The sequence below is a fragment of the Nocardiopsis sp. JB363 genome (assembly GCF_900143625.1).
Classification (GTDB): Bacteria; Actinomycetota; Actinomycetes; order Streptosporangiales; family Streptosporangiaceae; genus Nocardiopsis.
Genome location: NZ_FRFF01000013.1, coordinates 1 through 48,339 on the forward strand (window position 1 = coordinate 1; position 48,339 = coordinate 48,339).

Annotated in this window: 52 protein-coding genes and 1 pseudogene; 32 read left to right on the top strand and 21 right to left on the bottom strand. The window is 68.6% G+C overall.

What is annotated here, in order from left to right; genetic code table 11:
- Positions 1 to 44: 44 nt before the first annotated feature.
- The 4 genes and pseudogenes from BQ8420_RS03230 to BQ8420_RS03245 form a co-directional block, all read left to right on the top strand.
- A pseudogene (locus tag BQ8420_RS03230) lies at positions 45 to 374 on the top strand (WYL domain-containing protein); the annotation flags it as partial.
- A gap of 73 nt (positions 375 to 447) precedes the next feature.
- On the top strand, positions 448 to 915 hold the full coding sequence (locus tag BQ8420_RS03235) for a Clp protease N-terminal domain-containing protein (protein ID WP_143847087.1): 468 nt from the start codon (positions 448 to 450) through the stop codon (positions 913 to 915).
- Positions 916 to 988: 73 nt separating this feature from the next.
- Positions 989 to 1,384, top strand: coding sequence for a DUF2784 domain-containing protein (locus BQ8420_RS03240; RefSeq protein ID WP_087096305.1), 396 nt, complete (start codon positions 989 to 991; stop codon positions 1,382 to 1,384).
- Positions 1,385 to 1,486: 102 nt separating this feature from the next.
- Complete coding sequence (locus tag BQ8420_RS03245; RefSeq protein WP_087096306.1) at positions 1,487 to 2,401, top strand: GNAT family N-acetyltransferase; 915 nt, start codon at positions 1,487 to 1,489, stop codon at positions 2,399 to 2,401.
- Here the strand turns inward: BQ8420_RS03245 and BQ8420_RS03250 are convergent.
- Complete coding sequence (locus BQ8420_RS03250; RefSeq protein ID WP_087096307.1) at positions 2,379 to 3,395, bottom strand: Gfo/Idh/MocA family protein; 1,017 nt, start codon at positions 3,393 to 3,395, stop codon at positions 2,379 to 2,381. The genes BQ8420_RS03245 and BQ8420_RS03250 overlap by 23 nt on opposite strands.
- Before the next feature lie 108 nt (positions 3,396 to 3,503).
- Here BQ8420_RS03250 and BQ8420_RS03255 point away from each other — a divergent pair, with 108 nt between their 5' ends.
- Positions 3,504 to 3,896, top strand: coding sequence for a hypothetical protein (locus tag BQ8420_RS03255; RefSeq protein ID WP_087096308.1), 393 nt, complete (start codon positions 3,504 to 3,506; stop codon positions 3,894 to 3,896).
- 39 nt (positions 3,897 to 3,935) lie between these two features.
- Here BQ8420_RS03255 and BQ8420_RS03260 read toward each other — a convergent pair whose 3' ends face one another.
- From BQ8420_RS03260 to BQ8420_RS03270, 3 genes are read right to left on the bottom strand one after another with little or no spacing between them, the layout of a single operon-like run.
- A complete protein-coding gene (locus tag BQ8420_RS03260; RefSeq protein WP_235005895.1) occupies positions 3,936 to 4,904 on the bottom strand; it encodes a DUF4097 family beta strand repeat-containing protein in 969 nt (322 codons plus the stop codon).
- Positions 4,905 to 4,948: 44 nt separating this feature from the next.
- The gene (locus BQ8420_RS03265; protein WP_087096310.1) at positions 4,949 to 5,650 is read right to left on the bottom strand and encodes a response regulator transcription factor; all 702 of its coding nucleotides are present in this window, start codon (positions 5,648 to 5,650) and stop codon (positions 4,949 to 4,951) included.
- Complete coding sequence (locus BQ8420_RS03270) at positions 5,638 to 7,035, bottom strand: sensor histidine kinase (RefSeq protein WP_369825465.1); 1,398 nt, start codon at positions 7,033 to 7,035, stop codon at positions 5,638 to 5,640. Before BQ8420_RS03270 ends, BQ8420_RS03265 begins: the two co-directional genes overlap by 13 nt.
- Positions 7,036 to 7,148: 113 nt before the next feature.
- Between BQ8420_RS03270 and BQ8420_RS03275 the strand changes: the two genes are divergently transcribed.
- From BQ8420_RS03275 to BQ8420_RS03305, 7 genes are all read left to right on the top strand, one after another.
- Positions 7,149 to 8,114 carry a (2Fe-2S)-binding protein gene (locus BQ8420_RS03275; protein ID WP_087096311.1) on the top strand — a complete coding sequence of 322 codons (966 nt, stop codon included), beginning with the start codon at positions 7,149 to 7,151 and terminating at the stop codon, positions 8,112 to 8,114.
- A 67-nt stretch (positions 8,115 to 8,181) separates the two neighbouring features.
- A complete protein-coding gene (locus BQ8420_RS03280) occupies positions 8,182 to 8,637 on the top strand; it encodes a hypothetical protein (RefSeq protein WP_087096312.1) in 456 nt (151 codons plus the stop codon).
- 84 nt (positions 8,638 to 8,721) lie between these two features.
- Entirely contained in the window at positions 8,722 to 9,156 is a 435-nt protein-coding gene (locus BQ8420_RS03285) for a helix-turn-helix domain-containing protein (RefSeq protein ID WP_087096347.1), read from the top strand.
- 91 nt (positions 9,157 to 9,247) lie between these two features.
- A complete protein-coding gene (locus tag BQ8420_RS03290; RefSeq protein ID WP_087096313.1) occupies positions 9,248 to 10,051 on the top strand; it encodes a class I SAM-dependent methyltransferase in 804 nt (267 codons plus the stop codon).
- 61 nt (positions 10,052 to 10,112) lie between these two features.
- The gene (locus tag BQ8420_RS03295; RefSeq protein ID WP_087096314.1) at positions 10,113 to 11,084 is read left to right on the top strand and encodes a threonine/serine dehydratase; all 972 of its coding nucleotides are present in this window, start codon (positions 10,113 to 10,115) and stop codon (positions 11,082 to 11,084) included.
- A gap of 1,003 nt (positions 11,085 to 12,087) precedes the next feature.
- A complete protein-coding gene (locus BQ8420_RS32195; protein ID WP_200815776.1) occupies positions 12,088 to 12,654 on the top strand; it encodes a hypothetical protein in 567 nt (188 codons plus the stop codon).
- 278 nt (positions 12,655 to 12,932) lie between these two features.
- Positions 12,933 to 13,340, top strand: coding sequence for a MarR family transcriptional regulator (locus BQ8420_RS03305; protein ID WP_087096315.1), 408 nt, complete (start codon positions 12,933 to 12,935; stop codon positions 13,338 to 13,340).
- Between the two features lie 17 nt (positions 13,341 to 13,357).
- On the opposite strand, the gene BQ8420_RS03310 is transcribed toward BQ8420_RS03305, so the two are convergent.
- Together BQ8420_RS03310 and BQ8420_RS03315 are read right to left on the bottom strand one after the other, a co-directional pair.
- On the bottom strand, positions 13,358 to 13,921 hold the full coding sequence (locus BQ8420_RS03310; RefSeq protein WP_087096348.1) for a GNAT family N-acetyltransferase: 564 nt from the start codon (positions 13,919 to 13,921) through the stop codon (positions 13,358 to 13,360).
- Positions 13,922 to 13,967: 46 nt separating this feature from the next.
- Positions 13,968 to 14,615: a TetR/AcrR family transcriptional regulator gene (locus BQ8420_RS03315; protein WP_087096316.1), complete on the bottom strand. Its 648-nt coding sequence runs from the start codon at positions 14,613 to 14,615 to the stop codon at positions 13,968 to 13,970.
- A 62-nt stretch (positions 14,616 to 14,677) separates the two neighbouring features.
- Between BQ8420_RS03315 and BQ8420_RS03320 the strand changes: the two genes are divergently transcribed.
- Both BQ8420_RS03320 and BQ8420_RS03325 read left to right on the top strand, forming a co-directional pair.
- Positions 14,678 to 15,361 (top strand): GAP family protein, encoded by a 684-nt coding sequence (locus tag BQ8420_RS03320; RefSeq protein WP_087096317.1) that lies wholly within the window; start codon positions 14,678 to 14,680, stop codon positions 15,359 to 15,361.
- Between the two features lie 120 nt (positions 15,362 to 15,481).
- Positions 15,482 to 16,186: a sensor domain-containing protein gene (locus BQ8420_RS03325; protein ID WP_087096349.1), complete on the top strand. Its 705-nt coding sequence runs from the start codon at positions 15,482 to 15,484 to the stop codon at positions 16,184 to 16,186.
- A 93-nt stretch (positions 16,187 to 16,279) separates the two neighbouring features.
- Here BQ8420_RS03325 and BQ8420_RS03330 read toward each other — a convergent pair whose 3' ends face one another.
- Positions 16,280 to 17,071 carry a CPBP family intramembrane glutamic endopeptidase gene (locus tag BQ8420_RS03330; RefSeq protein WP_160049269.1) on the bottom strand — a complete coding sequence of 264 codons (792 nt, stop codon included), beginning with the start codon at positions 17,069 to 17,071 and terminating at the stop codon, positions 16,280 to 16,282.
- 413 nt (positions 17,072 to 17,484) lie between these two features.
- Positions 17,485 to 18,324, bottom strand: coding sequence for an alpha/beta fold hydrolase (locus BQ8420_RS03335; RefSeq protein WP_087096319.1), 840 nt, complete (start codon positions 18,322 to 18,324; stop codon positions 17,485 to 17,487).
- Between the two features lie 153 nt (positions 18,325 to 18,477).
- Between BQ8420_RS03335 and BQ8420_RS03340 the strand changes: the two genes are divergently transcribed.
- A complete protein-coding gene (locus tag BQ8420_RS03340) occupies positions 18,478 to 20,382 on the top strand; it encodes an ABC transporter ATP-binding protein (protein ID WP_087096320.1) in 1,905 nt (634 codons plus the stop codon).
- Positions 20,383 to 20,635: 253 nt separating this feature from the next.
- Here BQ8420_RS03340 and BQ8420_RS03345 read toward each other — a convergent pair whose 3' ends face one another.
- A complete protein-coding gene (locus BQ8420_RS03345) occupies positions 20,636 to 21,166 on the bottom strand; it encodes a sugar O-acetyltransferase (protein ID WP_087096350.1) in 531 nt (176 codons plus the stop codon).
- A gap of 86 nt (positions 21,167 to 21,252) precedes the next feature.
- Here BQ8420_RS03345 and BQ8420_RS03350 point away from each other — a divergent pair, with 86 nt between their 5' ends.
- Positions 21,253 to 21,957 carry an SDR family oxidoreductase gene (locus BQ8420_RS03350; RefSeq protein ID WP_235005896.1) on the top strand — a complete coding sequence of 235 codons (705 nt, stop codon included), beginning with the start codon at positions 21,253 to 21,255 and terminating at the stop codon, positions 21,955 to 21,957.
- Between the two features lie 66 nt (positions 21,958 to 22,023).
- Here BQ8420_RS03350 and BQ8420_RS03355 read toward each other — a convergent pair whose 3' ends face one another.
- Together BQ8420_RS03355 and BQ8420_RS03360 are read right to left on the bottom strand one after the other, a co-directional pair.
- Positions 22,024 to 23,172: an acyltransferase gene (locus BQ8420_RS03355; protein WP_087096322.1), complete on the bottom strand. Its 1,149-nt coding sequence runs from the start codon at positions 23,170 to 23,172 to the stop codon at positions 22,024 to 22,026.
- A 27-nt stretch (positions 23,173 to 23,199) separates the two neighbouring features.
- Positions 23,200 to 23,820, bottom strand: coding sequence for a TetR/AcrR family transcriptional regulator (locus BQ8420_RS03360; protein WP_087096323.1), 621 nt, complete (start codon positions 23,818 to 23,820; stop codon positions 23,200 to 23,202).
- 150 nt (positions 23,821 to 23,970) lie between these two features.
- Between BQ8420_RS03360 and BQ8420_RS03365 the strand changes: the two genes are divergently transcribed.
- Genes BQ8420_RS03365 through BQ8420_RS03375 form a run of 3 tightly spaced genes read left to right on the top strand, consistent with a single transcriptional unit; the run spans position 23,971 to position 25,425 of the window.
- Positions 23,971 to 24,396, top strand: a complete 426-nt coding sequence (locus tag BQ8420_RS03365) for a CrcB family protein (protein WP_143847089.1) — start codon at positions 23,971 to 23,973, stop codon at positions 24,394 to 24,396.
- A complete protein-coding gene (gene crcB / locus BQ8420_RS03370; protein WP_087096325.1) occupies positions 24,393 to 24,755 on the top strand; it encodes a fluoride efflux transporter CrcB in 363 nt (120 codons plus the stop codon). The genes BQ8420_RS03365 and crcB overlap by 4 nt, the downstream gene beginning before the upstream one ends.
- A gap of 22 nt (positions 24,756 to 24,777) precedes the next feature.
- The gene (locus BQ8420_RS03375) at positions 24,778 to 25,425 is read left to right on the top strand and encodes a trans-aconitate 2-methyltransferase (protein ID WP_087096326.1); all 648 of its coding nucleotides are present in this window, start codon (positions 24,778 to 24,780) and stop codon (positions 25,423 to 25,425) included.
- Positions 25,426 to 25,512: 87 nt separating this feature from the next.
- Here the strand turns inward: BQ8420_RS03375 and BQ8420_RS03380 are convergent, their stop codons facing one another.
- Positions 25,513 to 27,786, bottom strand: a complete 2,274-nt coding sequence (locus BQ8420_RS03380; RefSeq protein ID WP_200815777.1) for an excinuclease ABC subunit UvrA — start codon at positions 27,784 to 27,786, stop codon at positions 25,513 to 25,515.
- Positions 27,787 to 27,875: 89 nt separating this feature from the next.
- Here BQ8420_RS03380 and BQ8420_RS03385 point away from each other — a divergent pair, with 89 nt between their 5' ends.
- A complete protein-coding gene (locus tag BQ8420_RS03385; protein ID WP_087096328.1) occupies positions 27,876 to 28,682 on the top strand; it encodes a TetR/AcrR family transcriptional regulator in 807 nt (268 codons plus the stop codon).
- 342 nt (positions 28,683 to 29,024) lie between these two features.
- Entirely contained in the window at positions 29,025 to 30,188 is a 1,164-nt protein-coding gene (locus tag BQ8420_RS03390) for a GDSL-type esterase/lipase family protein (protein ID WP_087096329.1), read from the top strand.
- 37 nt (positions 30,189 to 30,225) lie between these two features.
- Here the strand turns inward: BQ8420_RS03390 and BQ8420_RS03395 are convergent, their stop codons facing one another.
- Positions 30,226 to 30,990: a class I SAM-dependent methyltransferase gene (locus tag BQ8420_RS03395; protein WP_087096330.1), complete on the bottom strand. Its 765-nt coding sequence runs from the start codon at positions 30,988 to 30,990 to the stop codon at positions 30,226 to 30,228.
- A 133-nt stretch (positions 30,991 to 31,123) separates the two neighbouring features.
- Positions 31,124 to 31,447 carry a hypothetical protein gene (locus BQ8420_RS03400; RefSeq protein WP_087096331.1) on the bottom strand — a complete coding sequence of 108 codons (324 nt, stop codon included), beginning with the start codon at positions 31,445 to 31,447 and terminating at the stop codon, positions 31,124 to 31,126.
- 117 nt (positions 31,448 to 31,564) lie between these two features.
- Here BQ8420_RS03400 and BQ8420_RS03405 point away from each other — a divergent pair, with 117 nt between their 5' ends.
- The 4 genes from BQ8420_RS03405 to BQ8420_RS03420 all read left to right on the top strand — a co-directional run bounded on the left by BQ8420_RS03405 (position 31,565) and on the right by BQ8420_RS03420 (position 35,269).
- A complete protein-coding gene (locus BQ8420_RS03405) occupies positions 31,565 to 32,479 on the top strand; it encodes a helix-turn-helix transcriptional regulator (RefSeq protein ID WP_235005897.1) in 915 nt (304 codons plus the stop codon).
- A gap of 2 nt (positions 32,480 to 32,481) precedes the next feature.
- Positions 32,482 to 32,796, top strand: a complete 315-nt coding sequence (locus BQ8420_RS03410; RefSeq protein ID WP_087096332.1) for a DUF397 domain-containing protein — start codon at positions 32,482 to 32,484, stop codon at positions 32,794 to 32,796.
- A gap of 106 nt (positions 32,797 to 32,902) precedes the next feature.
- Complete coding sequence (locus BQ8420_RS03415) at positions 32,903 to 33,862, top strand: phosphotransferase (protein WP_087096333.1); 960 nt, start codon at positions 32,903 to 32,905, stop codon at positions 33,860 to 33,862.
- 210 nt (positions 33,863 to 34,072) lie between these two features.
- The gene (locus BQ8420_RS03420) at positions 34,073 to 35,269 is read left to right on the top strand and encodes an erythromycin esterase family protein (protein ID WP_087096334.1); all 1,197 of its coding nucleotides are present in this window, start codon (positions 34,073 to 34,075) and stop codon (positions 35,267 to 35,269) included.
- Positions 35,270 to 35,297: 28 nt separating this feature from the next.
- On the opposite strand, the gene BQ8420_RS03425 is transcribed toward BQ8420_RS03420, so the two are convergent.
- On the bottom strand, positions 35,298 to 36,164 hold the full coding sequence (locus BQ8420_RS03425; RefSeq protein WP_143847091.1) for a lipoprotein: 867 nt from the start codon (positions 36,162 to 36,164) through the stop codon (positions 35,298 to 35,300).
- 121 nt (positions 36,165 to 36,285) lie between these two features.
- Positions 36,286 to 36,687 (bottom strand): peptidase inhibitor family I36 protein, encoded by a 402-nt coding sequence (locus BQ8420_RS03430; protein ID WP_235005898.1) that lies wholly within the window; start codon positions 36,685 to 36,687, stop codon positions 36,286 to 36,288.
- A gap of 397 nt (positions 36,688 to 37,084) precedes the next feature.
- Between BQ8420_RS03430 and BQ8420_RS03435 the strand changes: the two genes are divergently transcribed.
- Positions 37,085 to 37,534: a pyridoxamine 5'-phosphate oxidase family protein gene (locus tag BQ8420_RS03435; protein ID WP_087096336.1), complete on the top strand. Its 450-nt coding sequence runs from the start codon at positions 37,085 to 37,087 to the stop codon at positions 37,532 to 37,534.
- Between the two features lie 70 nt (positions 37,535 to 37,604).
- On the opposite strand, the gene BQ8420_RS03440 is transcribed toward BQ8420_RS03435, so the two are convergent.
- On the bottom strand, positions 37,605 to 37,904 hold the full coding sequence (locus BQ8420_RS03440; protein WP_087096337.1) for a transcriptional regulator: 300 nt from the start codon (positions 37,902 to 37,904) through the stop codon (positions 37,605 to 37,607).
- A gap of 4 nt (positions 37,905 to 37,908) precedes the next feature.
- A complete protein-coding gene (locus BQ8420_RS03445; protein ID WP_143847093.1) occupies positions 37,909 to 38,382 on the bottom strand; it encodes a hypothetical protein in 474 nt (157 codons plus the stop codon).
- A 261-nt stretch (positions 38,383 to 38,643) separates the two neighbouring features.
- Here BQ8420_RS03445 and BQ8420_RS03450 point away from each other — a divergent pair, with 261 nt between their 5' ends.
- Positions 38,644 to 39,300, top strand: a complete 657-nt coding sequence (locus tag BQ8420_RS03450) for a CatB-related O-acetyltransferase (RefSeq protein WP_235005899.1) — start codon at positions 38,644 to 38,646, stop codon at positions 39,298 to 39,300.
- A gap of 8 nt (positions 39,301 to 39,308) precedes the next feature.
- Here BQ8420_RS03450 and BQ8420_RS03455 read toward each other — a convergent pair whose 3' ends face one another.
- Positions 39,309 to 39,815: a DinB family protein gene (locus tag BQ8420_RS03455; RefSeq protein WP_087096340.1), complete on the bottom strand. Its 507-nt coding sequence runs from the start codon at positions 39,813 to 39,815 to the stop codon at positions 39,309 to 39,311.
- 114 nt (positions 39,816 to 39,929) lie between these two features.
- On the opposite strand from BQ8420_RS03455, the gene BQ8420_RS03460 reads away from it, so the two are divergent.
- Entirely contained in the window at positions 39,930 to 40,904 is a 975-nt protein-coding gene (locus tag BQ8420_RS03460; RefSeq protein WP_087096341.1) for an aldo/keto reductase, read from the top strand.
- Here the strand turns inward: BQ8420_RS03460 and BQ8420_RS03465 are convergent.
- Together BQ8420_RS03465 and gdhA are read right to left on the bottom strand one after the other, a co-directional pair.
- A complete protein-coding gene (locus tag BQ8420_RS03465) occupies positions 40,873 to 42,384 on the bottom strand; it encodes a hypothetical protein (RefSeq protein WP_087096342.1) in 1,512 nt (503 codons plus the stop codon). The genes BQ8420_RS03460 and BQ8420_RS03465 overlap by 32 nt on opposite strands.
- Before the next feature lie 352 nt (positions 42,385 to 42,736).
- Entirely contained in the window at positions 42,737 to 44,104 is a 1,368-nt protein-coding gene (gene gdhA, locus BQ8420_RS03470; protein WP_087096343.1) for an NADP-specific glutamate dehydrogenase, read from the bottom strand.
- Positions 44,105 to 44,566: 462 nt separating this feature from the next.
- On the opposite strand from gdhA, the gene BQ8420_RS03475 reads away from it, so the two are divergent.
- The 4 genes from BQ8420_RS03475 to BQ8420_RS03490 all read left to right on the top strand — a co-directional run bounded on the left by BQ8420_RS03475 (position 44,567) and on the right by BQ8420_RS03490 (position 48,318).
- Positions 44,567 to 45,379 (top strand): phosphotransferase, encoded by an 813-nt coding sequence (locus BQ8420_RS03475; RefSeq protein WP_087096344.1) that lies wholly within the window; start codon positions 44,567 to 44,569, stop codon positions 45,377 to 45,379.
- A gap of 69 nt (positions 45,380 to 45,448) precedes the next feature.
- Entirely contained in the window at positions 45,449 to 45,784 is a 336-nt protein-coding gene (locus tag BQ8420_RS03480; RefSeq protein WP_087096353.1) for a hypothetical protein, read from the top strand.
- A 181-nt stretch (positions 45,785 to 45,965) separates the two neighbouring features.
- The gene (locus tag BQ8420_RS03485; protein ID WP_087096354.1) at positions 45,966 to 47,012 is read left to right on the top strand and encodes a Gfo/Idh/MocA family protein; all 1,047 of its coding nucleotides are present in this window, start codon (positions 45,966 to 45,968) and stop codon (positions 47,010 to 47,012) included.
- Positions 47,013 to 47,319: 307 nt separating this feature from the next.
- Positions 47,320 to 48,318 carry a DMT family transporter gene (locus tag BQ8420_RS03490; protein ID WP_087096345.1) on the top strand — a complete coding sequence of 333 codons (999 nt, stop codon included), beginning with the start codon at positions 47,320 to 47,322 and terminating at the stop codon, positions 48,316 to 48,318.
- The last annotated feature ends 21 nt before the right edge of the window (positions 48,319 to 48,339 follow it).

Genomic DNA, 48,339 nt, shown 5'->3' on the forward strand with positions numbered 1-48,339 from the left:
GTAGCTCCGTCTCGTGGGCTCGGAGATGTGTTTAAGAGTCAGCACGCGACCCGCCCCCGGGCGGGGTGGCCGCCTACCTGGCCGAACGGATGAATCTGCACATGTGGCCGATCAAGGCGCGGGTGCGATTGGCGATGTCGGCGCAAGAGGCCCTACGCGGTCGGGCCGCCCACTACGGCACCATCGAGGCGGTGGACGAGCACACCTGTGTGCTGCTGTGCGCCGGTGCGGACATGGTCGCCACGGCCTGCTACCTGGCGATGTTGGACGTGGACATGGAAGTCGAGGAGCCCGCCGAACTGCGCGAGGCGATGGCCCACCTGGGTGGGCGCCTGTCGCGCGCCGCGAAGGAGGACCGAGCGCTCGGGAACTGAGCCCTTGGCCCCGGGTTAGAGACCACCACGGTGTGTTATCGCTGAGGATCCACCCCTCGACGTGGAGGCGCCCGTGCCCGAGAACCGGCCTTGCCGACCCGAACTCTCCCCCGCCGCGCTGCGGGCCGTGGAACTGGCCGGCTGTGAGGCCATGGCCCTGCGCCACCCGTTCCTGGGCACCGAACACCTGGTGATCGGGGTGGCCGGCCAAGCGGAGGAGACGGGGCGGCGCACCGCCCTGGAGCCCGCCCCGCACCTGCTGCGCCGCGAGGTCGTGCGCCTCATCGCGCCCGGTGGCGACCCCTGCGAGCAGGCCCCGACCTTCACCCCGCGGGTCCGCGCCGTACTGCGCCTGGCCAGAGCGGAGGCCCGACGCCGCGGACAACCACACCTGGGCATCCACCACCTGGCATGGGGACTGGTGTCGGTGGAGGGAGGAACGGCCCTGCGGGTACTGCGCAAGCTGGACGTGGACCTATCCGACACACGCGAGCGCGCCCGCGCCTACCTGGATCGGGAGACGATCGAGGGAGCCCTTTGAGTACCCCTACTCACCGACTACCGGGTAGGAACACAGATGTAGGGCACCACCGTCCATCCTTAGGTTCGTGACCATGAACCACTTCGGCATCCTCCTCGTCGGCCACACCGCCATGGTCCTGCACTACCTGTTCTTCGCCTACGTCGTCTTCGGCGGGCTCTTGTCGCTGCGGTGGCCGCGCATGTTCTGGCCGCATCTGTTCGTGGCCGCCTACGCCCTGGGAATCGTCATCATCGACTGGCCGTGCTTCCTGACCGACATCGAGAATTGGTCACGGGCCGCCACCGGGCGGGAGCTGATGGAGAACGGGTTCATCGACCACCACCTGACCGGGGTGATCTACCCCGAGGACCACCTGATGACCTCGCGGTTCGTCATCGCGGGCATCGTGGCGCTGTCCTACGCCGCCTTGGCCTGGAAGCTGTACCGTGCGCGCGCCGGTCACGAGCGGGGAATCCTGTCCCGATAGCGGGGAAACCTCCGAATGGTCGAACCGGACCCCCGCAATCCCCCGAGCAGCTACGTTAAGGAGTCGTTCGCTTTCGCAGAGTAATGAAAGTAGGGCTTCCGCGTGCCCGAACAGACCCGAACCCTCAGCCCGGACCTGTGCGACCTCGGTGTTCCCCCCACCGTGCGTCCCCTGGTCAACGGCTACCATGTCGCCCGCTGGGACAACCCTTCCGCGCTCACCGACACCGGCCGCCAACGCATGCTGGCCCTTCTGCGCGACCTGGCTGCCCGTTCCTTCGGCGCCGACCACTCCGACTATTGGCACACCCGGATCGATTCCGGTTTCTTCGACCAGATCTCGTGCCTGGCCCTGATCCTGGACCCGGCCGGCGTACCCGTGGGCTGGGGCGGCTACCACCGGCGCCGCTTCGCCTCCCGCCGCGCCCTGTACCTGGACGCCGCCGGTGTGACCCCCGCCCACCGCAGGTTCGGGCTCTCCAGCGCCCTGATGACCCACTTCTTGACCCTTGAGATCCTCACCCGGCCCTGGGGCAACACCTACGTCGTCCTGCGCACCCGCCACCCGGCCGTCTACTCCGGTTGGCGCAAAGGGCTGGGCCGGGCCCGCGTCCACCCCCGACGCGACCGGGCCGTACCCGCCACGATCACCCGCATCGCCACCGACGCCGCCCACTGGCTCGGCGACGGCCCCCGCCTGGACCCGCGCACCCTGCTCATCCGCGACGCCTACCGCATGTTCGAAGGACGCGTCTACGGGGTCACCCCGCGCAGCGGCCACCCAGACCTGGACACCTACTTCGCCGAACAGGTGGGCCCCAAGGACGCCGTCCTGATGGTGGTGCGCATGAGCGCCCTGCCCCTGGCCCGCATCCTGTTGGGCCGCTACCTGGGCGGGCCCGCCCCCGTGCCCACCGGAGGCCGACCCGTACGCGGCGCGGCCCCGACGGAGTCGACCCACAAGGCCGCCCCCACCGGGGCCGGAGCCGCCGGACTCATCCCAGGGGGACGGCCTTGACCGTGGGTCGGGTGTAGGTCAGGGCGCCCATGTCGCGGACCTGGTCCATGACCCCGGCCAGGCGCAGGCTCTCCGACCATGGAATCCGTGGGCTCTCCCGCTCGCCCGCGGCCAGCCTGAGCGCCACCTCCTCCGCCTCGTACTCGTAGCCGTTGGCGCGGAAGGGCCGGTGGAACCGTTCGGGTTCACGGCCGTCCCGGTGCAGGACCAGATCGGTGCCGGCCCAGAACCGTTCGATCTCCAGCCATCCGCCCGTGCCGCAGAGCACCGCGCGACCGGGCAGGGCGGTACGCGAGGCGCACTCCAGGGTGGCGCTCACCCCGTTCTCGCCACGCACCAACATGGTCGTGTGCACGTCCACCATGCGATCCGGCGACAGCCGGCGGGTCGCCCCGACCACGGTCAGCTCACCCAGGTACTGGGAGGCCAACGCCAACGGGTAGATCCCCAGGTCCAGCAGCGCACCACCACCCAGATCGGCGTTGAACAACCGATGGTCGGGGTCGTAGGGGACGTTGATGCCGAAGTCGGCCGAGAGCGCGGTCAGCTCCCCGATGGCGCCCTCGGACACCAAGGTGCGGGCCAACTCGTGCACGGGCAGGTAACGCGTCCACATCGCCTCCATCAGGAAGCGATCGTTGGTCTTGGCGGCCGCCACCATCTCGGTGACCTGTAGGGCGTTCATCGCCATGGGCTTCTCCACCAGCACGTGCTTGCCGGCGTTGAGCATCAGCAACGCGACCGTGTGATGCCAGGGGTGAGGGGTGGCCACGTAGACCACGTCGACGTCGGGGTCCTCGGCCAACGACTCATAACTCGCGTGGTGGTGGGGGATGTCCCAGGCGACCCCGAACTCCTCGGCGCGTTCGGCCGTCCGGGAGCCCACCGCCACCACCCTGGCGGAGGGGACGGCCCGCAACCCTTCGAGGAAGGAGTGGGCGATGCCTCCGGTACCGGCCACGCCCCAGCGCGGTCCACCGTTGTGTTGTGTCATGAGGACATCCTAAAAACACGGTCTTCTCCGGTGCCAGGCGGGGAAGGTACTCGGTTTCCGCGCTCGGAAAACATACGGTGGCCGGGCATGCACGTGAACGGAGGAGGAATGTCGTCCACACTCGCCCAGAGGTTGGGGGTAGGGGCCGGGGACCGGTTGCTCGTCCTCAACGCCCCCGAACGCTATCTACGCCTGCTGGATCCCCCGCCGGACCTCCACATCGACCTGGGGGTGATCGAGGGCGCCGTCTACGACGACGTGCACCTGTTCACGCTCGACAAGGGCACGGTGGACCGTGAGGGGCCGGCGGTGTTGGACCTGATGGGCCCCACCACCCGGTTGTGGGTGTGCTTCCCCCAACGCGGCGGCACCATCATCACCGACCTGGCCGCGGACAAGGGCTGGGACACCCTCGTCGACGCCGGGTGGCGTCCCACCGCCCAAGAACCGATCGACTCGGATTGGGCGGCGTTGCGCTTCACGCGCACAGCCACGGGGTGAATCGGCCGGTGCCGGGCCCGGAACCAGGGCCCGGCCCTCCTATCGGACCCGAACCGACCCGCTGGTGGTGTTCACCTCGATCCGGCTGTCGGCGCCGTCGGAGGCGTCCACGTCGAACTCACGGTCGCCGGAGGTCGACTCCCCACTGATGTCGTAGTCCCCCGCCGGCACCCTCGCCTCGACGCCGCCGCTGACGGTCTCCACCTCCATCAGGTCGAAGGGGGTGTCGGTGCTGATCTCCACCCCACCGGAGGTGGTGGAGGCCTCCAAGGTGGTGAACCCGCCACCGAGTTCCAGGGAACCGCTCACCGACTCGGCCACGACCTCCTCGGCCGTGAAGTCGTCGACGGCGACGTGCCCCGATGTGGTGGACACCTCCAGCCGCTCCCCCTCACCGGCGGCCTCGATGTCGCCACTGACGTTGTGGGCCTCGACCGAACCGGTGATGTCGGACAAAGAGACCTCGCCCGAAGTGGCCTCGACCTCGACCGACCCCTGGTGGTCGAAGACCTCGACCGAACCGCTGACGGTACCCACCGACAGCTCCGAGACCAGGTTCCGCACCTCCACGGACCCACTGGCGGTCTCCAAGGTGACCGAGACGTCCTCGGGCACCTGGATGGTGTAGTCGATGGAACAGGTGGACAGGAACGGGACACCGCTGCACCGGCCGTCGATACCCAACCGGTCACCACCTTCGTCGATCCGCTCCTCCGGCTCGGACAGCGGTCCACCCCGCAGGGTGCGCTCGACGACGATCTCGTCGCCCTCGGCCGCACCGACCTCGATCCGCCCACCGGTGTCGTTGTGCACGCTCAACGCGCTCGCCCCGCCGTAGGAGTCGGCCTGGTCGCTCTGATGGGCCACCACGTTGCCCAGGACGGACACCGCGGTGAGCACCACCAGGACCACCACGAGCACCCCGCCCAGAAGCATCCACGGGCCCCACCGGAACCGCCTCGATTCCTTACTGGACGAGGCGTACAGCCCTCGTGCCCTGAAAGTCACGTCGTTCTCCTTCCGGAAGGCGCGGCCCTCCTTGATCTGGTCGGTCAGTCCCGGGCCGAACCGCGCAGGTAGCGCAGCACCGCCAGGACCCTGCGGTGGTCGTGGTCGTCCTGGCCCAGGTCGAGCTTGAGGAAGATGGAACGGATGTGCTTTTCCACCGCCCGTTCGGTGATGGTGAGCCGTTCGGCGATGCCCGCGTTGTTGACCCCCTCGGCCATCACCTCCAGCACCTCGGTCTCGCGCGGGGTGAGCCGTTCCAGGGCGCGGTCACGGTTGCCGCTCAGCAACTGGGTGACCACCTCGGGATCGATCGCGGCTCCGCCGTCGGCCACCCGGCGCAGCACGCTCGTGAACTCCTCGATGTCGGCCACCCGGTCCTTGAGCAGGTAACCGACCTTGAACGCGCCGGCCCCGAGCAGGTCGGCGGCGTATCGGCTGACCACGTGCTGGGACAGCAGCAGCACCGCCACCTCCGGGTGGGACCGGCGGATCCTCACCGCCGCCTGGATGCCCTCCTCGGAGTAGGTGGGCGGCATGCGGATGTCCACCAGGCACAGGTCCACGTCGGGATGGACCTCCACCGCGCCGAGGAGCGCGTCGGCGTCGCCCACCGAGTCCACGACCTCCACCCCGGCGTCCTCCAACAGTCGGGCCATGCCGCTGCGCAGCAGCACCGAGTCCTCGGCGATGATCACCCGCGGTCCACTGCGCGCGGTCTCCTCGATGCTCACGGTCAGGCCTCCCATGGGATCTGTGCGGTCAGGACGGTTCCCCCGCCCCGGGGGCTGTGGACGGTCAGGTCCCCATCGATGGCGTCCACCCGGTCCCACAGCCCGTACAGGCCGGTGCCCGCCTCGGGGTCGGCGCCGCCCACACCGTCGTCGGTGATCGTGACGCGCAACGACTCGCCGCGTCGGCCGGGGAGCCGCTCCAGCGCCACCCGGACCTGCTCGGCCCGGGCGTGCTTGGCGACGTTGGTCAACGCTTCGCTGACCACGTAGTAGGCGACGCCCTCGGCGCGCGGAGAGGGACGCCCGTCCAGTTCCAGGTCGAGTCGGACCGGCACGGGTGAGCGCCCGGCCGCCACCGGCAGGGCGGCGCCCAGGCCGTGATCGGTGAGCACCCGCGGGTGCAGTCCCCGGGCGACCTGACGCAGTTCGGTCATGACCTCCTTGGACTCGCGCTGGGCCTCGGCGATGAGCTCGCGGGCCCCCTCGGGGTCCCGGGCCAGCCGGGTGCGGGCCCGGGTGAGGGTCAAGGTCAGGGCGAGCAGGCGCTGTTGGGCACCGTCGTGCAGGTCGCGTTCGATGCGTCGGCGCTCGGCCTCGGCGACGTCGACCATGCGTTGACGGCTGTCCTGGACGTGCAGCAGGCGGCGCCGCATACGCACCTCGGGTGCGTCGAAGAGCAGGGTGCGCAACAGCAGGACCTCGGAGGAGACCACGGTGCGTGCGATGCGCAGACCCACCAGGACCGCCACCGGGCCCAGCAGTACCAGTCCGAGCGGCCCGAGCAGGTCGACCGGTGTGGCGCCCTGGGCCAGTACGTACACCACCCCGAGCAGGGAGCCCAACGCCGCGGCTCCCCCGCACACCACCAGCACCGCCACCAGTCCCCCGGCCAGCAGCCCGTGCAGGCCTGCCACGGTGCTGTAGACCACCATCGACCAGGCCTCACGGCCGAACACGAAGGCCCGGCCGCGCGCCCATCGGCCGGAACCGGCCAAGGGGTCGGGCGGTCTGGTCTCCACGATCCCGAACACGTTGGCCAGTCGGGAGCGCTGGGTGTAGCAGGCCAGCCGGGCCAGCGCGGTGGCCAGGAGCGGGAACACCACCACGAAGAGCAGGGTGTCCACCAGGAGGTGGCCCGGTACGAGTTCCGGCGGGAACCCGCCGATGGGGGCATAGAGCCGCAGCCCGAGCCAGGTGGCCGAGGCCACCAGCAACGCCGCCGGGATCAGGTAGAACACCGCCAGGGCCAGGGAGGTCATCAAGTGCAGGACCTCGACCAGCCGGACCCGCCAGGTGTTGCCCCGGGTCTCGTGGAGGAAGGGTACGGCGATCGGGGCACCCGGCCCTCTCGCGATGCCCGCGCCCGTCCGCTCCGTCCCCGTGCCGCTCACAGAGTCCAATCTAGGTTCGTGGGCCCTCGGGGCACGAGGTCCTCAGCACGAGAGTGGCCGGTGGTGCCAGCACTACCCACCGGTGCGGGAGCATGGAGGGTCCGAGCAGAGAAGGGGAACATGTGGGGTGCGGGTGCGACGTCGAACGGGTCATCGAGGGGTACGGCCCCGAGGGGGTGGACCATTCCCACCCGGTCTCCGAGGAGGTCGCCTTCGCCCTGGCCGAGCTGGTGGAGACCGGTGACGATCACTGCCTGAGAGCGCGTTACGACCTGTCAGGTCCGGTGCTGGAACGGGCGGCTCATCTGGCCGGGTTCACCCCGCGCCCGGAGCTGGAGTACCGATTGTCCGCCTATCCGAGCGGTCCCCACCCTGCTCTGGCCCCGGTCCTTCGGGACATCGCGGGGATCAACATGTTCTTCGCGCTGGAGACGGAACGGCCCGCGCGGGAATGGGTGGCGGTTCTGCGGGGCGAATGGTCCGGGGACCTGTTGACCGCCGAGGTGGCGGACGTGCGCGGCCGGCTCGCCGCACTCTTCGACGGAAGAGCCGAGGACGTGGCGTGGCGGGTGGGCGCCTCCCTGTTCCACCAGGGTTTGGCCTCACGGGTGCTGTCCCCGGTGCTGGCCGCGGCGGTGTGCCACGGGGTGCACCTGGACCCGTGGAACCTGTTCGTGCGCCCGGGCGGACCGACCGTGCTGCGCACCATCGACACCCGGGCCCGACCCTTGGAATCGTGCGCCCCGCAGGAGATCGCCCGGGGCCCGGTCCACCAGGCGGTGGCGGGCCTGGAAAGGGTCGCCGCGGCGTTGGGAGAGACCGGCGGTATCGCGCCGGGGCTGTTGCGCGGCAACACCGCGGCGGCGCTGGCCGGCGCCGCGCGCTCCCTGGGACGGGACCGCCCCGAGCACCACGAAAGCGCCGAGCGGGTGGTGCGCACACTGCTGCGGAGCCCCTCTCTGGAGGGCACCGGCGCCTACACCGAGGTGGACGACCAAGGCCGGGCGACCTTCCGGCGCACCACCTGCTGCCTCTACTACCGCCTCCCCGAGGGCGGCCTGTGCGGGGATTGCGCCTTGCGGCCCTGACCACGCGCTTTCCCACCTTCGAGGCAGAGACGTGGCTGAGACGGCTCCTGATGGGCATCAAGAGGAGGTGACCTCTGCGAGCGGCGGCCCCGGCGACACCCCCAGACCCCGGCCGAACCGCGACAACCTGTGGGGACCCCTGGCCTGCGCGGTGGCGGCCGCCGTACTCGCCCCCGTTCTGGCCCTGTGCCTGCTGACGGTGCCCGCCCTGTTCGCCTTCGGCGGGGTCACCCGGGGCCTGGGCGAGGTGTGGCCGTTGGTGCTCGTGGCGATCGCCATCGCCTTCCTGCTGTTGTGGGGCTACAGCCGGCTGCTGCGCTTCCTCGGCGAGGGTTCCCCCTGGCGGGTGGCGGTGGCGAGCCTGGCGCTCGGAGTGATCCTGGGAATGCTCTACCGCCCCGGTTCGCTGGGCTACACCGACTGGACCCTGGTGCCGACGATGCTGTGGGCGTTCCTGGTGGTGTGGCTGCGCCTGACCGGGCGGATCCGGATGCGGCGTTCCTCCCCGTCCGAAGCCGCTTGAGCCCCGAGGCCTTCCCCAAAGCGCCCTTTCAGCGCTGGTTACGGGTAACGTCGGGGTGGTTCAGGGATGTTCGGGGAGGTGGGCGTGGCCCAGCAGTACTACTCGGTGGATCAGGTCGCGGAGCTGTTGGGTCTGCACGTGAAGACCGTGCGCGCCTACGTGCGCGAAGGGCGCCTGGCGGCCACCCGGATCGGTAAGCAGTACCGGATCCACCGCAAGGACCTGACCGAGTTCACCGGCGGTGCCCCCGACCAGGAAGACACCGAGAACGGGCGCCCCCGGGTGGAGGTCTCCACCGTCCTCCAAGTCGAGGAGGTGGACCGCGCGACCGCCGATCGGATCAGCACGCTGATCACCTCCGCCACCACCGGCGTTTCCGGAGGCGGCGCACCCGCCCAGTCCCAGGTGGTGTACGACCCCGAACGGGGCCGGCTGCGGGTGGTCCTGGTCGGTGGCCTGGAGGAGACGACCCGGATGCTGGAGTTCGTCCGCGCCCTGGTCGGCGACGACCACACCTGATCGTCTCTCCTGTTGAGATGGCCGTATCGCGATAAGAGATCCGATGGGTAGGGTCGACCCACCCCGCAGCTCCGACGAAGGACGGCACGCGATGGCTCGTTATACCCACGGGCAGCATCCCACGGTCACCGGCTCCTATCTGTGGCGCGACGCCGAGAACTCCGCCGGCTACGCCTTGGCCGAGATGCGGGCGGGCCGTTCACTGCTCGACGTGGGCTGTGGCCCGGGCAGCATCACCCTGGACCTGGCCCGACGTGTGGCGCCCGGACCGGTCACCGCCGTGGACGCCTCCGCCGAGGCCGTCGAACAGGCCCGCGCCCTGGCCGAGAAGGAGGACGTGAGCGACATCGACTTCCGCGTCGGCGACGTCCACGACCTGCCGCTGCCCGACGGCGCCTTCGATGTGACCCACGCCCACCAGGTCCTGCAGCACGTGGCCGACCCGGTGCGAGCCCTGGCCGAGATGGGTCGGGTGACCCGGCCCGGCGGGGTCGTGGCCGTCTGCGACAGCGACTACTCGGGCATGTACTGGTATCCGCTGTTGCCGGAGCTGGACGCCTGGATGGACCTGTACCAGCGGGTGGCGCGCGCCAACGGCGGCGAACCCGACGCCGGGCGGCGCATGCACGCCTGGGCGCGCGCCGCCGGGTTCGAGGACATCACCTACGTGTCCGAGGTGTGGAACCACTCGGCCCCCGACCGACGAGCCTGGTGGGGGCGGATGTGGTCACGGCGGATCCTGGAGTCGGACCTGGCCCGTCAGGCCGTGGCCGAGGGTTTCGCCACCCGCGCCGACCTGGAGGAGATCTCCCGAGGATGGGAGCGTTGGAGCGAGCACCCCGACGGGGTGTTCGTCATTCCCCGCGGCGCCGTCCTGTGTCGCGTCCCCGGCTGAGGGGACCGCACGGCGCCCGAACGTGCCATGTGTTTTTCCACCACGACCCGGAAGGTGCCCCATGTACGTCACGGACCTGGACCCCACCCGCATCGAACGGGCCACGCGCCTGATCGACCCGGTCTTCTCGAACAGCCCACAGTTCTTCGAGGAACAGCTGTGCTCGGCCCTCGACCGGCGCGTGCTCACCAAGGTCGAGACCCTCAACCCACTGCGCAGCTTCAAGGGCCGCGGGGCGGACCTGCTCGCCCGCGAGTTCTCCCCCGGAACCCGCCTGGTGTGCTCCTCCACCGGAAACTTCGGGCAGGCCATGGGATACGCGGCCACCCGCCACGGCATGAGCGCGCACGTGTTCGTCCCGGCGGGCACCAACCCGGTGAAGATGCGGCGGATGGTCGCGCTGGGCGCGCACGTGCACGAGGTCGAGGGCGACCAGATCAAGCAGCAGGCCCGACGGTTCGCCGACCAGGACCCGGACAGTGTCTTCGTCGAGGATGGAGAGCACTCCAGTGTGGCGGAGGGGGCCGGCACCATCGGGGTCGAACTCCTGGCCACCGAGGGCATCGACACCATCGTGCTTCCGGTGGGAGATGGGGCACTGATCACCGGGGTCGCGGCGTGGACCAAGGAACACGCTCCGCACATCCGCGTGGTGGGCGTGTGCGCCGCGGGTGCGGCGAGCATGGTCGACAGCCGGCGGGCCGGGCGGGTGGTATCCACCGAGGTCGCCGACACCTTCGCCGAGGGCATCGCGATCAACCGGCCCATCGCCGCTTCGGTGGAGCGTATGAGGGTGCTGGTCGACGACATGGTGGTGGTGAGCGACGACGACATGCTGGAGGCGATGCGTCTGGTGTTGGAGGCCGTCGGGGTGCTGCCCGAACCGGCGGGTGCGGCCGGGATCGCCGCCCTGCGCGTGCACGATCTTCCGGGTGAGACGGTGGCGACCGTGATCACCGGCGCCAATGCCCCCACCTCCCTGTTCGCCGATGTCCTGGGATCCCGCGCGGGGGATCCTCGGTCGAGGTCGTAGACATTCACGTGTACGCCCCGGGACATGTCCGGTCCCTCCACAGGGGTTGAAGGATGATGGTCGCTTCGATGCGTGGTGCGCTCGCCCCCGCCGAGCTCAAGCGGCGCCGGCGGGTATTGAAGCACACCACGATTGGTCCGAACGGGTCGGTGACATCGCCCATGCGGCTTTGTCCCTCAGCGGTGAGTGGAAATGATCTTCGTTGAGAAAACCTCGGTGCGAGGGCACGGGTAGGCACGTTCGTCATTGTGCGGCCTCGGTTCGTGCCTTGTGAAGGAAACCTGTTTCAGTCAATTGCCACCACGAGCGTGTGACGCTGGTCTACCTTTACTTCACGTGCGCCTTCGTGCGCGTGAAGACATCGCGAGGAGACCCAGAGGTCATGAACGAGCGTGCGGAGCGGGAGCGCTCCACCGGAAAAAAGGTCGATTCCGGTTCCCCACCTCGACGGTCATTTCTTCGACGGCCGTCACTGTTGATCCATCGGTGGATTCCCTGCCTGCTGAGACGACGGAGGCGATCGTCGGCCCGGACACGACCACGGTCACGGTCACGGGTCGAAGATCCGTCGGTCTTCACAGTCCTTGAGGAACGCTACTTTCCTGAAGGCAAAGGCGCTTCGTGGCACGTTCGCATGCGAGTGTGGGTGATTTGCGGCGTAGTGGCCCTTCTCGTCGTTTTGGGTGGCTTAGGGGTGAATTATGCCTACGATCTGTTGTCGACGGAGGCACTACTTCGCGAGCAACGGGACGCGGAGAGGGCCATCGACCAGGACAACGCACCATTCACCAACTCCGTCACCTACGACACCACGTCCTTCGAGTCATTCACGATCGTCTTGGACCGGCCTCTCACAGTCGAAGAAGGTGAGGTACTCCAGACCACTCCGCCTGCGGAGGTATGGGACTTTCTTCGGCCGCTCGGGGGGCGTCTGATCCCCTCTACCGGTGAGTGGGCGCCGACCCCTACGACCGGGGGGACCTGGGAAGGCGGAACAGGTGGAATGGGCACAGCCGTATTCACCATGAACCTCCTGTCCGCGCGCACATCCCAGCTGAGCATTGTGGATATGACCCCGGTCAACATCTCCTGTGAAAACCCGACGGCCGTCACCGTCATTGATTACCCCCCGGCGGGCATTGCTCCCTACCCGGGCGTGATCGTGGATCTCAACCATAATGATCCGCTGCTTTACATTACGGACGAGGGGCCAGACCAGGGGGATCCGTTCTTCAATCGCAGACGGATCGATCTCGGAGATGGGCTGGAACCGGGCGGACTCCGAGTGGAGGCGCAGGTGGTGGGCCAGTCCTGTGAGTGGGAGATCCAGGCACGCTACCTTGATGCCCGCCAGAACACCGGCGAGGTCGTCCTGCGCGATGAGGATCGACCCTTCTATGTCGAGGTTCCGCCTGGTCGCCCCGATCAGTATTGGCTTGCGGGCTACGCATTCCCTGATGCGGGGGAACGTACCTTCGTGCCGTGCCACGAGACACCAGAACATTTCAGTTGCAGTTTCGGTTTGGGTCTTGAGGACGAGGACTGGGCCGAGGTGCCGCCAGGGCATTGAGCGGAACCAGACTCTTGGTGGTTTTTGTGGAAGATCCAGCTTTTAGGGGATGCCCGTTCCTCTCAGGGGATATCAGCTGACGTCGGGTCCGCGGGTCCACGGGTTCGGGGCGAGGTGGCGTCACCACGCAGGAAGCGCGAGGACGGAGACGTAGGCGGCATGGTGACAGGCCGGCGAACGGGTACGACACCGTGCAGGAATGCCGGCCGCGCTCCTGGGCGACGCTATAGCGTCGAGGAAGCGCCGTCGCGGACACCGTCGTCCCCACCGGAGGAAGCATGCCCGACCTGCCGATCGGTTACTGGATCAAGCACCTGGACCGGCTCATCGAGAGCGACCTGGACCGGGTGCTCTCGGCGGATTCCCTGGGCCGCCGCTCGTGGCAGGTGCTCAGCTCCCTGCACCGCGAGGCGGCCACCCTGTTGCAGCTGGATCAGCGCCTCCTGCCGTTCCTGGAGGAGGACGAGACCACCGTGGGTCCGGCGGTCGAGACCCTGCGCCGACGCGGTTGGGTCAGCGGCATGGTCTCGATGGAACTGACCGAGGAGGGTGTGCGGGCCCACGACGCGCTGTTGGAGCACGTCAAGGGCACCCGGGCCCGGTTGACCGCCGGGATCAGCGATCAGGAGTACCGGGCCACCGTGGATGTGCTGGAGCGGATGTCGGCCAACCTGGAACAGGGCTGAGCCCGTTCAGGTCCGGCTCACAGGGGCAGTTCGCGGGTGAGTTCGACGAAGGCCAGGTCGTCGCGCTTGGGCAGCCCGAACTCCTCGTTCCCGTAGGGGAAGGGCTCGGTCTTGCCGGTGTTGGTGTACCCACGCCGCTCGTACCAGGCGATGAGTTCGGGGCGCTGCTTGAGCACCTTCATCCGCATGAGCCGGCTGCCCCACTCGCGCGCGGCCATCTGCTCGGCCTCGGCCAGTACGACCTTGCCCAGACCGGCGTTCTGGAGGTTGGGGCGGACCGAGAACATCCCGAAGTAGGCACCGTTGACTCCTCGCCGGAGTTCGCAGCAGGCGATGATCCCGTCCTGGGCCTCACCCACCAGGACCAGGGTGTTGCTGCGGGCGAGCAGTTCGCTCATGCCCTCGACGTCCATCCTCTGTCCGTCGAGCAGGTCGGCCTCGGTGGTCCATCCCTGTTTGGAGCCCTCGCCGCGATAGCAGGAGTTGACCAGATCGACCAGCGCGGGGACGTCGGCTTCGGTCGCGGACCGGAAGTCGATCTTCGTGGCGGCGGTGTCCTGGGTGTTCGGGATGGTGGTCACGCGCTCTTCCCCCTTGTGTCCGTTCCGTCCCACAGTATGCCCCTCGTCACGGTGTAGTGCCCACTCGGTCCCGCTCCTGTGGCGCGATGCTCGCGATGTGCCCCAGGAAGGAGCGCAGTCGGGCGCGGGCCGATTCGGGGGTGATCCGTTCGGGGTTGGTCATCAGTTGCAGGGCCAGCCCGTCGGCGAAGGTGTGCAGGTATTCCGACCAGGTCTCCAACCAGGGGTCGGGGTGCACCTGAAAGGGGTCTTCCAGGTCCGGGTGCCCGTCCAGGGCCGCGACCAGCCGCCGATAGAGGCCGCGCTGTTGGTGCCAGCGGTGGTCGAGCCTGGGGTCGAGGTAGTCGGGGTCTCCGGTGACCTCCCAGGCCCGATACTCGGCCCGTCGGGCCTGGTCCAGGGGCAGCATCTGTTCGACGAAACCCATCACCCGGTCCAACAGGGGCGTTCGGGGGTCCAAGGTCTGGCTGTGTTCGTGCATGCGCTGGACGACCCGTTCCTCGGACAGGTCCATCGCATAGGTGAGCAGGTCCTCTCGGGTCTGGAAGTAGTGGCGCAGGGCCCCGGTGGACAGCCCCGCCTCGGCGGCCACGCTACGGATGGTGACCGCGTGTGGCCCGGCTTCGGTGATCACCCTCCACAGGGCCTCGGCCAGGGCGCGGCGACGTTCTTCATGATCGACGATCTTAGGCACCCTTCCTTTTTAGCACATCTGTGTTATTTTATTTAGCACAGTCGTGTGAAAAAGGAGGACGCATGCCGCCCCTGGACGTACTCATACCGGTCGCCGGCCTGGCGCTGCTGGACACCCTGAGCCCCACCACACTGGGGGTCTCCCTCTTCGTGCTGCTCAGCGGCGCCCGCAACATCGGCCGACCGCTCTTCGCCTACCTGGGCACGGTCGCCCTGTTCTACTTCGTGCTGGGCTGCGCACTCATGCTGGGCCTGGGAGCGGCGCTGGCCCACCTGTCGCACCTGGCCGAGAGCCCCGCCACGGGCTGGGTCATGGTCGTCCTCGGCGGGGCCCTGTTCGCCTACTCCTGGGTGATGCCCACCAAGAAGCGCGCCCCGCGCCGACCCGCCACCCTGCGCACCACCACCATGATCGGTCTGGGTCTGGCCACCGGCCTGCTGGAGGCCGGCACCGCCCTCCCCTACCTGGGCGCGATCGGCATCATGGGCACCGCCGGACTCGCCGCCACCACCTGGGTGCCGATGCTGGCCGCCTACAACACGATGATGGTGCTTCCACCCGCGCTGCTCTACGTGGGCCACCGCCTCTTCGGTGAACGCCTGCGCCCGCGCCTGGACCGCTGGCGCGAGAAGATCGACTCCGGCTCCCGCGAGGCGATGGCCTGGATCATCGGCATCGTCGGTGTGCTCCTGGTGCTCAACGGCCTGCAATTGGCCGGTATCGAGGACCTGATCGGCAATGCGTGATCGGGACGGGGAGGAATGCCGCACCCGCCATGGAGCCCACCCGTGGTGGTACTGGCCCCACCATGCTTTCTCACCCTGACCGCCCTGACACGGAGCACCACCGCGCGTAACGTCGAGACCATGAGAACGCCCCCCTTCGTCCGCATGGTCCGCAACACCCGCTACCTGTTGCTGGGACTGCCCTTGGCGGTCATCGCCTTCAGCCTGGTCCTGACCGGACTCGCCGCCGGTACCGGCACCGCCGTGCTCTTCGTGGGACTGTTCCTGCTCTCGGGGACCCTGCTCCTGGCCCGGGGGGTGGCGCACCTGGAACGCCTGCGCCTGTCCGACCTGCACGGACGGGCCGTGGTGCGCCTGCCCTACCGTCCGTCCCCGGCGAACGCCGGTCCCCTACGCCGCCTACTCAACCCCCTGGCCTGCGCACGCAGCTGGATGGACGTCCTGCACGCGATCGTGGGCCTGCCCCTGGCCCTGGTCGGGTTCGTCCTGGCGGTGCTGTGGTGGTCTCTGGCCCTGGGCGGTCTGCTCTACCCGCTCTGGGGATGGTCGCTCCATCTCGTCCCCGGCTACACCGATGTGGGCGACTATCTACTGCCGGACAACCCGGCGGTGGCCACCCTGGTGGTCTACATGGTCGGCGGCGCCCTGTTCGCCCTCACCCTGCCGGTGGCACTACGTGTCCTGGCCGGGATGAACTCGGCCCTGGCCCGGGTGCTGCTCCTGGCCCCCGAGGAGATCAGCGCACGCGTGCTCACCACCAGGAACACGACGGTGCCCGCCCCGGAGGAGAGCGAGGGGGAACGCCGTTACGTCTCGCTGCACTGATCCCGCCGGTGTGCCCCCGGCCGGTGATCGACGGTGGCGGCCTCCACCGTGGTCCCGACCTCCATGCGTGTTCCGGTCTTCCCGAACGCCGGGTCACTCCCCTTCGTCAGGTTTTCTCGTCACCACCCCCGGCCGAGCCGCCTGAGTCCTGCTCCCGGCACGGCCGAGAACCAGCAGGCCGATCAGGACCATGACGATGATCTGCACGAGGAGCTGGACACCGTAAACGATCCCCTCGGTCGGGAAGAAGCCGTTGCCGAAATAGAAACCGCTATGGACTCCGATGGCCATCCAGATGCTGCCCGTCCGCGCCCTGCTCGCAGCGCAGACGAAGCCCAAGGCCATGGCTCCGACCGCGTAGAGGACCACTTCAACGATTCCCCGCGCCGCGCTCTGGGAGAAGACGTGGAGCGCACCGAAGCCCACCGATGTGAGCACCAGTACGACACGTGGTGACAGGTGCTCCGCCAGAAGGTCGTAGAGATTGCCCCGCCATATCAGTTCTTCTGGAAAAACCTGAGCAATGATGATGATCGCGATCACCAGGGGCAGGTAGATCAGGTCCTCCGGTTCCCATGGCACCCACCGGGCGGCACCCATGGCGACCGAGGCGGCGTTGGCCGCGAGGAGCGCGGCGACGGTCACACCCGAACCGATCAGTAGCAGGGGGACGGCCGACCACGTTATCGGCAGCCCCACCCCGGCCCAGGGGCGGTGTACGAAACGGCGCCAGAAGTACACCGCCGGCACCGCCAGGAGGACACCGATCGGCTGGCCGGCCAAGAGCACGGCGAACGTGAGAACGATCGTGAGCAGGAGGGGCAGAATCGTTTTCGTGGCCGCCGTGCCGGTGACCCCGACCCGTATACGGCTTCGCGAACTCATGCCCTCATCTTTGAGAATCATCGAGTGGCCGACATCGGGGAAAGGTCATCCTCCGACCCGGATTTTCTCGGCGTGTACGCCCCCGACCCCTAAGGGTCGACCCTGGAGCGCCCCGGTGCTCGGGATCGGCCGCCATGGAGGAGGTCCTTTCGGGGCCACCACTGAATCCTGTAGTGATCCGGTCGTGCCCCCGAAGAGGTCAGCGCCCCTTGCGGGACCGCTTCCCTACGGTCCCGGGTCTACCTCCGGAGCGGGCGTCGCCGTGAGCGCAGCCCAGGTCCGGGTTTCGTGCCACACCGATGACTTCGTCGAGCCGGTCGCGCACGCCGAGCGCGGACGCACACGCGGAAAGATCGTCATCCTCATCTGAGGGGCACGGCCCGGATGAGCCGGGGTGGCGAGGCCGTCCCGGTTCAGGCGCGCAGGAACTCCAGCACCGGTTCGGTCTGGTCCAGGACGGCGTGGCCCACACCGGGCAGCACTCGCACCCGGGCGTGCGGCACCAGCGCACGCATCCGTCGAGCGGTACCGGCCGAATCGAACATCCGGTCCCTCTCCCCCACGGTGACCTGTACCGGCATGGTCAGAGCGCGTAGCCCCTCGTCGGTGAAGATCGGCAACTGCTCGGTGCGGGGCCGGAATCCGGCGAAGTTGTCCAACACCGCCTCCAACACCTCCCGGTCCCCGGGCCCGACCAGCCCCGTCAGGTAGCCGGTGGAGGCCACCCGGCCACGCCGACCGAACAGCATCAGCAACCCCGCACCCAGGATCCGCCACCGGCGCTGGGCGCCCACACCCCCGGGGCAGACCAACACCAACCGGGAGAGACGGCTCGGACGACGGATGGCGTAGTCCAACGCCGTCCATCCCCCCAGCGACATCCCCGCCAGGGCCACGCGCTCCAGACCCAGCCCGGACAGGACCTCGTCGAGCCACAGCGCGCTCGCCTCGGTGGCCAGGTCCGGGCGGGAGGGGGCGCTCAGCCCGGGCTCGCCGACCAGGTCCACCGCGTACACCCGAAAGGGCTCGGCCCAGGCCGCCATGTCCGCGCGCCAGGTGGTGGCGTTGGCCCCTGATCCGTGCAGCAGCACCAGTGGCGGCGCCTGCTCGGGGCCGGCGACCAGGACGAAGGTCTTCCCTTGCCCGGTGGGCACGTGGCGGTGCTCGGCCGGTACCGGCCAGCTCCGCAGCTCCCGTCGATAGCGGTCCCGGATCCGCTGGGCCGCTTCCTCACTGTGGTAGATCGTGTCCACGTGAACTCCCCCCTGTCATCCAAACAACCCTAACCTTCCCTAAGGTAAGAAGTACAGGGAATAACAGGGAATCTCAACACCGCGATTGACCTCAAGTATTGTTGAGGTCCTACTGTTCAGGGAAGTCCGAACCCACGACCGATCGGTAGACCCATGAGCATGGAAATGGCCGCGTGGAACTCCATCTACCACGCGATGCACGCCAAGGAGGATCAGCGGCCCTTCTCCCTGCCCGTCCTACGCAGGATCGCCGGCTTCGCCCGCCCCCACACCCGCCCCCTCGTCTGGTTCCTGGCCCTGAGCGTGGTCACCGCCGCCCTGGCCGTGGCCGCACCGCTCCTGGCCGGACGCGTGGTCAACGCCATCATCGAAGGCGGGGCCCTGCGCCCCGTCCTCCTCCTGGCCGGCCTCATCGCCGCCGTCGCCATCGCCGAGGCCGTCCTGGCCCTCATCGTGCGTTGGCTCTCCTCCCGCGTGGGCGAAGGACTCATCCTGGACCTGCGCACCACCGTCTACGACCACGTCCAACGCATGCCGGTCGCCTTCTTCACCCGCACCCGCACCGGCGCACTGGTCAGCCGCCTCAACAACGACGTCATCGGCGCCCAACGCGCCTTCAGCGACGTGCTCTCGGGGGTGATGAGCAACCTGGTCACCCTCATCCTGGCCCTGGTCGTCATGGTCACCCTGTCCTGGCAGATCACCCTGCTGTCGCTGCTGTTGCTGCCCGTCTTCGTCCTCCCGGCCCGCCGCATGGGCACCCGCCTGGCCAGGATCGAACGCGAACGCGCCCTGCACAACTCCGCCATGGGCACCCAGATGACCGAACGCTTCTCCGCACCCGGCGCCACCCTGATCAAGCTCTTCGGACGCCCCGCCGAGGAGTCCACCGAGTTCGCCCGCCGCGCCTCCCGCGTACGCGACATCGGGGTGCGCACCGCCATGGTCCAAGAGGTGTTCTTCACCGCCCTGACCCTGGTCTCGGCCATCGCCCTGGCCCTGGTCTACGGGCTGGGCGGCTTCTACGCGCTCAGCGGCCGCATGGACGCCGGAACCGTGGTGTCCATGGGCATGCTCCTGACCCGCCTGTACGCCCCGCTCACCGCGCTGGCCGGCGCCCGCGTGGAGGTCATGAGCGCCCTGGTCAGCTTCAGCCGCGTCTTCGAGGTACTCGACCTCAAGCCACTGGTGGACGAGGAACCCGACGCCCGGCCCGTACCGGCCGGCCCCGTCTCCCTGGAGTTCGACGACGTCACCTTCGCCTACCCCACCGCCGACAAGGTCTCCCTGGCCTCCCTGGAGGAGGTCGCCACCCTGGAAAGGACCGACCACGGGCCCGTCCTGCACGGGGTGTCCTTCCACGTCGAACCAGGTCAGACCGTGGCCCTGGTCGGCTCCTCCGGCGCGGGCAAGTCCACCATCGCCCAACTCACCCCACGCCTGTACGACGTGGACTCCGGCGCGGTACGCCTGAACGGCGCCGACGTGCGCGAACTGACCTTCGACTCCATGCGCGCCACCCTGGGCATGGTCACCCAGGACGGACACCTGTTCCACGAGTCCATCCGCGCCAACCTCACCCTGGGCGCACCTCAGTCCACCGAGGAACAGGTCTGGGACGCCCTGCGCCGCGCCCGCCTGGACACCCTCATCGCTTCCCTGCCCGACGGTCTGGACACGGTGGTGGGTGAGCGCGGCTACCGCTTCTCCGGGGGTGAACGCCAACGCCTGACCATCGCCCGGCTACTGCTGACCGACCCCGAGGTCGTCATCCTCGACGAGGCCACCTCGGCCCTGGACTCCACCTCCGAGGCCGCCGTCCAGGCCGCCCTGGGCGAGGCTCTGCAAGGGCGCACCGCCCTGGTGATCGCCCACCGGCTGTCCACCATCCGCGCCGCCGACGCGATCCTGGTGGTGGAGGCCGGCCGGATCGTGGAACGGGGCACCCACACCGAACTGCTCGCGCACGGTGGCCGCTACAGCGAGCTGTACCGCACCCAGTTCGCGCAGGCGCCCGCCGCCACCAACGGCAGCGACCCCGTGCACGTGGCGGGCTGAGCCCCGCCGACCGACCCCGCCCCCCGGTGGCGCCACACCGGGGGACGGACCCCCCTTCTCGCCGCCACCTGCGGGGATCGGGGCACCGCGCACCCGCACAGGCGTCGAAGTCCCTGCTCCCCGGCCGGTTCGGCCCGGGAGCAGGAAGAGGAAGTTCCTCGTCACCTCGGGGTGGTGGGCGCGGACGAGCCACCGCCGGTTCCCACAACGTCGTTGTACCGCGCGGGTCCGACATTTTCCGGGGCTGGGGCCCTCAGAGCTGCTTGATCACCCTGGCGGGGTTGCCGACGGCGACCACGTTGGCGGGCAGGTCCCGGGCGACCACCGCTCCGGCGCCCACCACGGTGTTGTCACCGATGCTCACACCCGGGCAGACGATGACGCCGCCGCCCAACCACACGTTCTCACCGATGGTGATGGGTTCGGCGGACTCCCAGCCGGCCTTGCGCTCGGCGGGGTCGAGCGGGTGGGTGGGGGTGAGCAGTTGGACGTTGGGACCCATCTGGGTGTGAGCGCCGATCCGGATCGGCGCCACGTCCAGCATCACCGCGCCGAAGTTGACGAACACCCCCTCGCCCAGGGTGATGCGGTGGCCGTAGTCCACGTGCAGAGGCGGGCGCACGGCGGCGTTCTGACCCACTTCGCCGAGCAGGTCGGCCAACGCCCGGGCAAGCCCCTCGTGGTCATCGGATGCGGTGGCGTTGAAGACGTCCATGAGCTTGTGGCACCGGACGGCCTCGGCCGCCAACTCGGCGTCGACCCGGTAGGGCTCACCGGCGAGCATGCGTTCCTTGGCACTGGTCACAGCGGTCCTTTCCCTGGCTGAAAACTCCGTCGAGCCTAGCGCCGTGCCCTGCCACAATGCCCACCATGCGAACCCCCATCTCCACCGTCCTGGTGAGCGGAGCCACCGGCGGCATCGGCATCGCTCTGGTCGACGAACTGCTGCGACGCGAACGCCACGTGGTGGCGCTGGGCCGCGACCCCGATCGTCTGGCCGACCTGGCCCGGACCCGGCCGGGTGTGCGGACCGTGCTCGCCGACCTCGAACACCCTCAGGCCCTGGCCGAGACGCTGGAGCCGTTGACCGAGGAGATCGAGGAGCTGTCGGCCTTCGTGCACTGCGCGGGGCTCTCCCCGGTGGCGTCGGTGGCCGACTCCCCCGTCGCCCTGTGGAATCAGGTGCTGGCGGTCAACCTGGTCGCCGCCGCCGAACTCGTCCGCCTCGTGCTGCCCGCTCTGCGCACCGCCAAGGGCCACGTGGTGCTGGTCAACGCCGCCCCCGGCCTGCACGGGGTGCCGCGCTGGTCGGCCTTCACCGCGAGCAAGGCGGGGCTGAGCGAGCTGGCCGACGCGTTGCGCGCCGAGGAGGCCGAACACGGGGTGCGGGTCACTTCCGTCCACCCTGGCGGAACCGCCACCGAAACCCTGCGGCGGGTGCGCGCGGACTTCGGCCGGCCCTACGACCCCGAGGCCTGTATTCGCCTCACCACCTTGGCCGGGGCGATCGCGGACGTGCTGGATCTGCCCCGCGATGCGCTGGTCACCGAACTGCACCTGCGCCCGGGCCCCTGAACAGATGCGGGGCCGCCCCACCCGCACCACGCGGGCAGGGGCGGCCCCCTTTTTTTCCGGTTGTGCTCACAGCACCCGCGCGACCCCCGGAATCGCCCGCACACCGGCGGCCAACGCCCAGGTCAACGGCACGCTCAAGGCGGCCAGGGCGGCGAACTTGACCACCGCCGCGACCTCCCATCCGCTCAGTGCCATGGCGATTGCCACCAGCACCACCGCGTGCAGCACGTACACGGCGAAGGCGTTGTCGCCCAGGAACCGCCACACACGGTGGTCCCGGGCCACGAACCGACGGAAGAAGACCAGCAGCGCCAGCATCACACCCACCGAGAACAGGTTCTCCGCCACCAGATGCACCAAGGACGCACCGGTGCCCGGGGCAGCCGTCACGAACAGGACCATGACGGGCAGCACCACCACCGCGGCGATGCCACCGACCACCCCGGCCCGGCTCGGCAACCGGTGCAGCCAGTCCCCCCGGTAGGCGAGTGCCCCCACGGTGAACATGGCCACGTACTGGGGCAGGTAGCCGGGGCTGGGCAACCCCACCACCGGCCAGTACGGCGCGGGGAAGGCCCACCGCCAGGCGAAGGTGACCAGGGCCAGCCCCACCGCGAACACCAGGACCGGAACCAGCCAGCGCACCGGCCCCCGCTCCCGCACCTCCGCCACGACCGGGACGGGCTGGGAGCGGCGCTCACGCACACCGCGCACCAGCACGTAGACCAGGCTCATCACCAACAGCACCTCCACGAACCACATCGGGCCCGGGTCGATGGTGAGCAGGTACAGCAGCCACAACGGGGTGTCGGGGTCGGAGGCCAACGCCTGACCGAACGCCGGGACCAGGACCAAGGGACGCAGCAACACCAGGAACAGCAGCAGCGGCACACCCAACCGGATCAGCCGTTCCCGCATGAACCCGCGCCGCCCGCGCCGGTCGATCGAACCCGGCACGAAGTACCCGGCGATGAGGAAGAACATGCCCATGAAGAACGTCTGGTTGAAGAGCACGAACAGGTCCAGCGCCAAACCGGAGGGATCCTGGGCGGGCTCGGAGAAGTACCACACCGGGATGTTGCCGTAGGTGATGGCCGCGTGGTGCAACACGACCAGGACCGTCAAGACCACCCTGAGGTGGTCGACGTAGAACAGTCGGGGGCGGGTCGGCCGGTCGGCCGCCCCGGTGATGGATGGGCTGATGTTCTGTGCCATGGGGACCTCGTCACTGTGGTGTGACGGTCATGGGGCTCGAATCGCACGGACCAGGAATTCGCCCAGTTCGTCGGCGTGTGCGAGCAGGTCGTGGCCGGGATGCGTCCGCCAGTACTCGAACATGGCGTCGATGGTCGCCTGCTGGCTGACCGCCATCACCCGCACGTCGAAGTCGCGGAACTCCCCGCTGCGCTGCCCGTACCGGTAGAGCTCTTCCATCGACTCGTAGATCGCCTCGGGTTGGGACCCATCGAAGCGGGGGGCGCCCTGGGCGTTACGGAAGTGCCGGAAGATCTGGGACAGTGCCGTCATGCGCTCGCGATGGGCCAACGCGTACTCGGCCACGCCGCGCACGTGGGTGCGCAGCGCCCCTTCCATGCTCTGCTCGGCCAGGACCCGGGGCGCGACCTCCTCCCCGATCTGGGTGTAGACGCCGATCACCACCTGGTCCATCAGCTCGTCCTTGCCGTCGAAGTGGTAGGAGATGACGCCTTTGCTCACCTCCGCTGTCCGTGCGATCCGAGCCAGGGAGGCGTTGGGATAACCGACCTCGGCGATGGTGCGCACCGCCGCGTCGATGATCTGTGCCCTGCGGGCCTTCTCGATGAAGGACCGCTTCTGACCGTCTGACTCATTTTTTGACCGCATGGCCAGAATCTTACACGGGTGGCCAGAAAACCATCGGGGATGGCCCTGATCCCACCCCTGAAACGGCCCCCGTCCCCGGCCCGGACAGGGCTCCCGACCCTCAGGGTCCGCCGACGCCACCAGGTGTTCCACGGGTGGAGGATGGGGGCCATGACCCCATCCGCACCGGCCGACCTTCGGTCCGTGCTCGCCTTCGTCGCCCTCGGCGGCGCCCTGGGCGCGCTGACCCGCCACGGCCTGGACACCCTGTGGCCGCCCGCCACCTCAGGGGTGTCCTGGACGATCCTGGCCGTCAACGTCACCGGCAGCCTGCTCATCGGCCTGCTGATGGAACTGATCGCGCACCGGTGGCCCCACAGCCGATACGTGCGCCCGTTCTGGGGCGTGGGCTTCCTGGGCGGATACACCACCTTCTCCGCCTACGCCGCGGACGTGGTCACCGCCCTGGAACGAGGCGCACCGCAGGTGGCGCTGGCCTACCTGTCCCTGACACTGGTCGGCGCTCTCACCGCGGCCTGGGCCGCCTCCGCACTGGCCCACCGACTCCTCACCCACGACACCGGGAGGAACCCGTGAGCGCCCTGATGGTGGCCCTGGGCGCGGCCGTGGGCGCCCCCACGCGTTTCCTGGTGGACCTGGCCCTCCAACGCCGCCTGGGTCGGGCCTTCCCCTGGGGCACGCTGGTGGTGAACGTGGTCGGCAGCCTCATCCTGGGCTCGCTCCTGGCCCTGCCACTGCCTCCCGAAGTGCTGGCACTCCTGGGCACCGGGTTCTGCGGGGCGTTGACCACCTACTCCACCTTCGCCCACGAGACCGTGCGACTGGCGCGCACCGGCGCCCGGCGGCGCGCGTTGGCCTTCGTCGCGGCCCACCTGGTCCTGGGCATCGGTGCCGCCTGGCTCGGCCTGGGCCTGACCACACTCCTGAAGGGCTGAGGGGACCACTATCGTGACCGGCATGCCCCTCCTCGACCGCATGGCCCGGTTCAATGCGCGTCATCCGTGGAGCCACAACGACTGGTACGGGCCCTGGGTGGTGCGCCGAGTGGTGGCCTCGGGCGCCACCCGCGTCCTGGACGTGGGGTGCGGCACCGGCAACCTGATCGAGCGACTGCGCGAGCGGGTTCCCGAGGTCAGCGGCCTGGAACCCGACCCCGACACCGCCGCGCTCGCCCGTGAACGCTTCGCGCGCACCCCGGGCGTGACCATCGCCCAGGCCGGATGGGAGCGGCGCGACCCCACCACCCGGTGGGAGGCCATCACTCTGGTGGCGGTCCTGCACCACCTGCCCCTGGAGCAGGCCCTTCCCGAGCTCCGGAAGGCCCTGGTCCCGGGCGGTCGTCTGGTGGTGGTCGGCCACCACCGCGAACAGGGCGTCGTCGACCTGGCCACCGGGCTGGTCTCCGCGGCGCTCAACCCGCTGATCGGCCTGTGGAAACACCCCGAAGCGGCCGCCGCTCCGCCACCGCACATGCGCGCACCCGTCGCCGAACCGCCGCACACCCTGGACCGGATCCGGGCCGCGGCCGCCCGTCACCTGCCCGGGGCGCGCGTCCACCGCGGCCTGTTCTGGCGGCACACCCTGGTCTACGACCGCCCCCGCTGACCAGGGGGTGCCGACCCTCCCGGAAGGGCACGGGCCCACCCCCGGAGACCAGGGTCCTCGGGGGCGGGCCCGCCTGTTGCTCTGCCGCTAACGTTCCAGGTAGGCGCGCAGGTGACGGGCGGTCAGGGTCTGGCCCTGCTCCACCAACCGCTCCGGAGAACCCTCGAACACGACCCGTCCGCCGTCGTGCCCCGCCCCCGGGCCCAGGTCGATGATGTGGTCGGCGTGCGCCATGACCGCCTGGTGGTGTTCGATCACCACCACCGTGTTCCCGTCCTGGACCAGCCGGTCCAGCAGCGCCAACAACCGGTCCACGTCGGCCAGGTGCAGCCCGGTGGTGGGCTCGTCCAGCACGTACACCGCCCCCTGCTTGGCCATGGAGATCGCCAGCTTCAACCGCTGACGCTCACCGCCCGACAGGGTGGTCAACGGCTGTCCCAGACCCAGGTAGCCCAGCCCGACGTCGTGCAGCCGGTCCAGGATGGTGCGGGCGTTGCCGGAGGTGAAGAACTCACGTGCGGTCTCCACCGACATGGCCAGCACCTGGCTGATGTCCTTGCCGCGCAACGTGTACTGGAGCACCTCGTCCTTGAACCGGCGCCCCTGACACTTCTCGCAGGTGGAGGCCACCCCGGCCATCATCGCCAGGTCGGTGTAGATGACCCCGGCGCCCTTGCATTCGGGGCAGGCCCCCTCGGAGTTGGCACTGAACAGGGAGGCCTTGACCTGGTTGGCTCGGGCGAAGGCGGTACGGATCGGGTCGAGCAGCCCGGTGTAGGTGGCGGGGTTGGAGCGGCGCGATCCTCGGATCGCCGACTGGTCGACCACCACCACGCCCTCGTGCCGAGGCAGCGCGCCGTGGATGAGCGAACTCTTTCCCGAACCGGCCACCCCGGTGACCACGGTGAGCACACCCAGGGGCACGTCCACGGACACATCCCGCAGGTTGTGGGTGTTCGCGCCGTGGATGGGCAGGTGCCCGGTGGCGGTGCGCACCTCGTCCTTGAGTCGAATCCGGTGGTCCAGGTGGCGACCGGTGAGGGTGCCCGAGGCCCGTAGTCCGGCCACGTCGCCGGTGTAGGTCACCGTGCCGCCGCGCGGACCGGCGCCCGGGCCCAGATCCACCACGTGGTCGGCGATGGCGATGGTCTCCGGTTTGTGCTCGACCACCAGCACCGTGTTGCCCTTGTCGCGCAGGCCCAGCAGCAGGTTGTTCATGCGCTCGATGTCGTGCGGGTGCAGTCCCACGGTGGGCTCGTCGAAGACGTAGGTGATGTCGCTGAGGCTGGAGCCCAGGTGGCGGACCATCTTGACCCGTTGGGCCTCGCCTCCGGACAGGGTGCCCGACTCCCGGTCCAGGCTCAGGTAGCCGAGCCCCACCTGCACCAGGGAGTCCAGGGTGTGGGCCAGGGTGTCCACCAATGGCTTGACGGCCGGGTCGTCGATGGTGCGCACGAACGAGACCAGGTCATCGATCTGCATCGAGGCGCACTCGGTGATGGTGCGCCCGGCCACCTTGACCTGGCGGGCGGCGGCGTTGAGCCTGGTGCCGGCGCACTCGGGGCAGGTGGAGGTGACCACGGCCCGCTCCACGAAGGCGCGCAGGGCCGGTTGCATCTTGTCGCGGTCCTTGGCCAGGTAGGTCCGCTTGATCTTGGGGACCAGGCCCTCGTAGGAGAAGGAGTTCTTGCCGACCTTGACCTTGGTCAGGGGTTCGTACAGGAAGGTGTTCCACTCCTGGTCGGTGTAGTCGTCCAGGCGTTTGTCGGCGTCCAGCAGCCCCGAGTGCACGAACACCTGCCAGTACCAGCTGTCCACCGTGTAACCGGGGACGGTGATGGCGCCCTCGTTCAGGGACAGTTCGCGGTCGTAGAGCTCTTCCAGGTCGATCTGGTCGGTGCGCCCCAACCCCTCGCACTCGGGGCACATGCCCTCGGCGTTGTTGAAGCTGAACAGGCTGGAGGGTTCCAGGCGCGGGGTGCCCACCCGGCTGTAGACGATGCGGAGCATGGCGTGGGCGTCGGTGGCGGTGCCCACGGTCGAGCGCGAGTTGGCGCCCATGCGTTCCTGATCGACGATGATGGCCGCGCTGAGGTTGCGCAGGGAGTCCACGTCGGGTCGGCCGGTGCTGGGCATGAACGACTGCAGGAAAGCCGTGTAGGTTTCGTTGATGAGCCGCTGGGACTCGGCGGCGATGGTGCCGAAGACGAGTGAGGACTTACCCGAGCCGGACAGTCCGGTGAAGACGCTCAGTCGTCTCTTGGGGATGTCCACCGAGACGTTGTCGAGGTTGTTCTCCCTGGCCCCGCGTACCTCGATCGTGTCGTGGGTGTCGGCCGGTGTGGTCGGTTCGAAGGTCAAGCTGCTCCCCTGGTGCCCGCGTTCCAGCGATTCCTTATGCGCTAAACTAACAAGAGGAGCACGTTAGTTTATTCCCTAAGGAGATGCAAGTGGTGGTCTACGCCGGCCAGGGCGACCCACGTCGTTCCATGGCACTGCTGTGGCGCGAACACGACCAGGGCGAGCGCACCGCCCCCGGGCCCAAACCGGAACTGAACGTGGACCTGGTCCTGCGCACCGCCATCGAGGTAGCCGACGCCCTGGGCCTACAGGCGCTGTCCATGCGCGCGGTGGGTGAGCGGTTGGGCCGCACCGCGATGTCGCTCTACACCTACGTGGCCAGCAAGAACGAGCTCATCGACCTGATGTACGACCAGGCCTTCGCCGAACTGGTCGAGCAGGTCGAGAGCGAGTCCCGGACCACCTCGGAGCGGGGCTGGCGCGAGAGCACCCGAACCTGGGTGGGCCTGCTGTGGGACTTCTACCTGCGCCACCCTTGGACCTTGGAGATCTCCCAGGCCCGCCCCGTCCTGGGCCCCAACGAGTACCGACTCTACGAGTCGCTGGCCACCCTGTTGCACGCGGCCGGAATGGCCCCCAAAGCCATCGGCAGCGCTTATGGAAGCCTGCTCAACCTGGTCCGCGGCATGGTCCGCACCGCCGCCGAGGCCCGCCAATCCGAAGCGGTGACCGGGGTCCCCGAAGACGAGTGGTGGTACGCCCGCTCCGAACAACTGGAGGAGTTGGCACCCGACTTCGCCGAGCGTTTCCCGACCCTGACGCTGATGACCACTCAGGGCGCCTTCGACAACGAGGACCCCACCGAGCCCTACCTGGAACGGGAAGCCTGGGAAACGCTGGAGTTCGGGCTGGAGACCTTGCTGGACGGCATCCAACGCCGCATCGACGCCGCCTGAGGCCTACGGCGGGGTCCTTGCCCGACACGTCCGCCGAGTGCGCGACTTCGCCGGCCCCCGCGCCGCATAGGATCCCCTGCCGCCACCACGGACGGCCGAACGGTTCGCAGGTCCGGGCGCCCCGGGTGCACACGCCCCGGGTGCACACGCCCCGGGTGCACAGGGGATCAGATCCAACCCAACAGGAACAACACCAGTAGGGTCAGGACGGCCGAGACCAACAGGGATCCCACACAGCCCCAACGGCTGTTGTAGAAGAAGAACATGTACACCTCCCTTTGAGCTGCGCCGAGCAGATCACGTTCGTCAAGAGTCTTCCCCACCCATGCAAGGCCCACCACCATGAGCACACACCCGACCGCCACACCTCTGGCCCCGGAACTGATCCGCGGCGCCCTGGAGATCGAGCGCACCGATCGCGGCCTGCTCCCCCACCGGCTGCCCGCCCTGGCCCGCACCCGTAACACCGATCCCCAACTGGCCATGGCCGAGTCCCAGCCCTCCGGGGTGCGCGTGGCGATGCGTACCCGCGCCACCGTGATCGAGCTGGACACCATCCCCACCAAACGCCACTACGTGGGCGCCCCACCCCGCCCGGACGGCATCTACGACCTGCGGGTGGACGGCCGACTCACCGCACAGGGCACCGTCAGCGGAGGCGACGTCCTACGCATCGACGTGAGCACCGGGACGTTCACCCCCACCAGGGGCGAGCCCGGAACCGTGCGCTTCGAAGGCCTACCGGACCACGATAAAACCGTGGAGATCTGGCTGCCGCACGACGAGACCACCGAACTCGTGGCCCTGCGCGCCGATGCCACCGTCGAACCCCTCACCGATTCCGGGCGCCGGGTGTGGCTGCACCACGGCAGCTCGATCAGCCATGGCTCCAACGCCACCAACCCCACCGCCATCTGGCCGGTGATCGCCGCCGACCAAGGCGCGGTGGACCTGGTCAATCTGGGGCTGGGCGGCAGTGCTCTGCTGGACTCCTTCACCGCGGCGGCCATGCGTGAGGTCCCGGCCGACCTGGTCAGCGTCAAGATCGGCATCAACCTGGCCAACGCCGACCTGATGCGGACGCGCGCGCTGGGCCCGTCCGTGCACGGGTTCCTCGACACCCTGCGCCAAGGCCATCCGGACACTCCGCTGCTGGTGGTCTCCCCGTTGTACTGCCCCATCCACGAACACACCCCAGGACCGGGGGCCATCGACCCCGAAGCCCTTGAGCAGGGCCGGGTCGCGTTCAAGGCCACCGGAGACCCCACCGACCCCACCCGGCTCACCCTCACCAACATTCGCCGGGAGCTGGAACGCATCGTGGCCGAACGCGCCGCCCAGGATGAGAACCTGCACTACCTGGACGGACGCGAGCTGTACGGGGAGACGGACTTCGCCGAGCTGCCCCTGCCCGATGGGCTGCACCCCGACACCGCCACCCACAGCAGGATCGGTCAACGGTTCGCCGAGCGCGTCTTCGCCCCGGGCGGTCCCTTCGCCGGCTGAACACCCCCACGGGTGAGGTGCGGGTGGCGGGGGTGAATCAGGTGGGGCAGGCGAAGGTGATGATCTCCTCGCTGGTGGGTGTGAGCGGGGTGAGGTCCCAGTACCCGTACTGGGCGCTCACACTCAGTCCGGCCTCGGCCAGGAAGGCGTTCAGGCGCTCGGCGTCCAGGAAGCGCAGGGTGCTGCGGGCAACCTCCGGTTCGGCCCATCCCTGGACGCTGTAGTCGGACGTGAAGGTGACCAGGTCGCCCTCCACTTCGCGCAGCTGGTGCACACAGGTCGCCTTGAGCCCGCCGGGACCGTCCACCGTGCGCACACGCTCGGGACTCCAAGCCTCCCAACCGCGTACGGCGGGGTTACGGGTCTCGAACACGAACCGGCCATCCTCGGACAGCACCCTGCGCACGGCGGCCAGGTTGGCGCGCAGAGCCTCATCGGTGGTGAACACCTGGAAGGCGTGACCGGACATGATCACCAGGTCGAACGCCCCCTCCCCCAGCGGCTCGGTCTCCCCGTCGTAGGGGCCCGCGACCAGGTCGCCCAGGGTCCACTCGATGTCATCCCGGTCCCGGCGGCCGACTTCGAGCATCGCGTCGGCCGGGTCCAGCCCCATCAGGCGGCCGGTGTGCCCGCGCTCCCGGGCCACCCGTTGGATCTTGCCGGTCCCGCATCCCACGTCCAGTACGGAGCGGGCGTTCATCACGAGATCAAGGTAGAAGTCGTCCTGTGGGGAGACCTGCCAATGGCTGAAGTGGTCATAGAGATCGGCCAGGGTCGCAATGGAGAAGTGTCGATCGACCATGGGGTCATTGTGGTGGCCCGATCCCCGGTGGCCAACGGGTTTTGCGCCCCGAAGCCACTGCCCTGGCGCGGCCATGCGAACGGGCGGCACCACCGTAGGTGGTGGTGCCGTCGACTCACAGGGTCGTTGGGTCTCATGCGATTTGGTAGGTCACCCGCCTCGTGTCGATGAGGATGGCCCCGTCGGGCAGTGGCGGTGCCTGGTCGTTGGACCCGAGGACGCGCAGCCAGATGTCGCTCTTGTCGCCGTAGGGGTTCAGCCGGTCCAGCATCTCCCAGAACCCATAGGGCAACGGAGCGCAGGTACAGGCGCAGGAGCGGTTGCGCAGAGTCGGGGAGAACGGGGAGATTCGACCGGCCAGCGGCATGCCGTCCTCGTCGGGTTCGCCGCCCTTGATGACCTGGACGATCTCGGTGTAGGCCTCGCTTGAAGCGCAGTAAGTGGCGGATGACGCCATGGAGTCAACTCCTTGCAGAGAGGAGGCGGCACCAGGTAGAGGTGCTCGACTGACTCCAGTATCCACGTGTTCAGACACAATAACAAGCTAGTACTGTGTTTGAACTAAAATAATTCCGTGTCCTTGTGCACCACTACGATCGAGGCACGAACTCACAGCGTGGAAGGGGTTTTCGTGACTGGTGGGCACTCGCCCGGGGTGCGACGGCGACGGCTGTCGGCAGCGCTCAAGCGACTCAGAGCCGCGAGCGGGCTGTCCGCTGCCGAGGCGACGAAGCGGCTGGGCTGGTCCTCGGCGACCAAGCTGACCAGAGCCGAACGCAACGAGTGGAAGTTCCCCAAGCGCGACGAGGTCGAGGCTCTGCTGGACCTCTACGGGGTGGAGGGTGACGACCACACGCATCTTCTCAGTCTGACCGAGGAGGCTCGCGGGCGCAGTGATTGGCACAAATACGCTGACCTTTTCCCGGGGGCACTGCCTGACCTGGAGGCCGAGGCCGTCCGAATCCGGACATACGAGGCTGTTGTGATCCCTGGGCTATTGCAGACGCCAGGTTATGCGGCGGCGATCTTCAACGCTGGCCAGATCGTTCCCCCTGACCAGATCGAACGCAAAGTTGAGTCACGCATGGCTCGTCGAGCGGTGCTGGATCTACCTCAGGGGCCATGCCTGACCGCTGTCATCGACGAGGCCGCGTTGCGCAAGGTCGTGGGGTCGCACGCCATCATGGCCGAACAGTTGCGCTTCTTGAACGGTATGGCAGCGCATTACAAAGTGACAATGTTGGTGATCGCTGATGAGGCTGGGGCGCATCCCGCAGTCGATGGCGCCTTCGCCCTGTTCGATTTCCCCCGTCCAGAGCCGGGAATAGTCTCAATTCCCACCGTGGTGGAGGCGCTGTACGTTGAAGACGCAGACTACTTCGACAAACACGCGCTGATCTTCGACGCCGCCCAGAACCTGGCGCTGGACCCGCAGAGGTCGCTAGACCTGATCGGTTCCATCGCCGCCGAGCACGACAAGCGAGCCTGAACATGTTGCTGGAGTTCCGCAAGTCCTCCTATTCCACCAGCGGGGACAACTGCGTGGAGATCGCACCCATCCTCAACTTCCAGAAGTCCTCTTACTCCTCCGGAGGGGAGAACTGTGTAGAGGTCGCCCAGGTAGACCCTTCCTTCCGTAAGTCCTCCTACTCCACCAGCGGGGAGAACTGTGTAGAGGTCGCGGAGCTGCCCACGGGTGCCGCCATTCGTGACTCCAAGTACCCCGATCTGGGTTTCCTCCCTGTCGGGGCCGGTGAGTGGGCCTCCTTCACCCGTCTGGTCGCCGCCGAAGCTCCCGACGCCTGATCCTGACCGCCTCCCGGTGGTGGGCCGTTCCCCGGCCCGCCACCGATCGGCAACACAGCGCCCGATCCGGTATTCCCCCAGTTCCGGGGCGTGGCATGATCGGCCGATGACCGACTTCCTCACCCAAGAACAGCTCGCCCGCCGAACCTCCGACGCCGTGCAGGCCGCAGTCGGGGCCGGACGCGACCTCGGGCTCACGGTGACCGAACCTCGACTCCTCCACGACTTGTTCTCCGTGGTCGTGCACCTGGCGCCCTCCCCCGTCGTGGCCCGGATCCCCACCGTCCTGCCGCAATCCACGAGCCTGGAATCTCTGGCCGCACGCCAGCGCGCGGAACTGGATGTGACCCGGTGGCTGGAGGAACAGGGCGTCCCCGTGCTCCCGCCCAGCCCCCTCGTGCCACGCCGACCCGTCCAGCGCGACGGATTCTCGATGACGTTCTGGCAGTACGTCCAGGAGAACCGCGACAAGGAACCCGACTACGCGGTCAACTCCGAGAGCACCGCGAACCTGCACGCCGCCCTGCGCGACTACCCGGGGAAGCTGACGTTCCTGGGCGCGGCCGACCCGCACTCGCTTTCGGCCGGCCTGGACCAGCTGGAGAAGAGCCCCGATCTCATCTCCCCCGAGGACTTGGACCGCGCGCGCCGTGAGTGGCGGGTCCTGGAGCCCGTCGCCGGCTCACGCGCGGAGTTCGAGAAGGCGTTCCCCGGCATCGACCTACAGCCCGTCCACGGTGACTCCCCGCCCGCGAACATCTTCGCCGCGATGGACGGGGACCGCTACGCCGACTTCGAGCTGGTCTCCCTGGGCCCGGTGGAGTGGGACCTGGCCGCGTTGGGACCGGAGCTGGAGGCCTCCTACAACCGTGGCGCGCGAGGTAACGGGCAGCGTGAGCTCGATGAGGACGTGCTGTCCTTCGTCAACGCGGTGGGGGCGCTGCGAGTGATCGCCACCCTCGAACTCGTTCCGAAGCTGCCTCTGCTGGCGCAGTACCTGAACCCGGCCGTCGACCAGTGGCGGGCCACCCCGTTCACCACCGGCCTGACAAGGCCGGCCGGCTGACCCAGGACGACTGATCCGGGTGGGCGACTACCCGCCGGAGCCCGCCTGTCGCCCGTCCTCCGGCCGCCCACAGGACGCTCAGCCATGTCATGGCTCCGGACCCCCTGCCGATCTATGTCGGGATGCTCCCCGGTTTGAGGGTTTTCCCCAGAAACCTTGACCAGTTCGGAAAAAAGTCCAAACAGGAACTTCAAGGCTAGCGTTGAAGGTATGGATTTCGACATCGAAGACGCCATCCATGGCGTCGACGCCACCTCCGTCCTGGAACTGTTGCCCGAGCGACCGCGGCTGCTGGCCCTGGGCGAGCCCACCCACCGCCAAGGCACGTTGCTGAGTCTGCGCAACGACCTCTTCCGAGAGCTCGTCGAACAGTACGGCTACCGCACCATCGCGATCGAGAGCGACTGCATGATGGGCCTGGTCGTGGACGACTACGTCACCGGCGCCGCGGGCACCCTGGAGGAGGTGATGGAGAGCGGTTTCAGCCATGAATGGGGCGCCGACCAGGGCAATCGTGACCTGGTGCGCTGGATGCGTTTCCACAACGAGGGCCGCCTCGCCCACGAGCAGGTCCGGTTCGCGGGGTTCGACGGCCCGTTGGAGATCACCGGCGCCGCGAGTCCGCGCCGGGCCCTGACCGCGCTGCACGGGTTCCTCTCCACCCACGTGGACTCGGGGCTGTCGCCCTGCACCGCGCACGCCCTGGACGACCTGCTGGGATCCGACGCTCAGTGGACCGAACCCGAGGCGATGATGGATCCCGCCCGCTCGGTGGGGCGCTCCGCCGAGGCCGACCGACTGCGGCTGATCGCCCACGACCTGGTGGCGTTGTTGGCGGAACACGCACCGCACCTGATCGCGCGGACCTCGCAAGAGGACATGGCGCGGGCCCGCCTGTACGGGCGTACCGCCACCGGCCTGCTGCGCTACCACCAGTGCATGGCCGATGCCTCACCGGCCCGCATGTCCCGATTGCTGAGCGTGCGCGACGCGATGATGGCCGACAACCTCCTGGCCCTTGCCCGGCGAGGTCCGACCTTGGTCCACGCCCACAACTCCCACCTGCAAAGACAGCAGAGCAGCATGAGCATGTGGCAGGGGCGGGTGCGATGGTGGAGCGCCGGAGCACTGGTCAACGCCCACCTGGGCGAGGGGTACGCCTTCCTGCACACGGCACTGGGCACCCTGCCGCGCCAGGGCGTGGACACCCCACCGCCGCACACCATCGAAGGGCTGCTGTACGAGCTACAGGGAGACCATCACCTGGTCGATCCAAGGCTCCTGGCCCAGGCCCTGGAGGAGGCCCCGCTCCCACCGCGCGAATCGCCCTGGTTCGGATACGCCCCACTGGACCCGGCCCACCTGGCCCGAATCGACGGCCTGGTGTTCGTCAAGGACGTGTCCTAAGTGCACTGACCCGAGAGGTGAGGTGCGACTAGGACCCGAACCGTTCGAGTACCGTTCGCGCCGTCTCCAGTCGGACGTCCCTGACCTGGGCGAAGAGCGCGAAATCCTGGGGGTGTTCCTCGATCAGGCCCTCCTGCGCCGCCGCCTCCGCCTCGCCCCAGACCTCGACCACCGAGGCGTCCTCCTTACAGGCCACGTCCGCCGTCGCCACCTCTCTCTCCTGCGTTGACGGATCGCCCTCCCCTTCCGTCCAACGCTCATCGGCCGAGGCCTCGGTCGGAGTGGGATAGTCCAAGCCCCGGTCCGCCATGCAGGTGCTCCAGGCGGAGAAGGCATCGACCACCGGGGGCGCGCTTTGGGAGGCCTCGAAACTCGCGTGGATGTAGGAGTTCAACAGGTCGTAGTCCATGTCCGGGACACCCGCGGTGAGGTCCCCGGCCGCCTCTTCCAGGCACCCGGTTTCGCCCTCGCTCCCGTGGGCCGCTCGGTGCTCGGTGGCCAGGAGGGTGAGCCGGTCCTCCCGCGTCTCCTCCACGAGGACCTCGTCCGCTGCCCCGGGCGGCGCGCCGTAACCGTACTGTTGGGCCACCTGCGTCTCGATCACGCCGTATCGACGTCGGTGCGCGGGGTCGGTCCCCTCCTCCTCGGGGACGGGAAGCACCTGCCAGTCCATGCCGTGTCCTCGCATGCAGTCGCGCACGAGCAGGTCCTCGGCGTAGTCGAGCGTTCGCATTTCGAAGGGGGAGAGCGTGTACTCGTCGAAGGGCAGGGTCAGCGACCGCACCCTCTGCTCGGCGGGAAGGTAGCGGTCCCCGCCTCCCTCATCCTGTACGCCGCAGGCGGCGAGTCCCAGGGCAACGCACAGCGCCCCGGCCACCGAAAGAAGTCTGTTCATCGGTTTGTTCGGGCATGGGAACCCGGTCTTTCAGATCCGGGAGGAAATGCCCCATTCCTTCCATCGATTCTCCACCGAAATGGTGCCGGGAAGGCCGAGCTCGACCTCCCCGGCACGCCGATCACCAGACCCGGATCGAGCTGATCCTGTTGTCGAAGCCGTTGTCGGTCAGATCCTTGTCGGAGGAGTTCTTCTGGGCGTAGTAGGACGCCCCTCCGTATTCCGCGTGCTCGTAGAAGGAGGCGTTGTTGGGCTTCTGGTTCTTCATGGAACTGGCGTTGTCATTGACGCTACGGCAACCCGATCCGCTCCAGCAGTTGCCGGACAGGTTGCGGTCACTGCCGGAGGTCCGCCAGGACCCGCCCTTGTAGTCGTCGTGCTCGTAGAGGTAGATGTAGGTGGCCTGCGCCTCGACCATGGGGATGCTCGCGGCCGAGGCCGTCGGAGCCGTGCCGAGCACCCCGGCGACGGCGACGGAGGCCACCATCGCGGCGGTGGCGAACAATCGCTTGTTGGCAGACATGGATTCCCTCTCTCGATTGGCGACGCCAATACCTGCCACGACCGGAATGTCCCGGTCGCGCTTCGCGGCGTCCCTCAATGACATTAAGCGAGGAGTCCGATCGTGAAAAGAAAATACCTTGGCCACATCAGGCCGCCCCCAGCATGACATTCCGGAATTCAAAGACCATATTGGAGCAATTGCGGATAAAAATTAATGCCCGCCGACATCACTGAATTCGATGGTCGCCATGATTTGGCAGAGAAGACAGGGAGTGGTGTGGTCGCCGCTCACCCGCGCCGGTGCCACGCGGTCCGACCTCCCCGGGCGTGAGCCGGGCACAGCGCGCCCGCGGGGGTTGTCCACAGGCGACCTCGCCCCTCTTCCTCCGCCCGCCCCGAAAACCTAACCTGAAGAGGTGAGCGAAACTCCCAGCACCCTCTCGCCCCACCCCTTCGACGTCGACACCTTCCTCGCCCGGCCCTTGGTCGCCCGCGTGGCCACCACCAACGCCTCGGGCGCACCCACCGTCAGACCGGTCTGGTTCCTGTGGGAAGAAGGGGTGCTGTGGTGGATCACCGGTGAGTACGCGGTCATGGCCCAACACCTGGAACGCGACCCACGCACCGCCGTGGTGATCGACACCTGCGATCTGCGACGCCAGGAGTACCTGCAGGTGATCATGCGGGGCAGAGCCGAAGTGGTGCCCTTCGACCCGGCCCTGGCCACACGCAAACTCCGCCGCTACCTGGGCGAGGACGAGAGCACCTGGCACCCGGACTTTCGCCACTACGCCGACGACGCCCGCCTGGTGCGTCTGGTCCCCGAACGCACCGTGGTCAAGGACCTGTCCAAGGCCCTGCCCTGACCGTGCGCACCGGACGCGAACCTCGCCGCACCAGGACCGGCTCAGGGCCGGTCCTGGTGCGGCGGGTCCGCTACCGGGAGGGGCGGTCGCGACTCTGGTCGACGATCCGTCGCAGTGCGGCGAGGTGGTTTTCGATGGCCGCACGCCCGGTGTCGGTCAGTCGCAGACTGGTGCGCGGGTACTTGCCCACGTAGCCCTTGTGCACCTCGACGTATTCGTGCGTCTCCAGCTTCCCGATCTGCTTGGACAGGGCCGACTTGGACAACCCCGCCCCCTCGCGTACGAAGGAGAAGTCCGCCCAGTCGCTGGAGGCGAGCAACGCCAGGATCTTCAACCGTGTGGCGTCGGCCAGTAACGGGTCGATCTCCATAGGCCTAACCTCGGTTTTCCGGCCTGGTCATCCACCACTTGGCGAAAGGCGGACCCGCCAGGGCGAGCACCAGACCCACCACGGCCCCCGAGATCGGGTAGGTCTCACCCAGCAGGTGCGAAACGGCCGCGTTAATGGAGAGGAACAGCGCCAGTGCCACGAGGATGACCACGAGGGACAGCGTTCGGCGTCGACGGCCGGCGACGCCGGTCAGTCGTGCGCGATTACCGGTGAGCCGACCCCATCGGGCAGACCTGTTGAGCACGGCGGCCAGCACGGCCACCACGACCAGCCCCCAGGAGAGGTAGGTGCCCATCTGCGGACCCGAGAGCCAAAAGAGCACCGACGCGGCGAACACCGCGATGCCGGCCACGGCCCAAGGTCCGCGCCTGTGCACCAGCGCGCCGGCGGCCTCCCGCTTCACGTGGTCGACTTCCTGGAGGTCTCGCTCGGCGTCGGACGGGTCGATCTGATTCATGTTGTCTCCCACTCACCTAGTTTCCTTTGAGGAAACAGTAAGGTCCGATGCGCTTCCGACGCAACCCTTGTGGCGACACCGATCACGTCTTCGACGGAGCCGGGTCGGTGAGGGGGCCATCTGACTCCTGGATCGGACCACAGGTGAGAGCCCCGCTTCGCCCTCCCCCGGGTCGCCGGCCGGCGCCACGAAATACGCGTGCGAGAGGGGGCGGCGACTGCCAACATGAGCCGGGCGCCCACCCCACGCGAAAGGACACACGTGCCCGCTCCCGACCCGAACCGGCTCCACCCCACCACCCGCCCCGACCTGACCAACGTGGTCTTCCTGCGGGCCCAGGTCACCTCGGAGCTGATCGAGGTGGGCGAGTACACCTACTACGACGACCAGGGCAGCGGTGTCCCCTTCGAGGACGCCTGCGTGCTCTACAACCACGGCCCCCAACGATTGGTCATCGGCCGCTACAGCGCCATCGCCCCGCAGGTCACCTTCCTGATGCCGGCCGGCAACCACCCCACGATCGGCCCCTCCACCTACCCCTTCACCATGTTCGGCGGCGAGTGGGGCGAGCGCACCCTGGACACCTACCTGTCGATCCCGGCCTCACCCGACACCCGGATCGGCAACGACGTGTGGATCGGCCGAGGCGCCACGATCATGCCGGGGGTGAGCATCGGCGATGGCGCGATCGTCGCCGCGCGCAGCGTGGTGGTCAAGGACGTCGAGCCCTACGCCCTGGTGGGCGGCAACCCCGCCCGGCAGCTGCGCTCGCGCTTTGACGAACAGGACGTGGCCCTGCTGTTGGAGGCCCGCTGGTGGGACTGGCCGGTGGAAGCGGTCACCGAACACGCCGCGCAGATCATGGGCGGGACCCCCTCCGAGCTGGCGCGGATCGCCCGCGAGGTCCGGGCGGGCTGATCACGCCCCTACTCGCCGGTGGCCCCGTCGATGCGCTCCCGCAGCAGGTCGGCGTGGCCGTTGTGGCGGGCGTACTCCTCGATCATGTGCACCAGCACCCACCGGTGCGAACAGTCCTCGCCGTGACGTTGACGCTTACCGATCGCCTCCAGGTCCAAGGACGCGGAGACTTCGCGCGCGTGGGCGATCTCGGCGTGCCACAGGGCGAAGGCCTCCTCCACCGAGGCGGTTTCCACCTGGGAAAAGTCGGCGTGGGGGTCATTGGCGTTCTTGATGGAGTCGGGCACCTCACTGCCCTCCAGGATGTAGCGGAACCAGGCCCATTCCACCGAGGTCATGTGCCGCACCAGGCCCAGCAGGGACAGGTCCGAGGGAGGCACCGAACGTTCGCGCAGTTGCGCCTGGCTCAGACCTTGGCACTTGACCTCCAGGGTCTGGCGGTGCCAGTCCAGCCAGTTGGCGAGCATGAGGCGTTCGTCGGCGATGAAGGGCGGGTCGATACGTGGATCGGTCATGGGCAACGACCCTAGAACTCCCCGCCTGACCGGGCCACAGGTTTTGGCCCACCCATCGACCAGGGCCCCAAGTCCTCTGGGAGCGCGACCGAAGGCCCAATAGGATGACCAATCATGGACACTAGAGAACTCGGCCCCCTCGGCCCTGTCAGCGTCGTGGGTTTCGGAGCCTGGCAGATCGGCGACGCCTGGGGCCAGGTCAGCGAGACCGACGCCATGGACGCCCTCGAAACCGCCGTGCGGGAAGGTGTCACCTTCATCGACACCGCCGACGTCTACGGCGACGGGCGCAGCGAACGCCTGGTGGGCCGACTGCTTCAGGACCACCCCCATCTGACCGTGGCGACCAAGATGGGCCGCCGCATGGCCCAAGAGACCGCCCACTACAACCCCGGCAACTTCCGCGCCTGGAACGACGACTCACGCCGCAACCTGGGCGTGGACACCATCGACCTGGTGCAACTGCACTGCCCGCCCAGCGCCGTCATCGACTCCGACCAGGTCTTCGACGACCTGGACGCCATGGTCACCGAGGGCCGCATGCGCGCCTACGGGGTCTCGGTGGAGACCTGCGACCAGGCCCTGGCCGCCATCGCCCGCCCCAACGTGGCCAGCGTGCAGATCATCCTCAACGCCTTCCGACTCAAGCCGCTGGAGAAGGTACTGCCCGCAGCCAAGGCCGCCGGGGTGGGCGTGATCGCTCGTGTCCCGCTGGCCAGCGGCCTGCTCACCGGCAGGTACACCCCCACCAGCAGCTTCGGCGAGGACGACCACCGCAACTTCAACCGCCAAGGCCAGGCCTTCGACCAGGGCGAGACCTTCGCCGGCGTCGACTTCGCCACCGGCCTGGCGGCCGTGGAACGCCTGCGCCCCCTGGTGCCCGAAGGCACCACCATGGCCCAGTTCGCGTTGCGCTGGATCCTGGACCAGGAAGGGGTGAGCACCGTCATCCCCGGGGCTCGCAACGCCGACCAGGCCCGCGGTAACGCCGCCGCCGCACAGCTGTCGCCGTTGGACGCCAAGACCCATCAGCGGGTGCGCGAGGTCTACGACGAGCTCATCCGCCCCCAGGTTCACGAGCGCTGGTGAGCACCCCCGGTGCGCCCGCCCGAGTCGGGTCGGGCGCACCGGGCAGGCCCCCCGGATCGAGCCCCAAGGCTTGGGCCAGCTGCATTCGGGCCAGGGACGCACCCGTCCGGGCCACGTCGTGGCCTTCCCGGGGCGTCGAGTCTTGGCCGGGCGCACGGGTCCCGCGTTCCATCGATGCGCCCATCCGCTCCAACAGTTCCGGATCCAGACCCTTCTGGGCAGGGTCGACCGGCGGCGGGCTGGGGTCCTGACCCGATCGGGGCGAGGGAATCAGCCCCGACAATGCCCTCTGTCCCTCACCGGAGTCGCCTGAAACGGGTGCGGACGCCGGCGGATGCACGATCTCGTCCGGGACATCGCGACAAGGCCCCTGGCACAGGTCACAGCGCCCGCCGGGGTGGTTGCGCACCCCCGGGTGTTCGGGGCAGGTCTTGTCGGCCTTGCCTTGGGCATCGACCACGAACCGCGGAAGCTGATCGAATTGGTCGCAATCCTCCTGGCCTTGGTCGGAGCCGGGCCACTGCTCGGGCATGGCGTCAAAGCCCATCTCCGCGCTCCAGGGTCGGTGCACCCCTCGCCCCAACTTCCCGTCCAGGAAGGCGCGTGCGTTGGCCAAGCTGTGCAGCCGTTGCATCAGGGCCGGGAATGGGCGGTGGAGCTTCTCCGACTCCGCCAACAGCGAGCAGGCCTCGTGCACGCTCAGCCCTTGGCGCAGGAGGTTCTCCACCGCCATACCGAGTCGTTCTCGATCCGTTTCCGGATCGGACAGGAATTTTTCCGATATGCGAGCGATGAGACCGAAAGGTCCGTCCGGTCGGATTCGTGGCTTTTGCTCCCCTGTGGTTTCGCTGTCACGGAACGGACCGGGATCCTCGTTCTCGAAACAGTAACCAGGACAACGGTTACAAGCGCATCCTGACCCGTCGTCGAAACCAACGTGACCTGTCGTTCCTACCGATGGGTAGGGGCGAGTGATGGCGTTCAACGGTTCTTCCCCGAGCCGGGCGCGCACCTCGTTGATCTCCGCCAGGTTCTGCTCGGTGAAGGCACTGGCGGGGATGAGCACCTCCAGGACGCAGGGCAGCCGATCGGCCCAACGCCGACCCGCGCTGAGGTCCTCCCAGAAGAAGGCTCGGGTCTGGCGTCGGTTCAGCTTGCGCAGCAGGCCCATCTTGATCAGGTCCTTGATGGCCCGCTTGATGGTGGAGGCGCTCATGGTTCCGCCGCAGCGATCGACCAGGGTTTCCAGGTAGCAGAAGCAGAAACGGCCGTCGCTGTCGCAGGCCTTGGCGATGATCGAGGCCAGGGTGTAGGAGCGGGTGGTGGGGAAGAGCCCTGACTCCAGCGCCTGGGTCAACCAGATCGAGGCGATGAACCCGATGCCCTTCATCACCCCTTGGGGGCGCTTGACGCACTTGTACGCGCCGTGCGATTCCGCGATTTCGGCTGCGTCGCGGGGCTGATCGAGGGTAGACTCCATGGCAAGCCGCCTTCTTGGACTTGGGTTAGGTGGCACGGTCGACATCCCTGTTTGTTGCAGGAGTCGGCCACAACCCGACCGGGTGCGCTTAACACCGGGTCGGGTTTTTTATTGGACGATATCCAAGCTAGCGGAGAGAGCGAAAGTTCACGCAGTTTTCTCTCAAATCCGCACATGCCAGAGAATGGAAACTCGACCCACAGGTTCACAATGCCGGCATTTTCCTGAATGCCCGATTCGAGAGAATGCACCGGAATGCACCGGCTTCCTCAGCAGGGCCGACACCACCGCGCACAGCAAAAGCCCCGCAGGCCCATCAGGGCCCACGGGGCTTTTCACCACAAACCGAACGCTAGATGAGGCCCTGGGCCAGCATCGCGTCGGCGACCATCTCGAACCCGGCCAGGTTGGCACCCAGCACGTAGTCGCCCTTGGAGCCGTACCGCTCGGCCGCGTCCTCACACCGGTCATGGATCCCGGCCATGGTCTGGGCCAGCTCCGACTCGGCGTGGTCGAAGGACCACGAGGTGCGGCGCGCGTTCTGACGCATCTCCAGCACGCTGGTGGCCACACCACCGGCGTTGGCCGCCTTGCCCGGGGCGAAGAGCACCTTCGCCTCACGGAAGACCTGCACCGCCTCAGGCGTGGTGGGCATGTTCGCGCCCTCGGCCACGGCCAGCACACCGTTGTTCACCAGCGTCTTGGCGGCGGTGGCGTCCAACTCGTTCTGCGTGGCGCAGGGCAGGGCCACGTGGCAGGGCACGTCCCACACACTGCCACCCTCCACGTACTGGGCGCCCGGGCGACGGTCGGCGTAGACGCTGATGCGTTCGCGGTCGACCCCCTTGATCTGTTTGAGCAGATCAAGGTCCAGGCCGGCCTCGTCCACCACGTAGCCGCCCGAGTCCGAGCAGGCCACCACGGTCGCGCCCAACTGCTGGGCCTTCTCCACCGCGTAGATGGCGACGTTACCCGAACCGGAGATCGCCACCTTGAGTCCGTCGAGTCCGCGCCCGTTGCGCTCCAGCATGCGCTGGGTGAACATGACCGTCCCGTACCCCGTGGCCTCGGTACGCACGGCCGAGCCGCCCCAGTCCAAACCCTTGCCGGTGATGACCCCGGCCTCCCAGCGGTTGCTCAGCCGCCGGTACTGCCCGAACAGGTAGCCGATCTCGCGGCCGCCCACGCCGATGTCACCGGCGGGGATGTCGGTGTACTCGCCCAGGTGACGGTGCAGCTCGGTCATGAACGACTGGCAGAACCGCTCGATCTCGGTGTCCGAGCGACCCTTGGGGTCGAAGTCGCTGCCGCCCTTGCCGCCACCGATGCCCATGCCGGTCAGGGCGTTCTTGAAGATCTGCTCGAAGCCCAGGAACTTGACCACGCCCAGGTTCACGCTGGGGTGGAAGCGCAGCCCGCCCTTGTAGGGGCCAAGGGCGCTGTTGAACTCCACCCGGAAACCCCGGTTGACGTGGATCTGGCCCTGGTCATCACGCCAGGGCACTCGGAAGATGATCTGGCGCTCGGGCTCGCACAGACGCTCCAGGACACGCTCGGTGGCGTATCGGGGGTTCATGGACAGCGCCGGCGACAGACACTCCAGCACCTCCAGTACGGCCTGCTGGAACTCCGGTTCGTCGGGGTTGCGACGTGCCACGTGCTCGAAGGCACTACGAACACCCGGGTGGTGGTCCTCCCGGGCGCCATTGGAAAACGGCATGCGAGTACGTTCCCTTCTCAATCATGGAACGGGCGCCCCGCACGCCGTTGTACCGGGAACCTCTATCATCCATCGAAGCTAGGTGGGATACCGCCCCAAAGGGCCCATGTGGGCGGTAACTACCCTCATACTTCCAGTGTATTACCTTGATATGAACATACCCCTCTGGCCTGGCCCGAAGGACGCACGGTGCCCTGGGTCCTGGCCCCAAGGGGAGCCCGGGGCCGGTCACGACACCCTCATCCGCCCTCCCCCACAGGGTCGATATCTCTCATATACCCACGAAGAGCACCCCATGCTCCACTCGGCGCACTCCAGCCCCGAGCACCCTCGCAGGCCGGCCCACCAGGGGCAAGAGCCGCTAACGTGGCCGACACCAGACGTACACGCCGGGCCGCCCGACTCCTCCCCCGGCTCCGCGCCCACCACGACGTGGGTCCCTGACACCAAGGAGAGCCCGCCATGCCCGGTGACCAGGACCACCCCCTCCACGGCGGCATGATGAACACCGTCACCCGCCGCGGCGACCGGGTCATGCGCACCGCCCCCGACCACGCACCCGCCCTGCACACCTTCCTGACCCGCCTGGGCCAGGCCGGATTCACCGGCGCCCCCGCGCCCCTGGCCCTGCACCCCGACGGGTACGAAGAACTCACCTTCCTCCCAGGCGAGGTGGCCCTGCCGCCCTTCCCCGCGTGGGCCCTGCGCGATGAGACCGTGACCCAGGTGGCCGCCCTCCTTCGCCGCTACCACGACGCCGCCGCGACGATCCCCCCAGACCCGGACGTCGACTGGCCCACCGCGCTCGCCGACCCCGAAGGCGGCACCCTGCTGTGCCACAACGACCCGTGCCTGGAGAACATCGTCTTCCGCCACGGCCGGGCGGTGGCACTGATCGACTTCGACCTGGCCGCACCGGGCCGCCCGGTATGGGACCTGGCCGCCCTGTCCTTCTACCTCGGCCCCACCCTGGACCCCGAATCGGCCACCACCAGCGGTTTCCAAGGCCTGGACACCCCGCGCCGGCTGCGCCTGATGGCCGACGCCTACGGCATGGACCGCACCGACCGCGAAATCCTCCCGGCCACGGTGCGCCGATACAACGAAGTCTCCCGCGACTTCGTGCGCACCATGGTCGAGAGCGGCAACACCCTGTTCATCCGCGACCTGGAACGCTTCGGCGGCTGGGCCCGCTGGGACCGGCGCCACGACTGGCTCACCGAACAGGAACCGCTCTTCCTTCGCGCCCTGCTCGACCCCACCCCCTTCGACTGAACCCGCCTTCGTCCACAGGCCCGGCACGGCGACGTGTCCCCACCCGATTCCACGGGCATCCTCCAAGGCATGGACAACACCACCTCGGGGCACAACGGTCCCACCCGGCAGGTGGGACGGCCCGACGCCGAACACCTGGTGGCGGTCCTGAACCGCCACCGCGCCGACCTGGCCGGAGCCAAAGGCGTCACCATCGGCTCCGGCGAGATCGTGCACACCCTCACCAGCCACCTGTGGGCGGGGGTATCGGTACCGGCCACCGGCTGCCACGCCGCCGTGGACCCACTGCGCCTGCGCGCCGCCACCACCGGGGTGAACTGCCGCCGCTGCCTGGCCCGCTACCGCCGCCCCGACGCCTCCATCCCAGGCCAGACCCTGCTGGAGCTGTCCACTACCCGTGACTGAAGCCCCCCCAGGCTCGCGGGTAGGCGCCCACCTGATGGACGGGTCCCACCGCCCGGGCACCACACCCACCCACCCGGTGGGTGCGTGGGCGGTCGACCGGCGCCCCGCAGTCCACGCCCTCCCCGGGCCGATCCCGGAAAACCCGTGGCCCCACATCATCGGCTCGGGGGAGGATCACACCATGCGCATGGGAGTGGTGGGCCTTCGTCAGGGACTGCACATGGCCGACTGGGCACGGCGGATCGGGATCGACGTGGTCGCCGGCTGCGATGTGGACCCCGCCACGGCACAGCGGGCCGCCACACGAATGCCCGCCCTGACCCTGGTGGAGCACTGGCGTGAGCTGCTCCACCTGAACCTGGACGCGGTGCTGCTCACCAACGACTTCGACGCCCACGCGCCCCTGGCCATGACCTTCCTCGAACACGGCGTCCACGTGCTCTCCGAAACCGCGGCCTGCACCACCGCCCAGGAGGGCGCCGACCTGCTGGCCACCGCCCAGGCCGCCCAGGCCACCTACTCCTTCGCCGAGAACTACGTCCTGCACCCGCACGTGCGTCTGCTGCGCGCACTCGCCCACCAGGGCACCTTGGGCGAGATCGACCTCATCGAAGCGGACTACCTGCACGCCATGGCGCCCCAGGCGGTCCACGACCTGATCGGGGACCCGGGCCACTGGCGCGGCCGTATCCCCCCGACCGCCTACTGCACGCACTCCCTGTCCCCGATCCTGGCGATCACCCAAGCCATGCCGGTGCAGGTCACCGCCTTTCCCGTGCACACCTCCTCCCCCCGTCAGGCCTGCGTGATGGCGGTGCGTCTGTCCACCGGAGCGTTGGCCCTGACCCGTAACGGCTTCCTCCAAGGGGAACCGGACTCGCACTGGAGCCGGCTCTCGGTGCACGGCACACGCGCGGCGGCCGAGTCGGGACGAAGTCCAGGTGAGCGCGCCTGGTCGGTGCGGGTACGCCACCAGGGTTGGACACGCGCCGACGGCCGCATCCACGAGGCCGAACACAGCGCCCCACCCGTGCTCGTGGACGGGGTGCCCGTGCCACGCGGACAGGAGGGCACGGTGCTCGTGCTCCAAGGGCTGCGCGCGACCGTGGAAGAGGGGACGCCACCCCCGGTGGGGGTGCGCGAGGCGGTGGCCGCGTCCCTGGTGGGGGTGGCCGGCGCCCGGTCCCTACGGGAAGGCTCGGTGCCGATACCGGTCCCCCTGCCCTGAACCCGCACCCGCGGGCAGGTGGCCGGCATTCAGGTCGTGGACCACCCCATGCCCCCGCACACGCGCGAATGCGCTCGACGCCGTCGAACCCGGCGTCGGCGGCGACCCCATGCCCGCGCACGGACGCGAATACGGCGGCCCCGTCCCCGGAGAGTGCGGGGACCGGGCCCATGCACGCGCACGGACGCGGACGCGGGCGGGTCCACCTTCCCCGGCCACGACCCCGGGTGCTCCCCTAAGCTCAAGGTGACCTCGGACCCGCCTCGGTGGTCCCCTCGTCCCACCTTGCTCCTGGAGTGTTCCCCGCGTGTCCACCCTCCCCACCCGCCACCGTCCCTCCGGGCTGGCCTTCGCCCTCACCTCGGCCCTGGCCTTCGGCGGTTCGGGGGTCTTCGCCCGCCCCCTGTTGGACGCCGGCATGGACCCGCTCCACGTCACCTGGCTACGGGTGGCCGGCGCCGCACTGATCCTGCTGCCGGTGGCCCTGCGCCACTGGCGTCTGGTCCTGCGCCGTCCCCTGTTGTTGCTGGCCTATGGCCTTTTCCCCATGGCCGGGGTTCAGGCTCTGTACTTCGCCGCCATCGCCCGCATCCCCGTCGGTATCGCCCTGCTGCTGGAGTTCCTGGGCCCGGTCCTGGTGTTGCTCTGGGTGCGTGTGGTGCGCCGCAATCGGGTCTCCCCCGCCGCCGTCATCGGTGTGGTGTTGGCGGTGGCCGGGCTGGGCCTGCTGCTGGAGGTGTGGGCCGGCATGCGCCTGGACGCCATCGGGGTGGGTCTGGCGTTGGGCGCGGCCGCCGCCCAGGCGGCGTTCTTCCTGTTGGGCGATGCCATGGGAGAGGACACCGACCCGTTGGCCGTCATCGCCTTCGGCGCGTTGATCGCCGGTGTGGTGTTGGGCCTCATGGCCCGCCCTTGGACCCTGCCCTGGCAACTGCTGGGTACCCCTCTGCCTCTGGGCTCTCTCACCCTGCCCGGGTGGGCCCTCGCCTCGTGGCTGGCCCTGGTGTGCACCGCCATCGCCTACTTCCTCGGGGTCTCGGCGATCAAACGCCTGTCCCCGCAGGTCGCCGGAGGTGTGGCCTATCTGGAGGTGGTCACCGCCATCGTGCTGGCCTGGATCCTGCTCGGCGAGGCGCTCAACACCATGCAGCTGCTGGGCGCGGTGGTGATCGTGACCGGGGCGTTCATCGCTCAGACCGCGGTGCCCACCGCCCCGACCGACACCGCGACCGGTGACCTCGAACCCGGGTCCGCCACCTCGGCACCGCAGGAGGATCCCCAACGCCCCCACACCCTTCGGCGTTGAAGCAGGCCACCACCCACCCCA

Coding starts and splice junctions, on each gene's coding strand:
- BQ8420_RS03240 (WP_087096305.1), top strand. CDS start 989: ATGAACCACTTCGGCATCCTCCTCGTCGGCCACACCGCCATGGTCCTG.
- BQ8420_RS03250 (WP_087096307.1), bottom strand. CDS start 3,395: ATGACACAACACAACGGTGGACCGCGCTGGGGCGTGGCCGGTACCGGA.
- BQ8420_RS03255 (WP_087096308.1), top strand. CDS start 3,504: ATGTCGTCCACACTCGCCCAGAGGTTGGGGGTAGGGGCCGGGGACCGG.
- BQ8420_RS03265 (WP_087096310.1), bottom strand. CDS start 5,650: ATGGGAGGCCTGACCGTGAGCATCGAGGAGACCGCGCGCAGTGGACCG.
- BQ8420_RS03290 (WP_087096313.1), top strand. CDS start 9,248: ATGGCTCGTTATACCCACGGGCAGCATCCCACGGTCACCGGCTCCTAT.
- BQ8420_RS03295 (WP_087096314.1), top strand. CDS start 10,113: ATGTACGTCACGGACCTGGACCCCACCCGCATCGAACGGGCCACGCGC.
- BQ8420_RS32195 (WP_200815776.1), top strand. CDS start 12,088: ATGGGCACAGCCGTATTCACCATGAACCTCCTGTCCGCGCGCACATCC.
- BQ8420_RS03305 (WP_087096315.1), top strand. CDS start 12,933: ATGCCCGACCTGCCGATCGGTTACTGGATCAAGCACCTGGACCGGCTC.
- BQ8420_RS03320 (WP_087096317.1), top strand. CDS start 14,678: ATGCCGCCCCTGGACGTACTCATACCGGTCGCCGGCCTGGCGCTGCTG.
- BQ8420_RS03325 (WP_087096349.1), top strand. CDS start 15,482: ATGAGAACGCCCCCCTTCGTCCGCATGGTCCGCAACACCCGCTACCTG.
- BQ8420_RS03330 (WP_160049269.1), bottom strand. CDS start 17,071: ATGAGTTCGCGAAGCCGTATACGGGTCGGGGTCACCGGCACGGCGGCC.
- BQ8420_RS03340 (WP_087096320.1), top strand. CDS start 18,478: ATGAGCATGGAAATGGCCGCGTGGAACTCCATCTACCACGCGATGCAC.
- BQ8420_RS03345 (WP_087096350.1), bottom strand. CDS start 21,166: ATGCTCGCCGGTGAGCCCTACCGGGTCGACGCCGAGTTGGCGGCCGAG.
- BQ8420_RS03350 (WP_235005896.1), top strand. CDS start 21,253: ATGCGAACCCCCATCTCCACCGTCCTGGTGAGCGGAGCCACCGGCGGC.
- BQ8420_RS03355 (WP_087096322.1), bottom strand. CDS start 23,172: ATGGCACAGAACATCAGCCCATCCATCACCGGGGCGGCCGACCGGCCG.
- BQ8420_RS03360 (WP_087096323.1), bottom strand. CDS start 23,820: ATGCGGTCAAAAAATGAGTCAGACGGTCAGAAGCGGTCCTTCATCGAG.
- BQ8420_RS03365 (WP_143847089.1), top strand. CDS start 23,971: ATGACCCCATCCGCACCGGCCGACCTTCGGTCCGTGCTCGCCTTCGTC.
- BQ8420_RS03375 (WP_087096326.1), top strand. CDS start 24,778: ATGCCCCTCCTCGACCGCATGGCCCGGTTCAATGCGCGTCATCCGTGG.
- BQ8420_RS03390 (WP_087096329.1), top strand. CDS start 29,025: ATGAGCACACACCCGACCGCCACACCTCTGGCCCCGGAACTGATCCGC.
- BQ8420_RS03395 (WP_087096330.1), bottom strand. CDS start 30,990: ATGGTCGATCGACACTTCTCCATTGCGACCCTGGCCGATCTCTATGAC.
- BQ8420_RS03400 (WP_087096331.1), bottom strand. CDS start 31,447: ATGGCGTCATCCGCCACTTACTGCGCTTCAAGCGAGGCCTACACCGAG.
- BQ8420_RS03410 (WP_087096332.1), top strand. CDS start 32,482: ATGTTGCTGGAGTTCCGCAAGTCCTCCTATTCCACCAGCGGGGACAAC.
- BQ8420_RS03415 (WP_087096333.1), top strand. CDS start 32,903: ATGACCGACTTCCTCACCCAAGAACAGCTCGCCCGCCGAACCTCCGAC.
- BQ8420_RS03420 (WP_087096334.1), top strand. CDS start 34,073: ATGGATTTCGACATCGAAGACGCCATCCATGGCGTCGACGCCACCTCC.
- BQ8420_RS03425 (WP_143847091.1), bottom strand. CDS start 36,164: ATGAACAGACTTCTTTCGGTGGCCGGGGCGCTGTGCGTTGCCCTGGGA.
- BQ8420_RS03430 (WP_235005898.1), bottom strand. CDS start 36,687: ATGTCTGCCAACAAGCGATTGTTCGCCACCGCCGCGATGGTGGCCTCC.
- BQ8420_RS03440 (WP_087096337.1), bottom strand. CDS start 37,904: ATGGAGATCGACCCGTTACTGGCCGACGCCACACGGTTGAAGATCCTG.
- BQ8420_RS03445 (WP_143847093.1), bottom strand. CDS start 38,382: ATGAATCAGATCGACCCGTCCGACGCCGAGCGAGACCTCCAGGAAGTC.
- BQ8420_RS03455 (WP_087096340.1), bottom strand. CDS start 39,815: ATGACCGATCCACGTATCGACCCGCCCTTCATCGCCGACGAACGCCTC.
- BQ8420_RS03460 (WP_087096341.1), top strand. CDS start 39,930: ATGGACACTAGAGAACTCGGCCCCCTCGGCCCTGTCAGCGTCGTGGGT.
- BQ8420_RS03465 (WP_087096342.1), bottom strand. CDS start 42,384: ATGGAGTCTACCCTCGATCAGCCCCGCGACGCAGCCGAAATCGCGGAA.
- gdhA (WP_087096343.1), bottom strand. CDS start 44,104: ATGCCGTTTTCCAATGGCGCCCGGGAGGACCACCACCCGGGTGTTCGT.
- BQ8420_RS03475 (WP_087096344.1), top strand. CDS start 44,567: ATGCCCGGTGACCAGGACCACCCCCTCCACGGCGGCATGATGAACACC.
- BQ8420_RS03480 (WP_087096353.1), top strand. CDS start 45,449: ATGGACAACACCACCTCGGGGCACAACGGTCCCACCCGGCAGGTGGGA.
- BQ8420_RS03485 (WP_087096354.1), top strand. CDS start 45,966: ATGCGCATGGGAGTGGTGGGCCTTCGTCAGGGACTGCACATGGCCGAC.